A 57,671-nucleotide genomic window follows, 5' to 3' on the forward strand; every position below is an offset into this window, starting at 1 on the left:
TGCCCTGCAACATCCAGCAGCACACTGCAAAGCCAGTAGATCAGCGCGGTGGTGCCAAGCACCTCGACGTAGGCGAAGGTGTCGGCGGTAAGCAGGTTGCTCTGATAGGTGAGTTCGGTGAGGCTCATCACCGAGAAGATCGACGAATCCTTGAACATCATGATCGTGAGGCTGGTGGTGGCCGGCGCCAGATACCCAAAAATCTGCGGCAGCACGACATGACGCTGAACCTGAAGTCCGGATAGCCCCAGCGACCGTGCGGCCTGGACCTGACCATGGGCGAGGCTGCCGAACGCCGCACGCAGGATTTCGCAGAAGTAGCCACCGGTGTAGAACGCGGTCGCTGCTACGCCAATGGCGAACGCCGGCATGGCGACGCCCACTTTTGGCAAGCCGAAGAAGCTGAGATAAACAAGGATCAGGAACGGCACGTTGCGCACGATTTCCACATAAGCCAGCGCGCTTGCCTGCAACAAGCGCAACGAGGACGCTCGAAAGTACGCAGCAACGGTGCCCAACACAATGCCAAGCGGAATGCCCAGCACGCAGACTTGCGCCGTGACCTTGAGCCCCTTCAGGAGCGGCAGGATGGACGACTCGACAACAGCGAAGTCAATGGACATTGGGCAGCACCTTCGCCACGCGGCGTTCGAGACCACGCGATGCCGACGACGCGAGAAAGAGGATCGCGAAGTAGACGGCCGCGGTCGCGGAGAACATCTGCAACGGCAGGTTCGTCTGCAGCGTGGCGTCGCGCGCGACCGTCGCCAGGTCATGCACGGCGATGATCGACATCAGCGAGGAAGCCTTCAGAAGCATCGTGAACTCGTTGGTCAGCGGCGGGATGGAACGGTAGAAAAGCTGCGGAAACACGATATAGCGCCAGACCTGCACCGGCGGCATGCCGAGTGCCCGAGCGGCCGGAATCTGTCCGCGGCCAAGCGAGTTGAATGCGCCGCGCAGGATCTCGGACACGTACGCCGCCGTATTCAACGCCAGTGCCAAAATGCCGGCTTGCAGCGGCGAGAGCGGCAGATGGAGCACCGAAGGCAGGACGTAATACGCCACCAGCATCTGGATCAATGCCGGCGTGCCGCGTATCACGCTGACATAAAGAATCACGAACGCTGCCAGCGCGCGTCCCCCATGCTGACGCACAAGCAACAGCAGCGAGCCTGTCACCATGCCGAGCGCGAACGCCATCACGCTGGCTGCGATCGTCGTGACGGCACCCTCGGCTACATCGTGAAGAAAAGGCCCAAGCGCAACGATCAGATTGCTCAAAGAGGCGAACATGCAGCGCTCCGGCTCAGACCGCGCCTTCCGGTAAATAGCCGCTGGTCGGCAGGTTCATCGTGTAACCGAACCACTTCTGCTGCAGTTGCGCAAGCTGGCCGTTCTTCGTCAGTTCCGCGAGCGACGTATTGATGAAGTCGCGAATCTCCTTGTCTTGCGGATTCGCGACCCAGGCAAGCATCTTCGGCTCGCCGATTTTGCCGACCACGCGAAACTGTCCCGGCTCCTTCTTCATCAGGACCGCGACAATATTCGACGGCAGGATCCCGACGTCGAGCGTCTTGTTCGTCAACGCAACCATCACATCCGGATAGGCCTGGAACAGCTTGATATCCGCAAAACCGGCGCCCTTTGTTTTCAGTTGCGTGTCGAACGCCTGGGCGATCGGTTGCGACGACGAACCCATCTGGGTACCGACTATCTTCCCGGCCGCATCGTCCGCCCTGGTGATGGCGGTATCGCCTGCACGCGCGACCAGCACCGTGTCGACCACGCCGACCGGCTCGGAGAACGCGAAGCGTTTTGCCCGGTCCGGATTGATGCCGACACTCGTCGCGACGAAATCGAACTTGTGGGTCATGAGGCCGGGCAGCAAGCCCTGGAACGGCAGGTTGACCTGGTTGAGCGTGACCCCGAGCCTGGCCGCCATGTACACCAGGATGTCGTGACCATAGCCCACCACCTTGCCGTTCTCGACGAATTCAAACGGCTCGTAAGCGGCCTCGGTACCAACCGTCAGCTTGCCGCGCCGGCGGATATCGGCGAGTGTTCCGCCCTCGGCGAACGCGAAGGACGGCATGGCCAGCGCAAGCGAAACGCCGCCTGCCACGGTAAGGAATTTGCGTCGGTCGAGCGTGATCATGAAGTTCCCCGGGAAACTTTGAAAAGCGTTGAGAGGCGTTGGTGAGGAAAATGTAGGTAGTCAAAAATGTTTTGAAAAACCATTTTTTCGTTGATATGGTTCCGGAAACCGAAACCTTTCAAAGCACGCATCGATGAAGAAAATGGACCTGACCGAGCGTGACCTGCGCTCGCTGCGCGTGTTTTGCGCGGCCGCCCAGGCGAGCGGATTCGCGGCGGCGGAACGCGCGTTGTCAATGTCGAAGGCGTCGATCAGCCGGCATATCAATGAGGTTGAGGCACGGCTTGGTGTCAAGCTGTGCGAGCGCGGTCCGGGCGGGTTTCAGCTCACGGAGGGCGGTGAAGTCGCGTTGCGGGTGGCGTTGCAGGCGCTCGAAGCGCTGGAGCGGATCAAGCCTGAAGTCGACGCTGTCCGCGGGGTGTTGTCCGGCCCACTTTTACTCGGAACGTCCGAGCATGTGATGACGCATGAGGGGTGCAGGATTTCGGAGGCGCTCGGCGAACTGCACCGGATCGCGCCGCTGGTGCGGCCGACGTTGTCCGTCATGACCTTTGGTGATCTTGGCGCGGCGCTAACCGAGCGGCGCGTACAGATCGCCATTCGCGGTGCCTACAAGCGTATCCGGGCGTTCCGGCACTATCCGCTTTTCACTGAAACGCATCGCGTGTTTTATCGGCCGGCGACTGCGGGCGAGATTCATGCGCGCGGCGATACGCGTGCATTACCGCTGGTTTATCGGCCTCATCCGTTTGTTGAAGATGCACTTGCCACGCAAGGGTTTGTGCAGGGGCTGGAGGTGAGCGGACTGGAGGCCGTCGCGATGATGGTGGCTACAGGGCGTTATGTTGGGCTGCTGCCTGAGCATTACGCTGCGCAGCTTGCCCCGCGGTATGAGTTTGCGGTACTGCCGGACTCGCCGTTTTATTCAATGCCCTTTTGCGCAATCGTCGAGGAAGTACGGCCCTTGACGCGAGCTGCCGAGGCGTTCTTGAATTTGCTTTTGGAAGTGCATAAGCAGGAGATGTAGGACCGTTTCCCTTCTGCCCTGATTTCGTGCGATGCACCGAATCGATCGCCAATAACTAGTGCACACGCTACTTCCTGGATTCGGCTCACTACGCCAAGCCATTGTTTTAAAAGTCATCACTCTCCTGGCACGGTTCACGCATAGGCACTCCGGTCCTACCGGTAGGAGTGCACCGCATGAGCATGTCGAATTTCGTTGCGCAAACCCTCCAGCAACGCATTCTTTCTGGCGTATACGCGCCCGGTGAAGTCCTGCCCGGGCAGCGCGCACTAGCAGGTCAGCTCGGCGTCAGCCGCGGCGCCCTGCGCGAAGCCGTGTCCGTACTCATGACGCTGGGCCTCCTTCGATCCATTCCAGGCAAAGGCACGTTCGTCGCGCATCGCGGGCAACGCGACACAGAGCCCGTCAGCCGTAGCGCCGAGCAGACCATGCAGCTGCGCTACATCATCGAACCCTCCGCCGCCGCACTCGCCGCACGAACAACGGGTCCCGGCGTAGCAAGCCGGTTCCGCGACATGCAGGCGCGCTTCAAAGACGCCCTGCTGCGCAATGACCTGATTGACGCAGCCAACTGCGACCTCGCTTTCCATCAGGCGATCGCCGCCTGCTCAGGTAACGACGTCCTCGCGGAAATCTCCCACTCGTTCGAAGACCGGATCGGTAAAAGCCAACGCTTTCCCCTTGCCAATACGCCGCGCCTGATCGAGGCGTTCGAGGAGCACGAACACATTGTTGCCGCGATTGCCGGCGGCAACGCCGCCGCTGCAATGACCGCCATGCAGCGCCATCTGCGAGGTGCGGCGGAACGCGCCGGCATAGCTTTCACGATTCCATAAAAATCTGCATGACTAACTGAAGGTGTGCCGTTCCTGGCCGCTCTCCCCACCATCCACCGAAGATCAACCGCCATAAAGGATCGTACCTGCATGAACTTCATCAAATCAAGTTTGCTGACGTGGGCCTGCGCGCTGGCATGCAGCGCGGTCTTGCCTGCCGCCGCACAAGCACAGGAAAAAGTGCTGAGGATCGCCATGACGGCAGGCGACATTCCTCGCACGCTGGGCCAGCCGGACCAGGGTTATGAGGGCAATCGCTTCACAGGCATCACCATGTACGACGGTCTCACGCAATGGGACCTGAGCCATGAGAAAGGACCCAGCGAACTGATCCCCGATCTCGCCACGTCCTGGCAAGTCGACCCCAAGGACCACACCAAATGGATCTTCAAACTGCGCCCTGGCGTGAAGTTCCACGACGGCTCGCCATTCAACGCCGACGCCGTGGTCTGGAACGTCGACAAGGTGCTCAACAAGAGCGCGCCGAACTTCGACCCGAGCCAGGTCGGCGTGACCGCGTCACGCATGCCCACGCTGCGCTCGGCGCGCAAGATCGATGACCTGACCGTTGAGCTGACAACCTCTGAACCCGACTCGTTCCTGCCGATCAACCTGACAAACCTGTATATGGCTTCGCCCGTGCAGTGGCAGAAAAAACTCGCCGCCATTCCCGCGTCGGTGACCGATCCAGCCCAGCGCGGCAAGCAGGCCTGGATCGCGTTCGCCGCCGACGCGTCAGGTACCGGCCCGTTCAAGATGGCGCGCTTCGTGCCGCGCGAACGCCTGGAGATGGCCAAGAACACCGAGTACTGGGACCCGGCACGCAGGCCGAAGATTGATCGCGTAGTACTGCTGCCGCTGCCCGAGGCCAATACCCGCACGGCAGCCCTGCTGTCAGGACAGGTCGACTGGATCGAGGCGCCCGCGCCGGATTCCATGGACGCCATCAAGTCGCGTGGCTTCAAGATCTATTCGAACCCGCAACCTCATGTATGGCCGTGGCAGCTCTCGTTCCTGCCGGGTTCACCTTGGCTCGACAAACGCGTGCGCTACGCAGCCAACCTCTGTGTGAACCGCACGGCGCTCAAGCAGTTGCTGGGCGGCATGATGAGCGAAGCAACCGGCACCTTCGAGCCGGGCGACCCGTGGCGCGGCAACCCGACCTTCCAGATCAAGTACGACCCGGACGCAGCCCGCAAGCTGATGACCGAAGCCGGTTATTCGGCGGCCAAGCCGCTGAAGGTCAAGGTGCAGATTTCGGCTTCGGGGTCCGGTCAGATGCAGCCGCTGCCCATGAACGAGTTCGTGCAGCAAAACCTGAAGGCCTGTTTCATCGACGTCAGCTTCGACGTGGTCGAGTGGAACACGCTCTACACCAACTGGCGCCTCGGGGCGAAGGACCCGTCGGCACATGGCGCGAATGCAACCAACGTGAGCTTCGCGTCAATGGACCCGTTCTTCGCGATGGTCCGTTTTGTCAGCACGCAGGCCTTCCCGCCGGTATCGAACAACTGGGGGTACTACAGCAACCCGAAGATCGATGCACTGATCCAGCAGGCACGCACCACCTTCGACGCGAAGCAGCGTGACGTGCTGCTCGCGCTGTTGCACGGCGATATTGTCGACGACGCGCCCTTCATCTGGATCGCGCACGACACCGGCCCCCGCGCGATCTCGGCCAAGGTGCACGGCGTGGTGCAACCGAAGAGCTGGTTCATCGACGTCGCCACCATGTCGATGAACTGACCTGAACCCGCCGCCGTCCGGACACTCTGCATCCGGACGGCGGCAACCGGGCCCCACCTCATGCTTTCCTATCTTCTACGGCGCGCGCTCTATGCGTTGCCGATCATGCTGGGTGTAGCGTTCCTCTGCTTCATGCTGGTTCATATCGCGCCGGGCGACCCGTTGGTCTCCATCCTGCCGCCGGACGCATCGGCCGACCTGCAAAAGCAATTGATGGAGCTCTACGGTTTCAACCAGCCGCTGCCGGTGCAGTTCTTCAGCTGGGTCTGGCGCGCACTGCACGGCGACCTCGGCACCTCGATCGCCACCGGCCGCCCGGTCGCGGGCGAAGTGATCAAGGCGGTAGGCAATACGATGATGATCGCCGCGCTGGCCACGCTGATCGGCTTTGCATTCGGCGCGCTGTTCGGCTTTGTGGCGGGCTACATGCGCGGCTCATGGATCGACCGCGCAGCTTCGCTGGTGTCGGTCACCGGTGTGAGCGTGCCGCATTACTGGCTCGGCATGGTGCTCGTGATCGTGTTCTCGGTGAAGCTGACGTGGCTGCCCGCCACCGGTGCAGGGCCGGACGGTTCGGCCGACTGGCAATGGGACTGGGCGCACTTCCAGTACCTCGTCCTGCCTGCCGTCACCATGTCTTTCATCCCCATGGGCATCATCGCGCGCACGGTCCGCGCGCTGGTGGCCGATACGCTGTCGCAGGAATTCATGGTCGGATTGAGGGCCCGTGGCTTGAGCGAGTTCGCCTTGTTCCGCCATGTGCTGAAGAACTGCGCGCCGACCGCGCTGGCAGTAATGGGCCTGCAACTCGGTTATCTTCTGGGTGGCTCGATCCTGATCGAGACTGTGTTTTCCTGGCCGGGCACGGGGTTCCTGCTCAATGCGGCGATCTTCCAGCGCGACCTGCCGCTGCTGCAAGGCACGATCCTGGTACTCGCCCTGTTCTTCGTTATCCTTAATCTCCTGGTTGACATCCTTCAAACCGTATTCGATCCACGCATCGAAAGGGGCTGAGCCGTGACCACGACTACCACCGCTACCGGCGATAACCTCACACTCCCACCCACGCCGTTGCGCTCGCGCGGACACGGAGCCAATGTGCTGCGACGCCTGGTCCGCAATCCCCAGGCCATGCTCGGCGCGACTGTGATCCTCATCTTCCTGGTCATGGCCGTTGCCGCGCCGCTCCTGATGCCGGCCGATCCGTTCGCCGCTTCCATGTTCAACCGCCTGAAGCCGATCGGCACAACGGGTTATCTGCTCGGCACCGACGAGCTCGGCCGCGACATGCTGTCCCGCCTGATCCTGGGCGCTCGCCTGTCGCTCTTCATGGGCGTGACACCCGTCCTCCTCGCGTTCGGCATTGGCGGCGCGATCGGGATCATGGCGGGATACGCCGGCGGCCTGATCAACGCACTCGTCATGCGCACGATCGACGTGCTCTACGCGTTTCCTTCGGTGCTGCTCGCCATTGCGTTGTCGGGTGCGCTGGGTACCGGCATTGGCAACGCGCTGGTATCGCTGACCGTGGTGTTCATCCCGCAGATCGCACGGATTGCCGAGAGCGTGACCACGCAAGTCCGCCGCAGTGATTTCGTGGATGCCGCACGGGCATCGGGCGCGAGTGCCTTTACGATCGTGCGCGTGCACGTGCTCGGCAACGTGATCGGGCCGATCTTCGTGTTCTCCACCAGCCTGATCTCGGTCTCGATGATCCTCGCCTCCGGCCTGTCCTTCCTCGGTCTGGGCGTCACGCCGCCGAACCCCGAGTGGGGCTTGATGCTCAATACGCTGCGCACGGCAATCTATGTGCAACCCTGGCTCGCCGCACTGCCGGGCGTGTTCATCTTCGCGACATCGATTGCCTTCAACGTTCTGTCCGACGGCCTGCGTGCCGCGATGGAGATCAAGTAATGGCCACGATCACGACAAACGGCCGTGACGTTGGCGGCCCGGGCCAGCCGCTGCTGAGCGTGAAAAATGTGGTCCGGCATTTTCCGCTTGGCAACAAGGGGCTGCCGTTTCTAAAGGACGCGCGCAACGTGGTGCGTGCGGTCGACAACATCTCGTTCGATGTACTGAAGGGTGAAACACTTGGCGTGGTCGGCGAGTCGGGTTGCGGCAAATCCACCATGGCGCGGCTGATGATGCAACTGCTGCAGCAGGATAGCGGCGAACTCGTCTTTGACGGCGAGACCGTTGGTTCGCGCGCCCTGCCTTTGCGCGAGTTTCGCCGTCAGGTGCAGATGGTGTTCCAGGACAGCTTCTCGTCGCTCAATCCGCGCATGACGATTGAAGATTCAATCGCGTTCGGTGCGACTGTCCATGGTGTCTCCTCGAAAGACGCCATCGCGCGCGGACGCGACCTGCTCGCACGCGTGGGACTCGATCCCGTGCGGTTCGCGGGACGTTACCCGCACGAACTGTCGGGCGGGCAGCGCCAGCGCGTGAATATTGCACGCGCGTTGGCGCTCGGTCCGCGACTCGTGATTCTTGATGAGGCTGTGTCGGCACTCGACAAATCCGTCGAAGCCCAGGTGTTGAATCTACTCGCCGACCTCAAGGCGGAATTCGGACTGACCTATGTCTTCATCAGCCACGACCTGAACGTGGTGCGCTACATCTCGGACAGGCTGGTCGTGATGTACCTTGGCGAGATCGTGGAGATCGGCACGGCGGAGGATGTGTTTGCGCACGCGCTGCATCCCTACACGCGGGCCTTGCTCAATTCCATGCCGAGCGTGGACCCGACACGCCGCACGACCGCTGCCCCGCTCTTCGGCGATCCGCCCAATCCGATCGACCCGCCCAGCGGCTGCCGCTTTCACACGCGTTGCCCGCAGGCGCAGGACGTGTGCAGCAAACGCGTACCGGCCGTCTCCACGGTCGGTGGCGGACAGGTTACGTGCCTGGAATATGAGCCGGACAGCGGCTACGTTCCAATCTGGATTGCGGCTGTGCAGGAGGTGGCGTGATGGACACGAAGCGGGAGACCAGCATCAGCCTGCGCGACCTGAAGGTCCGGTTCATCACACCCGGCCGGACGATCCACGCGGTCAACGGCGTCGACCTGGAAGTGGGACGCGGGGAAGTAGTCGCCTTGCTCGGCGAATCCGGCTCGGGCAAGAGCGTTACGCTGCGCGCGATCATGCGGCTGCATTCGGAGAAGACTACGCGAATGGAGGGTGGGCTCGACGTCGAAGGCCAGGACGTCCTGAAGCTTTCGCGCAGGCAGCTTTCCGGCCTGCGCGGCAAGGTGGTATCGATGATCTTCCAGGAGCCGTTGCTCGCCCTCGATCCGGTCTATACGCTCGGTGCGCAGATTGCCGAGATGGTGCGGCGGCATCAGGGGGTATCGAAGGCGGAAGCGCGCAAGCGAGCGCTGGCGTTATTCGAAAAGGTCCGCATTCCAAGCCCCGAACGCCGGCTGGATGCGTATCCGCACGAGATGTCGGGTGGCATGCGCCAGCGCGCGATGATCGCGCTGGCGTTCTCGTGCGAACCGCGTGTGCTGCTCGCCGATGAGCCGACCACCGCGCTCGACGCTACAGTGCAGATCCAGATCCTGCTGCTTCTGCGTGACCTGCAACAAGAGCTGGGCCTGTCGATTGTGTTCGTTACGCACGACATAGGCGCTGCGACCGAAGTCGCGGATCGCATCGCGGTGATGTATGCGGGCCGGATCGTCGAGCAGGGACCGGCGCTCGCGCTGCTGACCGAACCGCGGCACCCGTACACCATCGCGTTGCTCAAGGGTCGTACGCAAGGCGCCATGAAAAAAGGCGTTCGGCTGGAAACAATCGGCGGTGCACCCCCGGACCTTTCCGCGTTGCCGCCCGGTTGCGCATTCGCGCCGCGTTGCTCCCATGCGATCGACCGCTGCTTGCAGACACAACCTGAAGAACGCGCAGTCGGCCATAAGCATTCGGCCCGCTGCATTCGGGTCGATGAAATCGCCACGCTGCCCCCGACGACTGAGATCGTCCCCACTCACTGACACTGAAATGATCCCCGACCTCGCCTCGTATCGCGCCTTCGTACCGTATCCCGACGTCTCCGTACCCCATGCCGCCAGCGGCCCGCTCACGGGCCTGACGTTCGGCGTAAAGGACATCTTCGACGTGACCGGCTACCCGACCGGCTGCGGCAACCCGCACATGCTAGCCATGTCCGGTATCAAGACGGCCAATGCGCCGGTTGTTGCGGCCTTGCTCGAGGCCGGCGCCGCCTTCGCGGGCAAGACCTATACGGAGGAACTGGCGTTCTCGATGACCGGCAAGAACGCGCACTTCGGTGCACCGCGCAATGGCGCCGCGCCGGACCGTGTGACCGGTGGCTCGAGTTCGGGGTCGGCGTCGGCGGTATCGAATAGACTGTGCGATTTTGCGCTTGGCACCGACACCGGCGGCTCGGTCCGTGCGCCGGCCAGTCATTGCGGCCTGGTCGGCCTGCGGCCAACCCACGCGCGCGTGTCGCTCGACGGCTGCATGCCGCTGTCGCCAGGGTTCGACACCTGCGGCTGGTTCGCGCGCGACATCGAAACATTTGCACGCGTGGGCAACGTGCTGCTCGGCGAAGATACAACGACGCTCCCGTCATTGCAGCAAGCCTGCCTGCCGCGCGAGTTGCTGGCCGGGCTGCCGGAGCCCGTGGTAAAGATTTTCCTCGCGACGCTTGACCGCCTCAAGCCTTGCTTCGGATCAGTGGAAAGCGTCGACATCATGAGCCCTTCCATAGACGCGCTCTACTGGGCATTTCGCTATACGCAGGGATTTCAGGCGTGGCAAAGTCAGGGGGAATCCATCAAGCGGTTCGACTTGCAGCTCGGCCCGGGTGTACGCGAACGCTTCGCATGGTCATGTACGGTCACGCCGGCGCAGAACGGGGACAGTGAGCGCGTACGCGCGGATTTCCGCGCAAACTTGTTGAGCCTGCTCGCGGGCGGGCGCATTATTCTCATGCCCACGATGCCCGACGTCGCCCCGCTGCTGTCGGACACCGACGAAGCGCTGGAGTCGTACCGTAACCAGGCGATCCGGATGTTGTGCGTCGCGGGACTTGGCGGATGCCCTCAGCTCTCGCTGCCGTTAATGCAGATAGACGGTGTACCGCTGGGCTTTTCATTGATCGGGCCGCCCGGCAGCGACAAGGGTTTGATCGAACTGGGCCGCATGCTGATGGCCTGAAGCCGTCCAACAAGGGAGGAAACCGCATGACCCGTTCACCGGCAGTTCCCACGCAGCAGGTATCAAACGATCGCGCAATAGTCACCGAGTGGCGATTCGCACCGGGAGCCGAGACCGGCTGGCACGTGCATGGGCACGACTACATTGTCGTTCCGCAAACCAGCGGTGAACTCCTGCTTGAAACCAAAACAGGCAACCGTGTTTCCGAACTGCGTGCCGGGCAGAGTTATGCCGGATTGAAGGGCGTTGAACACAACGTTGTCAACGCCAGCGGCCATGAGGTTGTGTTCGTCGAAATCGAGCTCATCTGAGAGACGAGCCTGACCGAGCGCGGTGCGGCGCCGGCAGGCTAGTTGGCAAGGTGGACGCGCTCGCCTTCATCGGGTTCAAACCAATCCGGATTGCGTTCGGCGACTGGTTTTAGCGAGACCAGGATTTCACGCAGATGTGCACGCATGGCTTCTTCGGCGGCGTCGGCGTCATGCGCTTTCAGCCCACTCAGAATCCGTGCGTGCTGCTTGATCAGCAATTCAAGCGGCGAGACTTCCGGCAGGCTCAGATAACGCACGCGATCCATTTGGGCCTTGATGTCCTGGATGGTGTCCCATGCCGCGACGCAGTCAATGGATTGCGCGATCAGGAAGTGAAACCGTTCGTCGAGCGCAAGGAACGAGGTGGTGTCGTTCACCTTTGCCGCGGTCTTCTGGTCGCGTAGATTTTCGGCGAGCTCGGCAAGCTGCTCCATGCTGATTTCTACCGCGGCCTTGCGGGCCACTGCGGCCTCGATCGCTTCCCGGATGAACCTGCCTTCGCGCACGCGTCGTGGAGAGATCTTCTTCACGAAGGTTCCTCTTTGCGGCAGCACCTGCAGCACGCCTGACTCCACGAGCTTGATAAACGCTTCGCGAACCGGTTGCCGGGAGACCTGGAACATTTCTGAAACTTCGGTTTCGGACAGAGGTGTGCCCGGCACCAGCGCGCCCGAAAAGATGGCTTCGCGAAGGGCGCGAAAGATTTGTTTGCCGATCGGTTCGTGCGATTCAACCTGAAGCTGAGCACGCAGATTGGGCAGCGCTACGCGTGGTTCAGTTGCACGAGCGCGGCCACGGGCAGGCGCGGCCGGCGATGCGGAGGAAGCCGTTCTTTCACTGCTACTGATGCCGTCTGACGAAGACGACGCGTCACGTCGCAACGGCGCCGGCAAGACGTTTTTCGTGACCATGACCCACACCTGAACGAAGAGTAAAGAGAGGACAAAGATAAAGCCTGGGCTTCATCTTGTCACCTACCATACTACCACGCCGCTGCGGCAGATTTGGTCGTTGGAGATAGGAGTGATATTGGAGGCAGGTTGTCCTCGGATAGCGCGGGGTAGTCTTTGGGCAGCCGTCTTCTGCATGTCTTTATTGAGATGGCCGTGCGGAAAAGTGCGTTAGGTTTCGCGTTTGCCGTTAAAAAATCAGGGGACAAACGGGATGCGCGTGGAACTGTTCAATTACGGACATTACCGATACATGCTGTGTGGTCCGAGTGATTTGTCGCCCCGTGAGCGCTACGAAACCGAGCTTGATGCACTCGCGGCAGGGGAGAAACTGTTTGCGGATCGGAACGAGAGACATTGGGCGTCTCAACCTGAAGTCGTGGCCCGGATTCGAACATTCATTAAAGAATCGATTCCGTGGCATCTATCGGGAATGTGGGCAGATAATCCGCGTGAAGTCGTGACGTGCTTATGTCGCTGCGTGCTCGACGGGTCAGTCCTGATTCTTCGAGCCGAACCCGCTTACATTGCGCATAGTGGCTTCGTTCCAATGCGCCACTACGATGACGCGGCATATGAAAAGGACATTGCCGAACGCGCCAGCAGCTACGCGGCCCGGTCGAAAGCGCACCGGGACGATTTTAAGCGTATAACCAGGCGATTGACGAGCGCGCCGCGCGAGCAGCGAGCGCGCTAAAACCATTCCGTCATATCGAAACAATGGCCGAAGCGGGCGCGCGAACCCGTGCCGCTCGGGCTGCATCCGCTTTGCTTGCGTCGGTTGCGTCCGCGCTGGCATCGCGGAACGATGCATTCGATCTAGGCGAAGTAACGGACGCTGGCAGCAGGGCAACACCGCTAGGCGATGCCGCGCCGTTCGAATATTCGCCCAGCGAACCGGGCGGCGATCTTTTATCTATAGCGGCGCGTGGAGTCAGTGAATCGCATGAAGCGGAATGCTTCGCAAAATACGAGAGTGATATGGACTTATGTTCGGCGGGCGGGGCTATGTTTCAGAGTCCCGCTTACTATATGGCATGCGAAGCGCGCGCTTTCGCCAACTACCAGCAATGCAGGGGCTATTAATGCAATCAAAACGTCAGACGTGCAGCGTGTCCGTCTATAACGAGGAAACAAACACAATCTCCACATATCATGTGCCAGTGGATGCTATTGCCGGGGCGCTGGCGGAACACGCGAGCTTTGACGTGGCGCTAGATGACTTTCACAATCGAGTTGATGATGATTTTGCTAGACGTTTGGGGGGAATGGTATTGCTTACTCTCGCGTCCCGATCGCAGTTTCTAAAAGATCACCTGTCGATTACGACAGAAAGAGACCCCGAAGGCCCGCCAAGCGCTTGAAGCATCGGCCCGCACACTTGCGGGCCTTTGTGGGTCAGTGGCGGCGCGGCGAGCACGCCGCTAGGCGATGCCGCGCCGTTTGAGTACATCAAGAGCGCGGCCGGCGATGACGTATTGTCAGTAGCAGCGCGAGGAGTGAGCGAAGCAATCGAGACTCAATGTATGACCGAATACGAGCGGGCGCTAGAAATGTGTGGTGCCGTTGCATATCCGATGGGCCTGAGTCGAGGCATGGCACTGTGCCGTGCAAACGCGTTCGATAGATACCAACAATGTAGGGGTTACTAACGGCTTCGAATCATCCAAAGCGGTCCATCATCATAGATTTTTCAGCGGAAGATGCGCGGCTTTTGGTCTATCCGGCCGAGCGCGAAAAGACGCAACCCATCATCGCCGACGCGCTCGAAATTCCGATTCTTTTTGACGAGTCAGCTGCACAAGTAGGCGACAGGCACCTGCTTGACGATGAGTTCGCGCGTCGGTTTGGTGTTGCGATGCTGAATCTATTGGCGTTGTCATATCCAGAGTTAAAGCAGGACATTACCGCGTCACAGGCACCGATAGCCCGCGAATGAACCCGCACCCCATACCCCATCCACCGGCGCGAGCTAAACCTACGACACCACTACTCGGCGCGCCTTCAGCTTGTCCCCACGCGGTTCGCGAATCCAGATCAACGAACAAAGCGCTCCCAGCACCGCGACGGCTCCAGCAAGCACAAACGCGCTGCCATACGCACCATGGGTCGCTTGCACAATGAAGCCCGTCACCGCCGGCCCGATCACCCCGGCGAGGTTAGCCAGCAGATGCACAAAACCGCCCACGCCCCCAACGTTCTCACGCCGGACGGTGTCCTGGATCACAGCCCAATAGACTGCGCCCGTGACATAGAGGAAGAAGATCGAGACCGACATCAACGCGACCGCGCCCTCCATGCTTTCAACCCGGCCGGCAAATCCGACACATACCGCGGCTACCCCGAGGCACACCGATAAAACGATCCGCCGCGCAAGTAACGGCTTACCCGTGATCCGCAAAATCATGTCGGTGACAAAACCACCCGCAGCGAGGCCGATACTGCCAAGCACCCAGGGGATCACGGTCGCAATGCTCATGTCGTGAAGCGACATATGGTGCGCTTCGGTCAGATACGTGGGGAACCATGACAGAAAGAAGAACAGCACATAGTTGTAGGCAAAAAAGGCGAACGCTGTCGCGAGGATGATGGGCTGCTTCAGGTAGAACTTCAGGCCGACCTTCTCGCCTTCGGGCGCATGCTCCATCGACGAAGCCTGCTGCTGGCCGGCGACAATCAACGCAAGCTCCTCGGGTTTCACGCGCTTGTCCTGCTGCGGTTGTTCTGTCGTGGTCAAGGTCCACACCACAAGCCATAGCAGACCGAGCAGCATGATGACGACAAACGCCCAGCGCCAGCCAAAGCGAATTGCCATATAGCCGACCACCGGCCCCGCAAGCGCGCCACCCAGCGGTGTACCCGAACTGATCACACCAATGGCGCTGGCCACCTCGCGGCGCGGAAACCAGTTGTTGACCATCTTGCTGTTCGACGAACTGAATGGACCCTCTCCCATGCCGAACAGAACCCGCAACACGATCAACGAGACCAGGCTGCTTGCCAGCGCGGTCGCTCCGCAGAATATCGACCAGATGCCCATCGACGCGCCAAACACTTTCTTTGCGCCGATCTTGTCCGACAGCACGCCGCCAACAAAGTTGAACAGCGCATAGCCGATGAAAAAGCTGCTGAACACAATGCCCATCTGCGCATGCGAAAAATCGAGATCCTTCTGGATCAACGGGGCCGCGATCGAGAGCGCAGCGCGATCAAGATAGTTGATCACGCCGGCGAGAAACAGCAAACCGACCACGAACCAGCGCTGGCTTCTGAACATGAATGTCTCCTGGAATGCGCCTCTTTGTGATCGGGCGCTCGGGCAATGCGGTAATAGGGATTCAGTCGAACTGCAGATGCACCTTCATCGACTGGTTGCGGTCTTGCGCCACTTCGAACGCATGGTTTGCGTCCGCGAGCGGAAAGACATGCGTCATCAACGGACTCAGATCGATCTTTCCGGTGGCGATTTCTTCGGCGGCGACCGCGTATTCATCGGTGAAACGGAACGATCCCTGATAGCGCAATTCCTTCGCCATCACGAGATTCGCCGCGACCGGCGACTGCCCCGCCGGCAGGTTGCCCACCTGGATCACGGCGGCACCCGCACGCGCAGCGCGAAGCGCGGTGTCGAGCCCGGCAGGACTGCCGGATGCTTCGATCACGACGTCGAAGGTGCCGCGCGACTGGGACCATGCTTCGACCTGTGCCTGGTCGGTGGCAAGCACGGTCTGGTCGGCGCCCAGCGTGGCAGCCATCTGCAACGCTTTGTCCGCGAGGTCGAGCGCCACGAGACGATGCGCCCCTGCACGCCGAGCAACCGATAGCAAAATGCAGCCGATAGGCCCGCAGCCAATCACCAGTACCTGGGCGCCGACCAGCGATCCCGCGTGCCTCAGCGCGTGCAATGCAACGGCGAGCGGCTCCGCCATCGACGCTTGTGCGAAGTCGAGTGCATCAGGCACAGGCACGCATTGACGTGCGGCAACCGCAATGTATTGGCGGAACATGCCCTGCATGTGCGGGAACGTCGAGGCGCTGCCCATGAAGCGCATGTTCAGGCAATGATTGGTCATGCCCTTCACGCAAAACCGGCACTCGCCGCAGTTCAGACCCGGGTTCACGGCAACACGCTGGCCAACGCGCAAGCCACTTACGCCCTCGCCTAGCGCCGCGATTTCACCCGCGACTTCATGACCGAGCACGAACGGCTCGCGGACCGCGAAATCGCCGCTCTTGCCCTTGAAGTAATACGACAGGTCCGACCCGCAGATACCGCCTGCGCGCACGCGAATCTGAACCTGACCCGGCTGTGGTTGAGGCGCATCGACTTCGTCGATACGCAGGCGTTTCGGTTCGTGAAGGACGGCTGCAAGCATGAGAGGCTCCGTTGAATAGTGTGCGTGCCGCGGCACCATGCGTGGCTAGCGGCGCGCCGCGAAAACAGGGGATGACCGCGTTTCGCGGGCAGATGTAGCGAGTGACGGCGTACCCCAGTCGTGAAGATCGCCGCCGCGACGCAAAGGTGCGGTTTCAGGCAAAAGATAAATACACAGCGTGGAAATAATGCCCAGCGCAATCACGTAGACGATCAGTCCGACGGAACTGCCGCCCGTCATCTGAAGCATCTTCACCGCGACAAGTCCAAGTACGCCGCTGCCGATCAGCGAGCCGATCTGCCAGATCAGCGCGATGCCGCTGCAACGCACCCGCGCCGGAAAGAGTTCGGGAAAGAGCGACGCCTGCGGCGCATAGCAAAGACTATGGCCGACCGTGATCGCAAGAATCATCACTGTCTGGATCGCAAGACGGCTGCCGCTGTCGACGGCATGAAACAGCGGCACAACCAGCAGGACCTGCAGCAGGCTGCCTGCAATAAACGTGGCGCGGCGGCCGATCCGGTCCGACAGCGCGCCAGCCAGTGGGATCGCTATCAGTTCGAGCGTGACCGCGACGATGATCGTCTGCAGCAGCAAGCTCTCGCTGACACCGTGCACCCGTCCGTAAGCCAGCACGATCATCGTGTACATCGCGAACGTACAGGCCTCGATCAGCTTCGCCCCGACACCCTTCAGGATCGTGGGGCCGAATTGCCGGACGACTTCAACAACCGGCCGCGACTCGACCGCCTGCGTCTTGCGAATCTCCGCGAAGACCGGCGACTCCTCCGTGCGCAAGCGGATATACAAGCCCACCACGACCAGTACGATGCTGCCGAGAAACGGCAGCCGCCAGCCCCAGTCAAGCAGTTGCTCGTGCGTGAGCGTTGCGGTGAGGACGGCAAAGATGCCCGCCGGAATCAGGAACCCGGCGGGTGCGCCGAGCTGGACGAGACTGGCGAAGAAACCCCGCTTTGGCGGCGGCGCATACTCCGCTGTCAGCAACACGGCGCCCGCTTGTTCTCCGCCAACACCGAAACCTTGCAGCACACGGATCAGGATCAGTGCAGCCGGCGCCCAGATGCCGATCTGCGAATAGTCAGGCAGCAGGCCAATCAGGAATGTACCCAGGCCCACAATCAGTATGGTGACGATCAGCGCCTTCTTGCGGCCAATGCGATCGCCAAAATGCCCGAACACAATGCCGCCCAGCGGCCGCGCGATAAAGCCTACTGCATAGGTTGCGAACGCGGCGAGCGTCCCGATCAACGGGTCGCTGCCGGGGAAAAACTTCGCCCCGAACACGAGCACTGCAGCCGTGCCATAGACGAAAAAATCGTAGTACTCGGCAGCGGTGCCGATCGTCGATGCAAAGGCGACGCGGCGTAACATCGCGCTGTTGTTCTGATCTGCCATTGCCTGTCTCCTGATTTTCTACCGGACGTTTCCGCCGGGCGGTTCTGTCAAACGCCGCTGATCACCAGTTCCAGAGCGTGCCGTCTTCGAGCCGCGCAACCGGCAGGTAAGCCGGATCGTAGGGATAACGCGCGGCGAGTTCCTCGTCGATATCCACGCCATGACCGGGTGCTTCGCCGGGATGCATCGTGCCCCGGTCGAAGGTCCACGCGTGCGGGAAAACATCCAGTGCTTCCTTCGGGAAACCCATGTATTCCTGCACGCCGAAGTTCGGCACCCACAAGTCGAAATGGAGCGCCGCGCCCATGCAGACCGGCGACAAATCGGACGGGCCGTGGCAACCCGTGCGCACCTGGTAAAGCGAAGCAAAATCCGCGATGCGCTTCAGGTGCGTAATGCCGCCCGCATGCGTGAGCGTGGCGCGAATGTAGTCGATCAACTGCTCTTCAATCAGTTGCTTGCAATCCCAGATGCTGTTGAACACCTCGCCTACCGCGATCGGCGTCACCGTGTGCTGGCGAATCAACCGGAAACCAGCCTGATTCTCGGCAGGTGTGGGGTCTTCCATCCAGAACAAACGATACGGCTCGATCGATTTACCCAGCCGTGCTGCCTCTATTGGTGTGAGACGGTGATGCACGTCGTGCAGCAGATGGGTATCGAATCCGAACTTGTCGCGTACCGCTTCGAAAAGCTTGGGCACGAAGTCGAGATACTTTTCCGACGACCAGGTCTGCTCTTCCACCGCGCCTTTGGTGGCTGGCTCATACATGCCCGTCCCCTTCGATACGCCATACACCGAGCGCATGTTCGGCACGCCGCATTGAATGCGGATAGCCTGGTACCCCTCCTCCACGTGCTCTGCATAGCGGTCGAGAGCCTCCGGAATGTCACGTCCGGTCGCATGCCCGTAGACCATCACGCTCTCACGCGACGCGCCGCCCAGCAGCTTGTACAAGGGCAGGTTCGCGACCTTGCCGAGAATGTCCCACAGCGCCATGTCCACCGCGGCGATGGCGGTCATGGTCACCGGGCCGCGGCGCCAGTAAGCGCCCTTGTATAAAAACTGCCAGATGTCTTCAATGCGCCCCGGGTCCCGGCCGATCAGCAGCGGACACACGTGATCCTTCAGATAAGAAGCCACGGCCAGTTCGCGGCCATTGAGGGTGGCGTCCCCAATGCCATGGACCCCTTCGTCGGTCACCACTTTCAACGTGACGAAATTGCGTCCCGGACAACTGACGATGACATCGGCGCGGACGATTTTCATGGGGATTTCCTTGAGATGCGATCAATGGAATTGATGCTACCATACAAGTAGACTTAATCGTCAACCAAGGGTTTTCCCGCTCCAGGCTATCCAAAATGACTGCTGAATCCGTGCTTTGCCGCAAAACGCTCCCCTCAATCGAGGATCATCTGCTGGCGCCAGAGTGGTGCGATCCGCGTATCGGCATCGTTCATTTGGGCATCGGAAATTTTCACCGGGCGCACGAAGCGATTTATACGGAAGAGGCCATGCTGGCCGCGGGTGGCGACTGGGCAATCTGCGGCGTCACGCTGCAGGGTGACGTCACCAAGCGCGATGCGTTGATGGCGCAGGATGGCTTGTATAGCGTTGTGGAGCGCGGGCCGCAGGGTGTGAAGACGAGTGTGATTCGCGCGCTGCGTGAAGTGCTCGCGCTACCGCATGACCGCGCGCGCCTGTTCGACCTGCTTGCCGACCCTTACGTGCGGATCGTCTCGCTGACGGTCACCGAAAAGGGCTATTGCCGCGACACGAAGACGGGCGACGTCGATCGCGGTCATCCCGGCATCGCACATGATCTGGAGCATCCCGGCGAGCCCGGCACGGTACTGGGCATCCTCGTCGCCGCATTGAAAACGAGGCGCGATGCCGGCATCGCGCCATTCACCGTACTTTCTTGCGACAACCTTTCGCACAACGGCGCAGCATTGCGCCAGGTAGTCTGCTCCCATGCCCGGGTGCTTGATGAAGCGCTGGCAACGTGGATCGATAGCGAAGTCGCGTTCCCGTCGACGATGGTGGATCGCATCGTTCCCGCCACGACAGACGCCGACCGCGATGCCGCGGCCGTTGCGCTTGGGCTTCGCGACGAGGTACCGGTCCCGTGCGAACCATTTCGTCAATGGGTGATCGAAGATCGCTTTCCTGCCGGACGTCCCGCATGGGAACAAGTGGGCGCGCAACTCGTGGATGACGTCATGCCGTTCGAACTCGCCAAGTTGCGCATGCTGAACGGCACCCATTCGACGCTCGCTTACCTGTCGGTGCTGGCGGGGTTCGCAACCATCGATGAAGCAATTTCCTTCGCGCCGCTGCACGCTCTGATCCATTCGATGATGACGGACGAGATCGCACCGACCTTGAGCGTGCCGGCATCGTTCGACCTGATGGCGTACCGCGATGCGTTGCTCGAACGCTATGCAAACCCGGCGCTGAAACATCGCTGCGCGCAGATTGCCATGGATGGCAGCCAGAAGATTCCACCGCGCCTTCTCGCGACCATTGCGGCGCGCCTGGAGCGCGGACAGCCAATCTCGCGGCTCGCGCTTGGCGTTGCAGCGTGGTTTGTTTTCTTGCGCGGACGTGCCGACGACGGCACCTCTTTCGTTATCAGCGATCCGCTGGCCTCGCGCTTGACTGCGCTGGCGACAAACGTGGGAAACGTGGGAGACACGAGAAACGCACCGCAAGGCCTTGTCGATGCACTGCTTGGTTGCCGCGATGTCTTTAGCGCCGAACTTGCCTCGAACGAGATGTTCCGGCACGCGCTGATCGAAGCGGTCACGCAGTTGAAAACCGGGGCAAGAGCAGCGATCGAGAACACCAATCTGCAGGTCGCCGGGATCGACCCCGCCTCAGGGCAGAACCTCTGAAGCGCGAGGAACGCCAACCGTTACCGCCTTGCGCCAGCGCACCGTGGCCAGCATGGACGCCACGACAATCAACCCGCCGCCGACCCATGCAACAAGCGATATCTTCTCGCCTAGCCAAAACCAGGCAAACAACGCGCCGAACGCGGGTTCGCTCCCCATCAGCAAGGCAACGCGGGTTGGACTGCTGCGCTTGATCGCGTAGTTCTGTGCGAAGAATGCAAACAGCGTGCACGCAAAAACCAGATAGAACACGCCGCCCCAAAACGGCATGTGCCCGGCAAACGACGGCACGTGCTGCCACTGCTGCGGCGCGAACACGAGCGCCACGGCCGCACTGCCAAACGCGACCACACCCGACTGCACGGCCGTCACGGACAAAGGCGGCAGCGTAGAGTCACGCAGCACGCGTTTCGTCACACAGACATTCAGCGCACGCAGCAAGGCCGCCAGCAGGATCAGCGCATCGCCTGGATTTAGCACGACCGCTCCGTCTCCGGCAAGCAACCATGCCCCCAACAGCGAGAGCGCGACCGCCGCCCATTCAATCCGCCCGGGCCTGCGCTTGAGCATCACCCACTCGACCAGCGGCGTCAGCACCACGCACAGGCTGATCAGGAACGCCGCATTGGAGGCGCGCGTCAGCAGCACCCCAAAGGTTTCGCTTAAGAAAATGCCCAGCAGCAGCACGCCTGCAATGAATACGCCGCGCAAGGTACGAGCATCGGCATGACGCAAACGGTGCAACGCAGGTGACAGCATGACAAACGTAATGCCGAATCGCAGCGTCAAGAGACCCAGCACCGGATAGAACACAAGCGCGCTCTTGACGATTCCATAACTGGTGCCCCAGACCACCGCGACCACCAGCAGCATCACGTCGGACAGTAAGAGCAGGCGGTCTTGCTTGGACATATTCGGACCTCGGAAGATAAGTCCGTATTGTCGAGCGTTGCACATGCAGCGATAATCGGGTCCATGTGCAAAGCCTTTATGTCGCAGATGCATTAATCCTGTGCCCTACTCGCAACGGCCCGATGAATCCAACAGAACTCTTTGCATTGCTGCCCGACATGGCCGTATTCGCCCGCGTTGTCGATGCCGGCAACTTTTCCGTGGCCGCGCGCCAGCTCGGCAGCACACCGTCAACGGTCAGCCGCCAGATCAAACGTCTTGAGGAAGCGCTCGCCACGCGGTTGCTCGAACGGTCCACGCGCAAGGTGAAGGTGACCGAATCGGGCGAGCAGGTGGTGCGCTTTTGCCGGGACATCGTGAGCGCCGCGTCAGGCGCCGTGGATGCAGCCGGTTCGCTCGTCGGCCGCCCGCAGGGGAAGGTCAGCGTGAGCGCGCCGACAGCCTTCGCGAAAACGGTGATTCATCCGCTGGTCCCCGGCTTTTTGCGCATGTATGAGGAGGTCGATCTCCAGTTGCTATACGCGGACCATGAGGTCGATCCGCTAGAGAACGATCTCGATCTCGTGATCCGGCTGACGAATCATCCGCCACCCGGTCTCGCGGGACGGCGGCTCGGTTCGGTACGCTGGGTGCTGTGTGCGTCGCCGGAATATCTCCGTGCACGCGGCACGCCCACGCACCCGCGCGATCTCGCGCAGCATGACTGCCTCTATCTGGGTGAAACCGCCGACGACAACCGCTGGCGGTTCCGGCGCGGCACTCAGACACAGACCGTGGAGGTGAGCGGGCGGTATATAGCGAATCATGCGGGCGCGCGGCTCGAAGCGGCGCAGCAGGATTTCGGCATTGCGAGCCTGCCGGAATTCGCCGCAATGGGGGCGTTAGAGAGCGGCGAACTCGTGCAAGTGCTCGCCGACTGGGACCTGGAAGCGCTGGCCTATGTAGGCTCGGTGTGGTTGCTCTATCCGCCGAATCGATTTCTGCCGCCCAAGGTGCGGGCATTGATCGATTATCTGGTCGAGCATATACACGACCGCAAGTGACATCTGCGTGGGACCTTGCCGTCTCAAGAGAGCATGACCCTGCTAAAAGGAAAGCCGCCCGAACAATTCATCGAACGGGACCATCACATGCTCGCGGAACGCCGGGCGAAGCTGAAGCCGGTCATACCATGCCTGCACATTTGGAACGTCAGGCCGCTTGATATCCAGTTCGAAATAACGATAAAGGTTGGAGCCCGCCGCGATATCGGCAAGGCTCAGACCGTCTCCCGCAATAAAGGGCCGCCCGGCCAGCACCCGGTCGAGCAACAGGAAATACTGCGCGCAACGACTCAGGTTCTCTTCAATGCTCTTCGCATTGCGTAAAGCCTCCGGCGTCCGGTAAAAGCCCCAGAAAACCCCTGTCAGGAAGGCTGGCTGCAAGGTGCTCTGAGACCAGTCCATCCAGCGGTCCGCCTGCGACCGCTGACCCGCGTCGTCACTCCAGAAACGCGGGCTGCCATAACGCGCCGCCAGGTATCGCAAGATGCTGTGCGACTCCCACACAATCGTACCGTCGCCGTCTTTAATGACCGGCACACGCCCGTGTGGATTCATGGCCAGGAACTCGGCGCTCTGCGTCAGGCCGAAGCTCCCCCCGGCGGGAATATGCTCATGCGGTAAATCAAGCTCGCCAATCAGCCACATGACCTTCTGAACGTTGGACGAATTGCGCCGCCCCCAAACCTGAAGCATGAAATGTCCCCTGAAGTTAATGTCGTTGACCCGGGCTATTCATTCGCCGCCGGTTCCCTGACCGGCGGCCGGAATAAAAGCGGCCGCCAGGTCATTAAGCCGCTAAGCCGCTAAGCCGCTAGCGTGATCGCAAGAGAGAAATATCAGCAATGAAATTTCTTAACCACTCGACCCACTTGAATAGCGGTTTGCGTGCAACAGCATACGCGCTGGTCAGCGAAATCTCAGCCGCCATGTTGGCGTCGGTGCTTAGCCAGATGCGCTCGCCTCGCGTCAAGCGAAGTACGTCACCCGTTTGCAGCCAGTAGTCGTAGGGCGAGAAAATACGCGTAACCCAGACTCTCGCCGTTCCCACGCGCAACTCGGAGTCGGACTGCACACGCCATGAGGTGGTCTGGCCCGGCTGCACGACAAAACGAATGACCATCTCCGGCAACAGTGCATGCGCTGACGCCGAGGTTTCATGTGCCGCTCGAAAAACAAACCGATCGTTTGATCCAACCATCATCTTCTCCGTCAATTAAACCGAAAGACGGAGGCACCACAAAAAAAAGGCCCAACCGTTTTTCGGTAGGGCCTGGTGTTTGCGCATCTTTACCTATTTCTAATGCAAACACGTCCCCGATGAAGCGCCCCACAGGGCGTTCATTCGTTTAATTACCACTACGGACGTGAGCTTTAGCATGGTATTGAGTTTCAGATATCGCTTAACGCTTGTCAACAAATTTCGGCCACGCGCCCATTGAAGCGCAATAACAGATTGCGCTCCTAAGTACCTTGGAAGTGCCTGGGACTCGCTAGCCATTCCCTTACCGCGGTAAGTTGGATTGACCTCGCATACAATCTTAGCGACTGGATCAAATCGCCTGAACTCGCCCGGGCGCGCCTGGCAAATCCTTGCCATTCATTACATGGCTAGCAGAGTCACCGGATAGGCACACACTCGCTTCTCCTTGAGAAGCCGGAAGGGAGCGGTATGGAGATCAAATGGATCGAGGACTTTGTTGCTCTTGCCCAGTACCAAAGTTTCTCGCGTGCCGCCGAGGTTCGCAATGTCACGCAGTCTGGTTTCAGCCGGCGCATCCAGGCGCTCGAACAATGGGTGGGGGCCGACCTGATCGACCGTAGCAGCTATCCGCCCACACTGACACCCGCCGGACGTCTCTTCAGGGAAGCGGCGGACGACATCCTCGACCGCCTGTTCGACACCCGGGCCATAATTCGTACGGAACAGCGAATGCCCGGCACCGGGCTGCAGATTGCAGCGGGCCACACCATTGCGCTGAGTTTTCTTCCGGCCTGGCTCAACACGCTTACCGCACAGTTTCGCGATGTCAGGGCACGCGTGATTCCCACCAACGTCCATGATTCCATCCTGATGCTGGTGAACGGCAACTGCGAACTGATGTTTGCGTATCACCACCCCGACCTGCCGCTTCATCTCGATCCCACGCGCTACGAGTACCTGACGGTTGGCATCGACACCTTCATGCCAGTCTGCAAGCCGAATCAAAAGTCAGGCCCTTCACTGCGTTTGCCCGGTACCGCCAGCCGCCCTTTGCCGCTCATCTCGTACACTGAGACCAGCTATTTTGGCCGCTGCCTGGCCTTGCTGCTTCGCCGCGCCAAGGCGCAACCGGCACTGCGTCCGCACTACGAATCGGATATGGCGGAAGTGCTGAAGAAGATGGTGCTGGAGGGCGAAGGCATTGCGTGGCTGCCGAAAAGCTCGATACAAACCGAGCTGAAAAATGGCGAGCTCATTCAGGCCGGCAGCAAGGAATGGGAGCTCGAAGTGGAGCTGCGCGTGTACCGCGACGCATCGAATAGAAACGAGTTCATTGAAACCCTTTGGCGCTACCTGCGCTCGCCAACCTAGTGTTTACCCTGGTTATGCGGCATTCGCATAACGACATGCTGAACCCGCATCGCGGGTTTTTTTGTCCGCTTCTACTATCCGTCCAGAGACAGAAAAGACCCTTGAATGGAGGCGCGCTAAAGCGCCCCGGGGACTTATCGTCAAACCCGTCGCACAGTGACCCACGCTCATTCTCGTGCGAGACACCTCTGGAAGAATTGAAATGAAAAACCGGTTAACGCTTTATATCGTCGTCGGCATGGTGCTTGGCGTCGTGGTCGGCTACGTCTGTCACCAGAGCGCCGCGGATTCGAATGCTGCGAAAGAAATGGCCGGCTACTTCTCCATCATCACCGACATCTTCCTGCGGCTCATCAAGATGATCATTGCACCGCTGGTATTCGCCACGCTGGTGTCGGGTCTTGCGGGAATGGACGGAACCAGCGACGTGCGCCGCATTGGCACTCGTTCAGTGTGCTGGTTCGTCTGCGCCTCGCTGATGTCGCTTGCCCTTGGACTCTGTCTCGCCAACCTGCTGCAACCGGGTGCGGGCCTGCGCATGGTCCAGACCAGTTCCGACGTAAGCACTGGCCTGAATACCGCCGGGCTCAACTTCAAGGACTTTGTCACGCACGCATTTCCGACCAGCATTCTCGATGCCATGGCGCGCAACGACATCCTCCAGATCCTGGTGTTCTCCGTGCTCTTCGGCGTTGTGTTGGGCGCGATCAAGTCGGACTCACGGGTAACGCCGCTGGTGCAAGCTATCGACGCTCTCGTTCCCGCCATGCTCAAGCTCACCGACTATGTGATGCGCCTCGCGCCTGTAGGCGTATTCGGCGCGATTGCATCGGCCGTGACCTTGCATGGTCTGGACGTGCTGATGACCTACGGCAAGCTGATCGGCAGCTTCTATATGGGTCTGCTGCTGTTGTGGGTGATCCTGATCGGCGCCGGTTATGCGTTCCTTGGCAACAACATCTGGTCGTTGCTGAAAGCGGTGCGCGAGCCTGCCATGCTGGCGTTTTCGACCGCCAGCAGCGAAGCGGCGTATCCGCGCCTGACGGAGAAGCTGGAAGAATTCGGCGTGGACAAGAAGGTCGTCGGTTTTACGCTGCCGCTGGGGTATGCATTCAATCTGGATGGCTCGATGATGTACCAGGCATTCGCCGCCATCTTCATTGCACAGGCCTTCGGTATTGATATGCCGGTAGGCACGCAGATCCTGATGTTGCTCGTGCTCATGGTCAGCAGCAAGGGCATGGCCGGCGTGGCGCGGGGCTCGGTCGTGGTTGTCGCGGCGGTTGCGCCGATGTTCCACCTGCCTCCGTCCGGCGTCGTCCTGATCCTGGCGATCGACCAGATACTCGACATGGGCCGGACCGCGACCAACGTGATCGGCAACAGCATTGCAACGGCCGTGATTGCGAAGTGGGAGACGGCTCGGGTCACGCGAACCGAAGCCGCGGTGACATTCGATCAGTTGCCGGGCGAAGTGAAATGAGGGAGAAGCACAGGCAGGGGCGCCGCTCTTTCGGCGTCATTGGTGGACTAGGCCCGCTCGCCAGCGCCGACATGTTTTTCAAGCTGGTGAAGTCGACGCCCGCGGCCGGCGACGCGGATCACTTCGACGTGGTGTTCGAGCAGCATCCGTTTCGCGGCGCCGGCGCCACCAGCGCCGCGACGGTTGAACGCAAGCTGTACATCTTTGATCTGATTCGTGCATTCGAGAAGCGCGGCATAGAGACAGTCGTACTGCCCTGCTTCCTTAGCCACACTTTCATGGACGAGTTGAAGGCAAACTCGCCCTTGCAGATCGTGGACATGATCGAGGCATTGCGACACCACGTCCGGCGCAAGTTCCCTTCGGTGCGGCGCATCGGTGTGCTGGCATCGGACTACACGCGGCACAACGGTCTGTTCGAGCGGTATTTCCCGGCCCCGGAATTCGACGTGATTCATCCGCGCATCGATGAAACCACCGACCTCGTCACGCGTGCCGTGTACGGAGAAAATGGCATCAAATCAGGCCATCTGCTGGGCCAGCCCGTCGAGTTGCTGAAAGCCGCCTGCGACGATCTCATTGCACAGGGTGCGGAGATCATCGTGCCGGGCATGACCGAGATCGCACTCATGGCGGATGAACTCGGCGGGTTAGGCGTCCCGCTGATTGACTCGAATCTCGCGTATGCCCAGTACATTGTGTCGGGTCAGTACGAGTCGCCAGCCAAGTTGTTCAAGGTCGGCGTGGTGGGCGGTGTCGGCCCTGCGGCAACAGTCGACTTCATGCAGAAGATCGTCAACAACACCCCGGCCAGGCGGGATCAGGATCACATCAAGGTACTGGTCGAACAGAATCCGCAGATCCCCGACCGCACCGAGAACCTGATCGGCGATGGCCCGGACCCCACCCTCTCGTTGTACGCCACCTGCAAGAAACTCGAGAGCGGTGACGCGGACATCATCGCGATCCCGTGCAACACGGCGCACGCGTTCGTGCAGCGAATCCAGCCATATCTCGGCATTCCGATCGTCAACATGCTGACGGTGACCGTCGAGACACTTCGCGAGTCGTTCCCTTCACTTCGCGATGTCGGGCTTCTTGCGACGTCGGGCACAGTGGCAAGCGGTGTGTACCGGCAAGCACTGGAAGCGCAAGGCTTGCGGCAGGTCCTGCCCGGTCCGGCGCTGCAGGACAGGGTGACGAATGCGATCTATGGCGAGACAGGGGTGAAGGCGGGTTTCGTCGGCGGGCAGTGTATGGACGACATCTGCGCAGCGCTGGAGGGCCTGGCCGAGGAAGGAATCGACGTTGTGATCCTTGGGTGTACAGAGTTGCCGTTGCTGCTTCCCGGCGCTCACTGGCTAAGCGCCGGCGGACGGGCGATCACGCTAGTGGACCCAACGGATATTCTTGCGAAACGCTGCGTTGCGTTGCGTATGCCATGGGTGCGGTAGAACCGGAGGTTGCATCAGAAGCGCCACACTGAGATGACGCCCGGCTATTGCTGCGCTGAATGAAATCAGTTGTCCACTTCTTCACGCTTCGGAATCGACGTTTGCCCACCGCGACGGGTAACCGAGATCGCGGCAGCCAGTTGTCCGCGTTCAATAGACTTTGCGATCGTTTGACGCGATGCCAATTGTGCCGCAAGTACGCCGATGAATGTGTCACCAGCCGCGGTCGTATCGACCGCTTCCACGCGAGGAGCCAAAAAAAGCCTGCCATTTCCGCCCTCCTGCAGCAAATAGGCGCCTCGCGCGCCGAGCGTCACGATCACATTGCAAGCGCCTTGGTGCTGCAATTGCTCCGCGGCGCGTCCCATGTCGTTTTCCGACTCAAAGGGAATGTCTGACAGAATCAATGCTTCGACTTCGTTGACTACCAGATAGTCTGTCAGCGACAGCCACTCCGGTGGCAATGGATCAGTGGCGGGCGAAGGGTTGAGTATTGTGATTTTTCCAAGTTGCCGGGCGAGCTTCAACGACGCATAGGCCGTTTCCCCCGGTGTCTCAAGCTGACAGACAATCACGTCCGAGCGGCTGAACAATGCCTCCTGGCGCAACACATCAGCGGGCTTCAATTCGCCGTTGCTACCGCCAACGACAACAATGGTGTTTTGCCCCTCATGTGAAACCGTAATCAATGCAAGGCCGGTCGGCCGGTCGCGCGTAACGGTGATACCCGCGCAATCCATTTCCTCTGCCTCAAGATCATATAAGCGCTCGTCACCGTTCTCATCGTCGCCAACGCAGCCGACCATCGTGACGTGCGCACCAAATCGAGCAGCGGCGACCGCTTGATTCGCGCCCTTGCCGCCCCCGGCTTGTGAAAATCGCACGCTGCCAAGCGTCTCACCGGGAAACGGCAGATGCGTCGTCTGTGCAACAAGATCGGTATTGATACTTCCAACCACAACTACACGCCCCTGCCGTGCTCTCTTGGACACTTCGAATCTCCCATAGAATTGATAGCCATTGCTTTGTCATGTTGACGATCCGGCACGTCGAATTTTTCCCTTTATTTATCAGTATGGCTAATTATTGAAATGAACCGGCGATGCTGAACAGAATCCGTCTACTACGCAGCGCAACGCGTTCTCCCTCGCGCTACGGGACGTCACGGCATCTATCGCGCCGGTTGAGCGTCCGGCGCCAATTTGTCTCGCACCCTGCTCTTCAACGCGTCTTGGGCTCGATCCGCGTCGTGGATGGCACGTACGGTCTGCGTGAAACGATCTGCGGCGTTCAGCAGATCCAGCCGGTTCGTTTGGTCGAGCTTGTCGCAAATACTGGCGTCGATTACCTTGGCACCGTGCATGGCACCCAGAATCGCGCCGGCCATCACGCCGATTGCGTCGGTGTCGCGTCCCGAATTAATGCCGTCTTCTATCGTGCGATTGAAGTCGCCGTCGTTGATCAACGCGAATCCGAGCGCCAAGGGCAATTCCTCGATCGAGAGGCGCCGCGACGGCCGGTAACCATCGGCCGCAATACCGGCCTTTTCCTCAGTGTGTTGCAGGTCGTCGCCCATTGGCGAAAAACGCGAGATAACCCAGTGAAATTCGGCAACGATCCTGTCGTAACGCTCGCCGCGCAAACGCATTGCGGCGTCCGAGATCGCAGCAATGGCGCCCCGCGTGCCGTCCTTCGCCACGCTGAGCGCTGCCTCGACCACTGCCTCGATCGAGGTTCCGGGTATGAAAGCCGCAGCAATCGCACTGGCCAACACGCCTGCCGCTTCCAGGCCATAGCTTTCCTGATGACCGCTCGCAAAAGCGATCGCCTCGTCGTAAGCACCTTGCGGATCTCCCGCATTCACCACCCCGACGGGCGCGATGTACGCGGCCGCGCCGCAATTGACCATGTTGCCTATGCCGCCCTGGCGCGGATCGCACGAGGCGAGTTGATGACGCTGGAAAATCCACCTCTCCGGATAGAACAGCCGCTCGATGAGCATGGTTTCCCGCTGCAGTTCAGGTACCCACCGCGGCGTCCAGGCAATCTGCCGCACCATGCCGCTTGCCATATCCCACGCGTCAAGGTGCCGGCCCGTTTCGTTGTAGACCGTCATCAGGCAAAGCACCATGAGCGTGTCATCGGTGACAATGCCGCTCCCGCGTAAGCGTCCCTCGCGGACGACTTCATCCTCTTCCGTCCGGTGCGACTCGGTATCGAGTGAGTTGACCCGGCCATAGAACTCCCGAATTTCCTGCGCAGAGAGCTTCTCGACGGTTGATCCGAGGGCGTTGCCGTAGGCGATCCCATACAGAAGTCCTCGAATGCGATCCTGCAATGTCTGGCGGCTGCTATTCACAAGGTTTCTCCTCAGGCTTGGTTTGTATCGCTGCTATGTGCCCATGCGATAGGAAAGGGACTTTTACTGTTGAGGCGCGTGTGCCCGCTGCATGACCGCGCAAGCCGTAGTACACGATGTACGCGTAGCAGCAGACGGTTATCATCATGTAGACCATCTGGAAGTTGTATATTTTCTTCAGGTGTGCAAAGAGTTTCGGCATCACAGCGCCGCCGACGATACCCATGATCAGAAACGCCGCTCCTGTTTCGGTGAATCGGCCGAGCCCCTTGATCGCGAGCGGAAAGATGGCCGGCCACATCATGGCGTGGGCGAAACCGAGCGTCGCAATGCATGCAATCGCGGTATAGCCATGCGAAGCGTAGCCGGCAATGCTGAGCAATAAAGCCAGCAGCGCCGAGATGACCAGGTAGCGCTGCTGTGATATGACCCGCGGAACTAGCGAAAGGCCGACCAGATAGCCGACAAGCATCGCAAATATCGTGTAGGACGTGAAATGCTTGGTCTCGTCGAGTGGCAGATTCAGACTTTGACCATAGAGGCCGATCACATCTCCAGCCAGTACCTCTGCGCCGACGTACATAAAAATGCACGCCACACCGAGCCAAAGATGGGGAAATGAGGAGATGCTCCTGGCGGGGTCCGCGCTACGTGTGGCGGCGTTGGCGGACGAGGGTTTGATATCTGGCAATGACGAGCGTGCAACGCACACGGCCATGACAACCAGGAGGGCCGCCAGCGCGAGATACGGCCAACGCAATCGCGCGGCAAATGCGTCAAGGAGTGCCTGGGCAACAGCCGGCGTCGGCGCGCCTTTGACCCGTTTGACGAACTCCCCGACCTCGCCCATGACCAACGCACCAAACGCGTACGGCGCCAGGATGCCGCCTGTCTTATTGCAAATGCCCATGCAGGCCACGCGCCGGGCAGCAATATCTATGGGTCCCAGAATGCTGATGTACGGGTTGTAGGCACTCTGCATCAGGGACAGCCTCGTTCCGATCGCTAGCAGGCTGCCGAGCACGCCGGGGTAACTGTGCGCGCCGACGAACTGACCGAACATCAGCGCACCGATCGACATCACGCCGAGGCCTGCGGCCATGCCTCTTTTCATCCCGATCCGCTTGATCAGCAACGCGTACGGTAACGCGAAGATGAAATACGGAACATAGAAGACGACCGTGACAAGAAGCGCCCCTACGTCATCGAGCCGAAAAGCCAATTTGACGAAGACCGTCAACGGGCCGTTGAGCCAACTAAGCGCCCCAGTCGTGAAGTACAGCAACCCGATGATCATCATCGGCCGACGGTACGATCCCCGAGGCGCGTCGACAACCGGTTGAATAGTGAGCATGGATCCAATCTTCTCCAACGTTTCTCGGGTTTGTTTTTATTTTTTGGGAACGTTCCCACGTTACGCCGAAAAAAAAGCGACCGCAATGTTTTCCGGGGTCCATATCACCCCTTGACCGATCCGACGCGCCGCGCGGATGCATCGCAAAGGTTTGCGAGTGATCCTCGTTCGATCAGCCTGCATGGTAGATGAACCCGCGTGCCCGGTTTCGCGTCGGCGTTGCCGTCGAGCAGCCACGCAACCGCTTGCGCTCCAATCTGTCGAGCGGGTTTCTCGATAGTCGTCAGCCCTGGCCACGCGAATGCGCCCGCCTGAATACCGTCGAAGCCCAGGATCGACACGTCTTCGGGGCACCGCAAGCCCGCCTCCCGCACCGCGCTCATTGCCCCGAGCGCCATGAGGTCGTTGGCGGCGAATACGCACAGGAGGCCATGGTTACGCGCAAGAAGACGCTGCATGGCGAAGCGGCCGCCTTCGACCGTATAGTCCGCGTTCTCGATCAGCAACACAGCCGGATCGATGTCGTGCTCGACGCAATGTTCATGGACTACGCGCAGGAAGCGCGCGCGGGCAAGCCGGGTCGGCTGCCCGACGATCAGCGCAGGACGTTCATGACCCATGGAGCGCAGGTAGTCCATACCGAGTCCTACACCCTGGACAATGTCGGAACCGACCGAACAGGTATCAGGAAACCGCTCCGCGCTCGAGCCAATCAGGATACAAGGCAGTCCGAAACGATCGAGATCGTCGAGACTATCCGCCACTGAATTGATGATCGCGCCGTCGACACGCGCACGCATCAGTGTGCTCAAATGCATCAGCTCTTTCCGCGCGCACCGGTTCGACGAAAAAATCAGAATGGAGGTGTCTGCGTCGGCTGCACGGTCCTGCGCGCCACGCGCGACTTCTCCCCAGAAGGGATTCGCAATATCGGGCAAGACAAGTCCCAGCATGCCGCTGCGTCCCGAACGCATGCCGACTGCCAGCGCATTGCGGGTATAGCCGAGTGCGTCAGCCGCGCGCAGCACCTGCTCCCGCGCTGAGTCGGAAATATTTGACGCACCCGCCAACGCGCGCGCGGCAGTGCTTTTGGAAACGCCTGCACGCTTCGCCACGTCGATGATGGTCGGCCGGTGACCGGAAACCGTCTCCATAATTGCTCTCTCGTGTCATTGGGAAATATATTTTGGGAACGATACCACGGATTGCAGGGAGGCTAAGGTGGCCTTGGAAAGCACGGATTCGCCGAATAACGGCGCTCAAGGATGAGCGGGGCATATCTGCCCAGGATTGCGGCACACGTCGCGACGGGCTATGCCGACCTGCTCCGAATGCGTTACGAGCAACATGACCACGCGTTCAACATCCTCACCAGGCCCTAAGACCGTATCCCGCGCGATATTAAGCCTTGATCTCCGCGCGCAGAAAATCGATCAATGCCTGCTGGACCGCATTCAGCGCGCCGCCCGAGCTCACCAATGCAAGCTCGGTTGGCGGCAAGTCCGGCAACCCGGTGCAGATGCGGTGCTCGGGAAGCACGGCGGTGGTGGGCAAGACCGACACCCCGAGGCCCGATGAAACGGCCGCCTGGATGCCGGTCAGGCTATGACTGCCGAAAGCCACGCGCCAGCGCCGGCGCGCTTTGTCCAGGCCGCGGATGGCACGCTGCCTGTACACACAACCTTGTGGAAACAAAGCTAGCGGGACCGGTTCATCGGTCAGTTCAACGCCTTCTCCCTTTACCCACACCAGCGATTCGGGCCACGACGCCAGGCACTCTCCGCTACCCGGCTCGCGCTTGAGCAGTGCAATCTCGACTTCGCCTGCCGCCAGCTTGCGCTGGAGATCGACGCTCATGCCGCTTACCGTTTCAAGCCGCACACCGGGTTTCATTTTCACAAAGCCCGACAGCATGGCCGACATACGCCGCGCGTCGAAATCCTCCGGTACGCCAATGCGCACCGGTTCGAGTGCTACGTCGCTGGTCAGCGCGTCCTGCGCCTCCCTCGACAACGCAAGCAGCCGCCGCGCATAGTGCGCGAGCAACTCTCCATGCTCCGTCGCGCTCACGTGATTACCGGTCCGGTCACGCAGCAGCAGCGTACGTCCGACCGCTGCCTCGAGCTTGCGGATCTGCTGGCTCACGGTCGACTGGGTGCGATGCACGCGTTCGCCGGCACGCGTAAAGCTTCCTTCATCGACCACGCAAACCAGGGTGTTCAACAACTCGAGATCCAGCATGAGCGACCGCCGTGTTATTTGAATTTCGATTGACCTTTAGAGTTTAATTTAATTTCCAAATATCGATCAACCCTTCTACGCTTGCGGCATTAATTCAGCTCAGTCACTCATTTACGTCACTTCACCAGGCGAACAAACCATGGCTCTTAGCGCGCTTGAACACACCCGCCGGCCGCAATGGCTTACCTTCGATTGCTACGGCACGCTGATCCAGTGGGATGAAGGATTGCAAGCCGCCGTCCGCGGCATCCTGTCCGCCAAGCAAACAGAGGCGGTCGATCCCGCCCGGTTTATCAGCATCTATGACCGGCATGAACATGCGCTTGAGCAAACATCGCCGCATCGGTCGTTCCGTAGCGTAACCGCGGATGCGTTGCGTCTCGCACTCAATGAGCTAGGCTTGCAAAGCGACGCAGACGACGCCCGCGCGCTAACGGACAGCATCTCCGCCATGCCGCCCTTTCCCGAAGTGACCGTTGCTTTGCAAGGGCTTAAGGAGGCGGGTTACCGTTTGTGTATTGTGTCGAATACGGATGACGAGATCATCGCCGGGAATGTCGCGCAACTGGGCGGGTTGATCGATCGTGTCGTCACGGCGCAGCAGGCCGGGGCATATAAACCATCGCGGAAAATATTCGATTATGCTTTTGACTCGCTTGGCGTGACGAGGGACGAGGTTGTCCATATTTGCGCCAGCCCGCATCTCGATCATGCGGCCGCTCGCGAGGTCGGTTTTCGCTGCGTGTGGATCGATCGTGGTACGGGCCGCACGGCGCTGCCGGATTACACACCCGACGCCACGCTTGCAACGCTCGATCAGGTACCTGTGCTATTCAACAGACTCGGCTGGTAAATTTTCAAGGTAATCAATCATCATGGCTCACTCGCTTTCAGTCGCTGGCGCCCCTGCTTCCTCGCGTATCGCAAGGCTGGATTCCGACGCCGTCATGCAGGCGCGCCTGGAGCTTGCCGCGTGCTTCCAGCTTGCGGCACAACGGGGTTACGAGGAAGGCGTCTGCAATCATTTCTCGGCTGTCGTGCCCGGACATGACGACCTGTTTCTCGTCAATCCCTATGGTTATGCATTCAGCGAGATCACCGCGTCGCGCCTGCTCGTATGCGATTTCGAGGGGCACGTGATAGCCGGTGAAGGTCAGCCGGAAGCCACGGCGTTTTATATCCACGCTCGTTTGCATCGATCGAAACCGCGGGTGAAGGCAGCTTTCCACACGCATATGCCGAACGCAACGGCGTTATGCCTGATCGAAGGACCTCCGCTGTTGTGGCTCGGGCAGACGGCACTGAAGTTCTATGGCCGCACTGCCGTTGATGAGCATTACAACGGCCTGGCCCTGGATGAGTCGGAGGGAGATCGCATTGCTGAAGCAATGGGCGACGCCGACATCCTGTTCCTGAAGAACCACGGTGTAATGGTGGCGGGCGCCAGCATCGCGGAGGCTTGGGACGACCTCTATTATCTTGAGCGTGCCGCTGAGGTTCAGCTCAAGGCCATGAGCAGCAACCAGCCGCTCAAGCCCGTACCGCACGAAGTCGCACAACGCACGTATGAACAAATGCGTCTGGGCGATGCAGAAAGCGCCCGTGCGCACCTGGACAGCTCGATTCGAATATTGCGTAACCAGCGCAACGGGTTCGAACAATGAGCTTAAGCGTGAACGTGCGCTTATCCGGTAGCGGCAACGCGTTGCCGCTACCGGGCGGCGAAGTTACAACCATCGGTCGGGCCATCGCCGGCCGCGCACGGCGTTATTGAACAACAATGCAATAACCAGCAGCACGCAAACACCACTCAGCACCGGGACAAAAAAGAATCCTGCCGAGGAATTGCCGCCAAGCATGATCACCAGCGGATCAGCGCCCGCGGGAGGGTGCACGCATCGCGCAAGCTGCATCAAACCAATGGCAAGTCCAACGGACAGCGCCATTTGCCATATCCCCGGGCCAGCAAACCAATACACCGCCAAACCCACCGCAGTGGAAAGCAGATGCCCGAATACCAGGTTGCGAGGCTGAGCGAACGCGCTATCGGGCGCGCCAAATAACAGGACGCTCGACGCACCGAACGGCGCGATCACCAAGGGGCTGCTCGTCAGGTGCCCGAGCAGGGAGATCACCCCAATCGCCAGAAAACCACCCAAGAAACCGAATGCCGCTTGTTTAAACGGCGCCAAAGGAACTGCGGGCGCCGCGCGGGCGATCTGTTCGTTCATTGTGCTTGAAGCCGATAAAGAACCCATGGAAATGCGCACGCCGACCGTCAACGTCCGGGCCAGCGTGCCCACGGCGTTATGCCTTCTTGTAGCGGGCTGCCTCTTCGGAGCCCGTCGTCGCATTGCCCGCGCTGTATGAGTGCGCGCCCACTCCGGCGAGGCGTCCGCCATCGACGATCAGGTACTCTTCGCGAATGGGTTGCTTGGCGAACCAGCACTCGAGAATCTCGCGCGTGCCAGCGGCGTAGCGCGCCTGAGCGGAGAGCGTGGTGCCTGACGTATGCGGCGTCATGCCCTGATGCGGCATGGTGCGCCACGGATGATCGCTCGGGGCCGGCTGCGGGAACCACACGTCGCCTGCATAGCCCGCCAGCTGGCCGGATTCCAGCGCGCGCACCACAGCGTCGCGGTCCACAATCTTCCCGCGTGCAGTGTTGATGATGTAAGCACCGCGCTTCATTTTGCTGATCATCTTCTCGTCGAAAAGATGCTCCGTTTCCGGGTGCAACGGACAGTTGATCGTCACGATATCGCAGACGCGCGCCATCGATTCAGCAGTCGGGTGCCAGGTGGCGCCAAGCTCGCGCTCGACCTGTTCCGGCAGACGATGCCGGTCCGTATAGTGCAGCTTGACGTCGAAGGGTTTGAGGCGGCGCAGCACTGCCGCCCCGATGCGCCCGGCCGCCACCGTACCCACGTTCATCCCTTCGAGATCGTATGCACGCGAAACGCAATCGGCGATATTCCAGCCGCCCTTCTTGACCCACTCATGCGACGGCAGATAATTGCGAACCTGCGACAGGATCATCATGACGACATGCTCCGCCACGCTGATGCTGTTGCAAAAGGTCACTTCAGCTACGGTGATACCGCGATTGATCGCCGCCTGCAAATCGACGTGATCCGAGCCTATGCCTGCTGTCAGCGCGAGCTTGAGTTTTGGCGCCCGGGCAATCCGCTCGGCGGTCAGGTACGCCGGCCAGAACGGCTGCGAAATGACGATCTCGGCGTCTTCCAGTTCACGCTCGAACGTGGAGCCGGGGCCGTCCTTGTCGGACGTCACAACCAGCGTATGTCCCTGCGATTCGAGGAATTTGCGCAAGCCCAGTTCGCCGGACACGCTGCCCAGCAACTCGCCCGGCTTGAAATCGATTGCCTTCGGTGTCGGGGCGCTTTGTCCGTCGTGATACTTCGTGATGGCGGGAATGTCGTCCCGGGCGTACTTCTTCGGCATACCGTCAACAGGGTCGTTATATAAAACGCATAGAACCTTGGCCATGACTGTCTCACTCCACTCTGATTTGGATAACACTGGCGCCGATGTCCCGGCTCCGCCTTGGTCGATACGTGGGGCTGGCACGCCGACGCAAACCAGTGTCGCGAAGTACTGGCGGAGGGTCCAATCGTTTGGATGGATCAGGTGATAAGCGCTTCTTATGAAGGCGGCCAACCGTATGCGAAAGGCTGCGGGCCTGGAACCTTAAACGGTCGCCGCGCCCTGCGATGCGTGTGCCGCCTTGGGCAGCAATGCGTCGAACTCGCCTTGCAGATCGAGTTGCTCGGCCGCTTTCCACACGGCCGCGACCAGGGGTGGCAGCGCATTGCGATTGCGCGCGATAAGGCCAATGCGGCGGGTCAACTCCGGCAACAAGAGCGACGCACGCACGCCGCTGCCAGCGGGCAGCACGCTTAGCAGGCTATGCGGAAACACGCTGAACAAGCCGGCATGCTGAACGTGCGCATAGAGAGATAAAAGGGAGTCTGTTTCGAGAACCACAGTGGGCTGCACGCCCTCGCGTCGAAACGCTGCGTTGATCACTTGCCGGTTCTGCATGGTGGCGGTCAGGAGACCCAGCGGCAGACCACCCAGGCCGCTCCATTGCGCCGTGCCCGTGTCGAACGTGTTGTTGGCACCGGAGGGCGACAAGAGCAGATAGCGTTCGAAATACAGCGGCAATACGCTGAATCCCGCCTGCACCTGATCGTCGAGATACGTCAGGCCGACATCCAGCTCGTACTCGTCCAGTTGACGCAGGATTGCGTCGGAACTGAGCGAGCGGACCTCATAGCGCATATGCGGATGCTCGCGCATGCACGGTGCGAGCATGCGAGTGGTCACCGGCATGATGGTCGGAATTGCCCCTATGCGAAGCGTCCCGATCAGGCGAACCTGCGCGGCGGACGCATCGTGACGCATGTTCTGCAGCGACGCGAGCGTTTGCCTCGCCCAGCCAAGCACACGCTCACCGTCTTCCGTAAAACCCACGAAGCGCCGCGTCCGCTCGACAATGACCAGCCCGAGTTCGGCTTCAAGCGTGCGGATAGCCGACGACAGCGCAGGCTGAGACACATGACAGGCTTCCGCCGCTCGCGCGAAATGTTTTTCGCGCGCCAACGTGACGAGATACTCGAGTTGCCGAATGAACATTGCGTCCCTTGTGAGCTTCCCTTCGCCAAGACGACTCAGGCAAGCAGGTCTTCGTAGAACGAGCCGAACGGCCTGGTGGGATGAGCGAGCTGGATCTCCAGGATCCAGAGCCCGGCTTCCGGCTGCGGCTCGAAATTCCCGAGATTGCCCGCCTTGAAGATGGCGTGCGGGAAGTCGCTCACGCGATGCCCTTTGATGTCGAGGTTCAGTTTCCACCCAAGCGCCGAAGCACGCTCCGCTGCATGGTCATACAAGGCCTTGCCGCCGGCCCCTGTAGTTCGCCAATGATGTTCGACCTCGTCAAAGACAGTCTTTGCCGCGTCCGCGCACGCCTTCATCTCAGCGTCCGCACCGACAACGAAGGTTGTGCCCGCATCGCCTTCATGCCCTTTCCAGACCACGCCAAGATCGACAAAGAAGATGTCGTCGTCTTTCAGGCGCGGATCTCCCTCGGAACGTTGCTTGAACGTGCGCAAGGTGTTTTCTCCAAACCGGATCAGGATGGGATGCCAGATGCGCTCCATCCCCAGTTCCTGCAGGACCTGCTTGCACTCGGTCACCGCTTCCGACTCGAGCATGCCGGGTTCAATCCTGGCCGCCACTTGCTCGACGACCTCCCACGTCCTGTCCCGCGCGTAATGCATCGATTCGAGAACGAATTTCTCGCCCACTGCTTGTTGCGTGTCGGTGCTCACTCAATCTCTCCAGCTTCGTTATATTCGTATAAATATATTGATGACCACGGTGAAAGTCCATTTCCGCACCTTGAGGCGGACGCGGAACGGTATGTTTTCCCGCGGCATCGTGCTCATATTCTACGCGGAGGCCGCGCACGCCCGGATTGACTTGAACCGTGCGCTCCAATAACCGGGACCTCGCGTCGTCAGCCCTCTCCATTCGCCCCGAGCCACTCGCGAAACAGGTTCACCTTGTTCTGTTGCGCGAGGCAATCCGGGTAGACGAAGTAATAGCGGGCGCCCGTCGTGAGCACGATGTCGAACGGCATCGTGAGGCGCCTTGACGCAACATCCTCACTCACGAGCGAGCAGTCACTGATCGCGACGCCAAAACCTTGCGTCGCCGCGTTCGTCGCAAGGTCGAGCGTCTCGAAACTCTGCCCAAGGTCGGCATTGATCTCGGGCGCCTGGGCGTGGGCTAGCCACATCTTCCAGTCGCGATGGTCGCGGGTCGGGTGCAGCAGCGTATGCCGGGCAAGATCGGCCACCTTGTCGAGCGGTTTTTCCTCCAGCAACGAAGGCGCGCACACAGGTGTCAGTTGCTCGTCGAAAAGCGCAATCGAGTGAACGTCCACGCCGGGGGACGAGCCATAAATGATCGCCGCGTCGAACAGCTCGACCTGGAAATCGACGTCGTGCTGCCAAGTGGTCGTGAGCTGCAACTGGATCTCGGGGCACTCGGCCTGGAAGCGCATGATCTTCGGCAGGATCCAGCGCATCAGGCAGGTGGGTACCTTCAGGGCGAGGTCGGTACGCTGCCGGGTCAGCCGCAGCGAAATCTCCTCGATCCGCGAGAAGCTCTCTTTCACGGTCGGCAATAGCTGCTCGCCTTCGTTCGTCAGCGCGAGCCCCTTCGAGTGCCGCGTGAACAGCGGAAAACCGTAGTACTCCTCCAACGTCAGGATCTGGCGGCTCACGGCGCCTTGCGTCAGACAGAGGTGATCGGCGGCGCGCGTGAAACTGCGGTGACGCGCAACCGTTTCGAAGATTTGCAGTGCATTCAGCGGCGGCAGGCGGCGCATTTTCGTTCCCTTCGTGCATTTGAAAAAATCATGACTGCCGGGTGTGCTTGCCGGCCAGAGGGTTCTATTTATACAGGGGTCCAAGCCTGCATATATACACCGAAATACACCGAATCCCGCTCCCCGCGTCTCCTGAAAGCACTGCTCCCCCGGATAGGCCCATGAATGAGCCCATGAATAAGCCCATGAGCCAGGAACATGGCGCGCATGCAAATTCATCGATTGCCGTTCACGCGCCATGCACCAAGAATGCATCAACACGCACCCTCCGGAGAAAGGCATGTGCCGGCAACGCATCAAACGGATCAATCCGCAGGAGCCTCATGAATTCGCCTGAAAATATCTCGCTTTTCGGTCACGTGAGCGGACACCGCCCGCCCCGGCCCGTCGCCACACAGACCTGTGGCGAAGCGCTCGTGAAGCTGCTCGGGCACTATGGCGTTGAACTGGTGTTCGGCATCCCCGGTGTCCATACCGTCGAGCTGTACCGTGGACTGGCAACGTCGATGCTGCGCCACGTCACCCCTCGCCACGAGCAGGGCGCTGGCTTCATGGCGGACGGCTATGCGCGGGTCACGGGAAAACCCGGTGTGTGCTTCATCATCACCGGACCGGGCATGACGAATATCGCGACCGCGATGGCGCAGGCTTATGCCGATTCGATCCCCATGCTCGTGATTTCCAGCGTCAACACCACGCGCCAACTGGGCGGAGGAACTGGCCGCCTGCACGAGCTGCCATCGCAGCGAGACGTATTCGCCGGGCTCACCGCGTTCTCCCACACGTTGCTCGACGCTGACGAACTACCGCAAGTCCTGGCCCGCGCGTTCGCGGTGTTCGAGACCGCGCGGCCGCGGCCGGTTCACATCGAGATTCCGCTCGACGTGATCGTCGCGCCGGCACAGGACACGGCATCCGGCGTGGCAGTGCTGCCCTCGAAGCCCGCCGGCGCACCAGCCGCCCTCGACGAGGCGAGCGCCTTGCTCGCCACCGCGCGCCACCCGCTGATCCTGGCCGGCGGCGGCGCTGCCGGGGCCGCCCCCGAATTGCGCGCGCTGGCCGAACGCCTGCAGGCGCCAGTGGCGCTTACGATCAACGCGAAGGGGCTATTGCCGCGCGGCCATGAGTTGTCGATCGGCTCGACCCAGTCGCTCGCCGCGACGCGCGCGCTGGTGCGTGAGGCCGATGTCGTGCTTGCGGTCGGCACCGAACTAGGCGAGACGGACTACGACGTGGTGTTCGATAACGGCTTTGCCATAGACGGCAAGCTGATCAGGATCGATATCGACGCTCAGCAGGTCATGCGTAATTTCCGACCTGATGTGGCGATTGCCGCCGACTCAAAACTCGTGCTTGCCGCGCTGGACCAAAGACTCGCCACACGCCCGTTGCCGCCGCGCGTGGACGACTGGGGCGCGTCGCGCGTGCGTACCGTGCGTGCCGCGATCAATGCCGGTTACGACGCACCGATCCGCTCGCAGGCCGCGCTCTTCGACACCGTATTGAATACCCTACCCGATGCGATCGTCGTGGGTGATTCAACGCGCCCCGTCTACGCCGGTAATTTCGTCTTCGAAGCGTCCTCGCCCAGGTCGTGGTTCAACTCCTCGACCGGCTACGGCACGCTGGGCTACGGTTTGCCGGCTGCGATCGGCGCGCGGCTTGCGTCGGGCAACCGGCCCGTGATCTGCCTGATCGGCGACGGCGGCCTGCAGTTCACGCTGCCTGAACTGGCGAGCGCGGTTGAAGCTGCTGTACCGGTGATCGTGCTGCTCTGGAACAACCGGGGTTATGCCGAAATCAAGAGGTACATGGTTGAGCGCGATATCGAGCCAATCGGGGTCGACATCTACACGCCTGACTTCCTTGCGCTGGCACGCGGTTTCGGCTGCTGCGCCGCATCGGCCCATACGCCTGCGGCGCTTGCCGATGAACTGAAGCAGGCTGCGGGGCGCCACGTACCTACGTTGATCGAAATCGACGAACAGAAGTGGTTCGACCACGTCCCGGGAGCCCCGGCATGAGCGCGCCGAACGACACTCGGTTCCTGACGCAGCTTTATATAGATGGCCGCTGGGTCGACGGCGAACTGGGCCGTACCATTGCCGTGGTTAACCCTGCGACCGGAAGCTGCCTGGCCGACGTGGCCGCGGGCACCCTGCCCGACGTGGAACGGGCGGTAGCGTGCGCGGCTCGCGCGTTTCGTACGTGGCGGCATACGACCGGCGCCGAGCGTGCAGTCTGCCTGCGAGCGATCGCGGCGGAAGTGGACGTGCGGCGCGAGCGTCTCGTGATGCTGCAATCGCTTAATAACGGCAAGCCGCAAGCGGAAGCGCACATGGACGTCGATGATGTCATCGCGACATTCAGCTATTACGCTCAACTGGCCGAACAACTGGATGACATGAGCGGTGCCGAAGTCCGCATCCCCGGCATCGGGCACCGTGCGCGGATTCTCCGCGAACCCGCAGGCGTGGCCGCGCTCATCGTGCCGTGGAATTTCCCGATGGTAACCACGGCATGGAAGTTAGCCCCGGCGCTCGCGGCAGGCTGCACGGTCGTGCTCAAACCCTCCGAGATCACGCCGCTGCCTGAACTCGAACTGGCCTCGGTGATCGCATCGGCCGGCTTGCCGGCGGGCGTTTTCAACGCGGTGACGGGCACCGGTGCGGACGTAGGCGCGCCACTCGTGGCCCATCCAGGGGTCGCGAAAATATCGTTTACCGGCAGCACGAGTGTCGGCCAGACGGTAATAAAGACCGCCACCGACACGCTCAAGGGCGTGAGTCTCGAACTCGGGGGCAAGTCGTCGATCATCGTGTTCGACGATGCGGATCTCGACCTCGCAGTCGACCTCGTCGAAGCGGGGGGTTTCTTCAACAGCGGCCAGATGTGTTCGGCGACGAGCCGCGTGCTGGTGGCGCGTGAACTCTTGCCGACCTTGCTGGCGAGGCTGGTCGAGCGCGCAGAGCGGATCGTCGTCGGCGACCCGTTCGCGCCTGACGTGCGGATGGGGCCGCTTGTGAGCCGTGCCCAACTCGACCGCGTGCGCGGCCATATTGAACAAGGTATTGCGGACGGTGCACGGCTCGTCACGGGTGGCGGCCGGCCAGCCGGCGCACCGGAGCAGGGGTTTTTCATTGCGCCGACCATTTTTACCGACGTGCTGCTGACGAGCGCTTTATGGCGTGACGAGATCTTCGGCCCGGTCCTGTGCGTGCGCGCATTCGACACTGAAGAGCAAGGCGTCGACCTGGCCAATGACAGCGACTACGGGCTGGTGGCGACCGTCGTCACCGCCGATGAAGCTCGCGGCGAACGGGTCGCTCGTGCGCTTGCGGCCGGCGTGGTGTGGGTCAACACGCCGCAACTGATCTATCCGCAGACGTCGTGGGGCGGCTACAAACGCAGCAGTATCGGGCGGGAACTGGGTCCGTTCGGGCTCGCCGCCTTCCAGGAAATCAAGCAGGTGCTGACGCGTCGTCAGGCCAGCTAGCCCGCCTACTCAAAAGGATTTGCGATGAAGCACGATAACCATTCCGGCAACGCTTTCAACCAGCCGCTAGGCGGTAACCAGATGCCGCGCTTCGCGGGACCGGCGACGATGATGCGCCTGCCGAGCGCGACATCGGCCGAGGGGCTCGATGCCTGTTTCGTCGGCGTGCCGCTTGACACCGGCACTTCGAACCGGGCGGGCGCACGCTTCGGTCCGCGCTCGATCCGGGCCGAATCGTGCCTGCTGCGCCCGTACAACATGGCGACCCGCGCGGCGCCGTTCGACAGCATCCAGGTCGCCGACATAGGCGACGTCGCGATCAACACGTTCAATCTGCAGAAGAGCATGGACATCGTCACCGAAGCGTATGACGAAATCCTTGGCGCTGGCTGCGTGCCGCTCACGATGGGCGGCGACCATACGATCGTGCTGCCCATCCTGCGCGCGATGAAGAAGAAATACGGCCCGGTCGGCGTGGTTCATGTCGACGCGCACGCGGACGTGAACGACACCATGTTCGGCGAGAAGATCGCTCACGGCACGCCGTTTCGGCGGGCGATAGAAGAAGGTCTGATCGATGGCAACCGCGTCGCGCAGATCGGCCTTCGCGGCACCGGCTATACGGCGGGGGATTTCGACTGGTCGCGCTCGCACGGCATACGAGTCGTGCAGGCCGAGGAGTGCTGGTACAAATCGGTCGCGCCGGTCATGGACGAGGTGCGCGCGAAACTGGGCGATGGCCCGGTGTACCTGAGCTTCGACATCGACGGTCTGGACCCAAGCTTTGCGCCCGGCACGGGCACGCCGGAAATCGGCGGCCTGACGATCTGGCAAGCGCTTGAAATCATCCGCGGCTGCCGGGGGCTGGATATCGTGGGATGCGACCTGGTCGAGATTTCACCGCCGTACGACCCGTCCGGCAACACCGCGCTGGTCGGCGCGAACCTGCTGTATGAAATGTTATGCGTGCTGCCGAAGGTGAAGTACCGGACGTAGGCTTCTGCGTGTGTTTTTCGCCTGCTTTTTTCGTCTGCTTTTTTCGTCTGCTTTTTTCGTCTGCTTTTTGGCCGCCGGCGCGTGCTCCGTCTTCCGGATTACGCTTCCCTTACCAGACGGCGCCGCCGTTGCGTGACCAGCGGCTTCCCATGCACGTGCGGCATGCCGCCACCTCTAAAAGCCAGCGATAAAGCAACGGAGCCATGCGCTTTCATCATGGCAGACATGACGATATATCGATTGTGATGGCTATTTTGCGCTCCTAACATTTTTCATGCACGGACAAATACGGACAAATACGGACGAATGCAAACGAATTCGACCGTTCACCCGGCGCGTAGGTCGGACATCTCACTTAATCACTCACGGAGTCGGCGATGAAAAAATTCAGCACAGGACGGCGGCAAGCCTTCAAGACGATCGGCGCAGCCCTCGCAGCGTCCGCGCTGCCGGCGCCGTTCCTCAACCTCAGAGCCCAGGAACACAATTTCTCGGGTAAGACACTACGTCTGCTGACCTGGTCAGACGATACCGGCACGGCCGCGCTGCACAATATAGCGGCCACATTCACGGCAAAAACCGGTGCAAAGGTGATTGCAGACCGCGCGGACGGCACCTCCGGCATGGTCGCCAAGGTGAAGGCCGCGGGCGACCGCCCCACCTACGACGTGATCACGCTCGCGGGCGTAGGCGCCTCCGGTCTCGGCGATGCCGGCCTGCTCATCAAGCCCGACCTCGACAAGCTGCCGAACCTCAAGGACGTGGAGGCGCGGTATAGAACCGGCGCGGACGGTTTTGGTGTCGGCTACTTGTTATGGTCCGACGGACTGATCTACAACACGTCGACCATCAAGACGCCGCCTTCGTCGTATGAAGCGCTGTGGGATCCCAAATATGCAGGTCGCCTGTTCTTGCCGCCGCCCGAGTTTGCCGAGGCGGTCGACCTGGCGATCATTGCTGCAAAAATGTCGGGCGGTTCGCAGCAGAACATCGATCCGGGTTTCAAGAAGCTCACGGAACTGAAGGACCGCGTGATGACGCTCGGCGAGAATCCGAATCAGGTCGCCGATCTGTTTCGCACGGGCTCGCTCGATATCGGCGGCATCTATTCGCCCGCGTTCTTTCCCGACCAGATCAGGAAACCCGAATACAAGATGGGCGTGACGTACGGCATGAAGGAAGGCTTCGCCACGCAGCTGATGTTCACGGTGATTCCTAAATCGCACCCCGGCGATCTCGACCTGATTCACGCGTTCATCAACCATTCGCTCGATGCAGGGGTGCAAGGCCGGATGGCCGCTGACGTGCTGAACGGCCCGGTGAATTCGAAGGCCGTCATTCCCGCCGAGAGCCTCAGGTTCGTGCCGAGCCCGAAGCAGATCGCGGAGAAGTCCGTCCTGCACGACGACAAGTCACTCGCCGTGGTACAGGCCGCGTGGATCAAGCGCTACACCGAGATCTTCTCGGCATGACCGCGATGGCTGAGCTCTCTACGCAGCGCGCCGGCCCGGGGGCGCCGGACCAGCCGGTTGCCCCCGGATCCGAAGCCACGCTCGCCCGTGCACGGCCGTGGCTGCTGCTCGCCCCGATCCTCGCGTTTCTCGCGGTGCTCGCGGCGGCGGCCCTCGTGGTCCTGCGCATGAGCTTCGGCACGCAGGGCGACGAGTGGCACGGGTTCACGCTGCAGAACTACGCGAACCTGGCCGATTCGTATTTCCTGAAGGCGCTGTGGCTTACGCTGCGGCTCGCGTTCCAGAGCATGGTGTGCGCGGTGCTGCTGGCGATTCCGGTCGCGCTTGCGATGGCGCACACCGAGTCGCGGCTCGCGCGGCGCTTGCTGCTGGCGGGCGTGCTGTTGCCGCTGCTCGTCAATCTGCTGCTGCAAGGCTATGGCTGGCTCGTGATCCTCGGCCCGGCAGGTTTGCTCAATCACGCGTTGCTCGCAGGCGGTGTGATCCAGCGTCCGATGCAATGGCTTTATCGTGAGCATGGCGTGCTGCTTGGCTTGATCCAGACCGCGTTTCCACTCGCCGTGCTGCCATTGTCCAGTGCAATGCGCGCCGTGTCGCTTTCGTACGAGGAAGCCGCTGCAACGCTCGGTGCAACGCGCTGGCAGACGCTGCGTCACATCATGTTGCCGCTCGCGATGCCCGGGCTTGTTTCAGGCGCGCTGCTCGTGTTCGCTTACAACGCAAGCGCGTTTGCGGTACCGCTGCTGCTCGGCGGCCGGCGCGTGCCCATGCTCGCCGTGCTGGTGCATGACGAGGTCTCGCCGCTGCTGAACTGGCCGGCGGCCTCCGCCTCGGGCGTGGTGCTGATGGTCGCCACGCTCACCGTCATGGCGATCTCGCAGAGCCTCGTGCGCCGCACCCAACGTCTCAAGGAGCCATCCGCATGAGCACCCCCGTCAATTCGCTCCCAACGCGCGCACGGCTCCTGCCCGCGACCATGCCGGGCAAGCTCGGCAGGCCTGCGGCGTTGCTCGCGGGCATTGTCCTGTTCCTTGCCGCGCTGCCGATCCTGACGATGATCCTGATGTCGTTCAGCGCGTCGGACACGCTGGAATTCCCGCCACCCGGCTACAGCCTCCAGTGGTATCGCGCGGCATGGCACAGCTTCGTCTCGCCCGATGCAAGCGACGTGCTTTCCATGGGTACTGCGCTGACGACGAGCCTGATCGTCGCGGTGTCGACGATGATCATCGCGACGCTGGTCTCGGTGCCCGCCGCGTATGCGCTGAGCCGCTACCGCTTTCGAGGCAAGTCGGCCGTCGAACAGCTCGTCGCGCTGCCGCTTGTCTACCCGCTGGTGATGCTCGGGCTGTCGCTGCTGCTGGTCTTCAACGTACTGCCCGTGGAACTCGGCGTGTTCCGGCTCATCATTGCGCACGTGATTCTCGCACTGCCGTTCACGGTGAAGAACTGCGCGGCGTCGGCGGCATCGATCGGCCCGGAGTTCGAGGAAGCCGCTTGCGTGATGGGTGCGAGCCCGCGCCGCGCCATGTTCGATGTGGTGTTGCCGCTGATGCGCCCCGGCATCCTGGCCGGCATGCTGTTCGCGTTCATCATCTCGTTCAACGAGTTCACGGTGACGTTCTTCCTGTACGGCATCAACACGATGACGCTGCCGGTGTGGCTCTACAGCCGCACGGTGTCGTCGCTCGACCCGACCGTGTTTTCGTTTGCCGTCTTTATTGTTGCCATCGACTTTGCGCTGATATGGCTACTTGAAAAACTGATTGGCGACGAAGGTGTCGCGCTCTGAGCACGCAAGAATTCAAGGAAACATCATGACTCATCTGACACTCCAGGCCGTGACCAAGCGCTTCAACACCGCATACGCTGTCGACCACGTCGACCTCAGCGTCCCGGACGGCAAGCTGGTCTGCTTTCTCGGCCCGTCCGGCTGTGGCAAGACAACCTTGCTGCGCATGATCGCGGGGCTCGAGACACCGAGCTCCGGCAGCGTGACTTTCGCGGGCCGCGACATCACCCACTTGCCGGCGAACCAGCGCTACTTCGGCATGGTGTTCCAGTCGCTGGCGCTGTTTCCGCACATGAGCGTGGCCGAAAATATCGCGTACCCGCTGCGGCTTCGGAAAATGGGCAAGGCTGCACAAGGGCGCCGCGTCGCTGAACTGCTCGAACTGATCCAGCTGCCGCACATGGCGAACCGGCCGGTCACCCAACTGTCCGGGGGACAGCGTCAACGCGTGGCGATCGCGCGGGCAATAGCGTCGTCGCCGAAACTGTTGCTGCTCGATGAACCGCTCTCCGCACTCGACGCCAAGCTGCGCGAAGCGATGCAGGTCGAAATCCGCCTGCTGCAGCAGCGCCTTGGCATCACGACGATCATGGTCACGCACGATCAGCGCGAAGCAATGACAATGGCGGACGAGATCGTCGTGATGGAAAAAGGCCGCATTGCGCAGGTTGGCAAGCCACTCGACATCTACCGGAACCCGGTCAGCGAGTTCGTCGCCGACTTCATCGGGCTCGGCAACATCCTTCCGGTCACGCATGACGGACGCGGAGGCGTGCAGCTGCCGGGCGGCCAGCAGATCGTCGTGGCTGATCGCGTATGGGCGCCGGAATCCACGGCGGACATCCGCCTGCTGATCCGTCCCGAAGATGTCTGCGTGAAGCACGTCTCGACCACCAGTGGTCCTAACTGCCTCGCCGGTACGGTCACGTTTATCCGCGACGTCGGCGCCACGCTGGAAGCGACGATCGACTGCGCCGGGTTCACGCTGACAGCAGCCACCACGCAGCGCGAAACGCCCGGCCTCACGCTCGGCATGCCCGTGCTGGCCGAATTGCCCGCGCACGCCTGCAAGCTGATCGCGGCGCGCCCGCTTCATTGAGCCAGGTTCATTGAGCCGGCTTCATTGAGCCAGGTTCATTCAACGCTTTTTCAATTCGATCGCCCTCACCTGACCATGAGCAACCCGCCATGACCTACGTGTTCGATTTCAGCGGCTTTGGCATCTACGCGGGCATGCTCGCGCGGGGCGTCGCCGTCACTCTCTGGCTCACTGCTGTATCGACGGTACTCGGCGGCTTCGTCGGTATCGCAGGCGCGAGCATCGGCGTCGCCGGTCCCCGGTGGGCCCGGACGCTGATCGCGGCGTACGTCGAGCTGATACGCAACACGCCGTTCCTCGTGCAGCTGTTCTTTGTGTTTTTCGGGTTGCCGGGTCTCGGCATCCATATCAACGAAATGCAAGCTGCAATCCTCGCGATGACAGTCAATCTAGGCGCCTATGCGACCGAAATCGTCCGCGCGGGCATCGACTCGATTCCGCGTGGACAGGTGCAGGCAGCGCAGGCGCTGGGCTTGCAGGGACGCCAGGTGTTCCGCCACGTGGTGCTGCCGCAGGCGCTCGCCAATGTGTTTCCAGCGCTCCTGGGCCAGGTGCTGATCGCGATGCTCGGTTCCGCCGTGGTCTCTCAGATCTCCGTGCCCGACCTGACGTCGGCGGCCGCCTTCATCCAGTCGCGTAACTTCCGCTCGTTCGAAAGCTACCTGATCGTCACCGCGACCTATCTGTTCCTGTCGATCGTCTTGCGCCAACTGCTGAACCGGCTGGGACGGGGGCTCTTTGCGGGACGCTCGGCACGCACGCCGGTTGTGCGGTCCAGCTGGCGTAATCGGTGGTCCCGGTGGTTCGGCGGGCGTCGCTCGCAGACGCTGGCAACGGAGCGCCCACAATGACCGAATTCACGCTGTGGGATATCGCGCGCAATCTGCTGCTCGCCGCGCGCTGGACCGTGTTGCTGTCGCTGATCGCTTTCGTCTGCGGCGGTGCCGTCGGGCTCGTGCTGCTCGCAATGCGCGTGTCGCCTTTGCCTTGGCTGCGGCGTGTGGTCTCGCTGTATGTCGAGCTATTCCAGGGCACGCCGCTGGTGATGCAGCTGTTCCTCGCGTTCTTCGGCCTGCCGTTGCTGGGCGTGGAAGTGTCGCCGTGGGTTGCCGCCACTGTGACGCTGACGCTCTATACCAGCGCCTATCTCGCCGACATCTGGCGCGGTTGCGTTGAAGCGGTGCCGCGCGGCCAATGGGCCGCAGGCGCGAGTCTTGGCATGACGTTTGGCCAGCAGTTGCGCTATATCGTGTGGCCGCAGGCGAGAAAGATCGCGGTCGCGCCGACGGTCGGTTTTCTGGTGCAGGTAGTCAAGAGCACCGCATTGACGTCGATCATTGGATTCATCGAACTGACGAAGACCGGCTCGATGATCAGCAATACCGCATTCCGCCCGTTTCCGATCTACGGAATGGTCGCCCTGCTGTATTTCGCCATGTGCTTCCCGCTGACGCTGTATGCGCGGCGGCTGCAGCAGTTGCAACACGCGCAGGCGCGCCGGTGACACAAGCACCGGTGACTCTGTCGCCGGAGACATGACCATGCCGCCTCGACTACGTGGTTTTTTTCCACGAAGCCCAACCAGGAATGGATTTCACGATGATCTCAATCAACAATGTTTCGAAGTGGTACGGGCCTTTCCAGGTGCTGACCGGCTGCACGACAGAAGTCAAGAAAGGCGAAGTGGTCGTGGTGTGCGGTCCGTCGGGTTCGGGCAAGTCCACCCTGATCAAGGCGGTGAACGGCCTTGAGCCGTTCCAGCAAGGTGCGATCACGATCGACGGCCAGTCGGTCGGTGACCGAAAGACCAACCTCTCGAAGCTGCGCTCGAAAGTGGGCATGGTGTTCCAGCACTTCGAACTGTTCCCGCACCTGTCGATCACTGAAAACCTGACGTTGGCGCAGATCAAGGTCCTTGGCCGTTCGAAGGACGAAGCCGCGGTGAAGGCGTTAAAACTGCTGGACCGCGTCGGGCTGAGCGCGCATGCCGACAAGTTTCCGGGTCAACTGTCGGGCGGTCAGCAGCAGCGCGTCGCGATTGCACGTGCGCTGTCGATGGACCCGATCGCGATGCTGTTCGACGAACCGACGTCGGCACTCGACCCCGAGATGATCAACGAAGTGCTCGATGTGATGGTCGAACTCGCGCAGGAAGGCATGACCATGATGTGCGTCACTCACGAAATGGGTTTTGCACGAAAGGTCGCGCACCGCGTGATTTTTATGGACAAGGGCGTAATCGTCGAGGACGACAGGAAGGAAGATTTTTTCGCCAACCCGAAGTCCGATCGCGCGAAGGATTTTCTCGCCAAGATACTACATTGATGTTCCCCGGGACTCGGGAAACATCGCCACGGCGAGACCAGGAATTCGACTTGTCTTTGCAAGCAGCAACTGATTACGGCAACAACGCACGGACGATATACGGAGTACTACATATTTTTATAAATCGCCAAGCGAACACGCCTGAATAACGCAACCCCGCCCGGAATTTTCAGCCATTCGAAAGCACCGCCGTAAGGTGGATCAACATGAAGAGCAACTCGGCTGAAAGCCCGCCGTTCCCAAATATTGGACTTTCCAACACACCTCTTATTTCTTGAGCGGCTTCCGGTCGCCGCAGAAGATCCCCTCGCCCTTGACCCGCTTTTTAAAATAGTCCGACTAGTTAAGGGTATACATTGATTAATTGGTCAAGTGCCTGTTCTAGCATTTCGATACGTCGTCATTCGACCGTGCGTGTGCGTGAGCATGCGCGTTTCACGGAGCGTAGCGACGCCCGGCACCGGCGCTTTCCCGGCCCGCGCCGTCAGGTGCAATGAGGTGTTCAAAAACTACGAAATGGGAGAACGGACATGACGGACATGGCGCAAGATCGGGAAGACCTGAGTGAAGTACAAAGCGTACGTCGCGGTTTGTTGCAAGGCGCTGGCCTCTCTGCGGCGCTGGCGCTGCTAGGCGGCGCGATCACACCGGCGCAAGCCGCGGAAGCCAGTCCGTTTCCAGCCCACAAGCGCTGGAAGATCGTATTCGTCAATCACGTCACGACCAACCCGTTCTTCGTTCCCACGCAATACGGCATTCAGGACGCCGCCGGCTTGCTCGGTTTCGATTACCAATGGACCGGCTCGGCCAATGCCGACGTGGCCGAGATGGTCAATGCCGTCAACGCGGCCATTGCCGCCAAGGCCGACGCCATTGCAGTGCCTATCGTCGACCCCAAGGCGTTCGACACACCGATCCAGAAAGCGCTCGACGCAGGCATTCCGGTATTTGCATACAACGCCGATGCCCCCAGCGGCAGCACCAACCCCCGCCTCGCGTATATAGGCCAGGATCTGTATCTGTCGGGCTATCAGATGGGCGAGCGCATTGTCAGTCTGGTGGACAGCGGCCTGGTCGGACTGTTTATCGCTACGCCCGGCCAACTCAACATCCAGCCGCGCCTTGACGGTGCACTCGATGCAATCAAGAAATCAGGCAAGAAAATCGATGCGCAAACCATTGCGACCGGTGCGACCGTCAACGAGGAACTCTCGAAGATCAAGTCGTTCTACCTGGGGCATCAGGATTTGAAAGGCATGTTCGCCGTCGATGCAGGCAGCACCCAGGGCATCGCCCAGGTCATGAAGGAGTCGAACCTGCCTTCCAAGGGTGTGCACGGCGGCGGCTTCGATTTGTTGCCGCGCACCGTCGAACTGATCCACGACGGTTTCCTCGACTTCACGATCGATCAGCAACCTTACGTGCAAGGTTTTTATACCGTGCTCGAAGCCTTCGTTTTCCTGTCCTCGGGGGGACTGGTCGGGCCGGCCAATATCAACACGGGCCTGAAGTTCGTCACCAAGGGTACGGTCGACCCGTACCTGAACACGGAGACGCGCTATGAAGGCAAGAGCACGAAACCGCAGATTGTGCCGCGTACGGGTGCGATCAAGGGATGACGACTCCCGTGACCGACGCAAGCCCTGGTGGCCGGCGCCCAAGGTTATGGCCGGGCGCGCTGAAGCGATCCAGCGAGATCCGCATCCTTGCGGTCGCGCTGATCCTCGGTGCGTACTTCGAGACGGCCAACCATGACTTCCTGCTGACCAGCGCGAGCCTGGAAAACCTCTCGCAGTTCATCGCGCCGGTCGCCATCATTGCCTGTGGCGAAATCATGCTGATGATCGGCGGGGAGATCGATCTTTCCGCCGGCATGGTCTTCGCGTTCGCGCCGTTCATCATGCACTTCGCCAACGAGGCGGGTGCGCCCGCATGGCTCGCGTTGCTGGCCGGCGTGCTGGCGGCAGGCGTGGTCGGCGTGATCAACGGCGTGGTGACGGTGTACCTGCGCATTCCCTCCTTCGTCACCACGCTCGGCACGCTGTTCTTCGTGAATGGATTTACCCTGACTATTTCGCGAGGCACGCCGGTGTCGCCTCCGGAGGGGGACAATTTTGCGGCGTTCATGGGCGCCTGGGGCTACAGCGAAATCATCTGGACGATCGCGATCGCGGCGGTCATGCACGTGTTGCTTCGCCATACGCGATGGGGCCTGCATACCATCGCGGCGGGCGCAAACCAGCTGGGCGCGAGCGAAGCGGGTATTCACGTCAAGCGCCTGAAAATGGGCAACTTCGTGATTGCCGCGCTGCTTGCCGGTTTCACCGGCATCCTGGAAGGCTTCCGGATAACCTCGATCGATCCTCAGGCAGGCGGCAACCAGATCATGTTCCTGGCGGTCGCGGCCGCCGTGATCGGCGGCACGCCGCTCGCCGGCGGCTCGGGCACGATCATCGGCGGGCTGATTGGCGCAGCGGTCCTCGGCATACTCAACGACGGCTTCACGCTCATCGGCATCAACGCCTTCACGTTCAACATGATTCTCGGCGCGGCAATCCTGGCGGCCATGATCTTCAACATCCACGTCGTCCGTCTCGCACGCAAGGGAGACCTGTGATGGCCGACGCAGCAGCAACCGCATCGGCGGCAACAACAGGTACGCCGGTGTTGCGAGGCGAAGATATTGTCAAACGTTTTGGCGCGGTCACCGCGCTCGACGGCGTGTCGTTGACGCTCAGGCAAGGCGAGATTCTGGGGGTGCTTGGCGACAACGGCGCGGGCAAGTCGACACTGATCAAGATCCTCACCGGGTTCCATCAGCAGACCAGCGGCAAGTTATTTATAGGTGGCGAAGAAACCCTGCTTCGCTCTGTCGATCACGCCCGGTCGCTTGGCATTGAATGTGTGTACCAGGACCTCGCGCTGGCGAATTCGCTCAGCATTTATCACAACATGTTTCTCAATCGGGAGATCGTGCGGCGCGGCCCGTTTCGCCTGTTGAACAACCGCGCGATGCGCAACCGTGCCGAGGAATGCCTGGAAGAGATCGGCGTGCATGTGCCGTCGGTCGATTTGCCTGTCGAGCAGCTTTCAGGTGGACAGCGTCAGGCGATTGCCGTCGCTCGTGCGGTTAATTCGAATGCGAGGATTCTGCTGCTGGACGAACCGCTGGCTGCAATGGGTGCGCGCGAGGCGGGATTGATCATCGACCTGATCCTGCGGCTGAAAGAAAAGCAGGGACTATCCATTGTCATGATCATGCACAACTACGCCCAGACGCTCGATATTGCGGATCGCGTGATGCTGATGCAGCGCGGCCGCGTGACGTATGAGCGGGAAGCCGCGAGCACGTCGGTCGCGGAGTTGATGGATATTGTCAGGCGGGAATACCGGTCCATGCGGACGGCTGCGGGTTAATCACCCGCTCCCCGACGAAGCGGTTATCCCGCAGCTCCCCCCCGGCGCTTTCCCGGTCGACCCTCGCTCGACCAACAACACATCCAGCATCGCCGGTGGTTCGCATTCCCGGCCGGCCATCCTGTCGATCAGATATTGCGCAGCCAGCTCTCCAATCCGACGATCAGGCACCTGCACCGTCGTCAGCGAAGGCCGCGAGTGCGCGGCAATCTCGATGTCATCGAAGCCGCAAATCGAAAGCGTGCCCGGCACGTCTATGCCCATTGCCTCAGCCTCCAGCAACGCGCCTATCGCGAGGATGTCGTTCCCGCAAATGATCGCCGTCGGCGCGGGCGCATGACTCATGATCTGCTGGAAGCTCCGGCGTGCGAACGGTATGCGTCCCACGTTGGAGTTGTTGTCCATCAGCACCACATGCGACGGTCTCAGAGCCAGCCCGCTTTCCGCAAGCGTCGCATGGATGCCGTCCAGACGCGCCGCCACGCGGTTGTTGAGTTTGGTGGACTGGAAGATCACGCCGAAGCGCGTATGCCCCAACTCCAGCAGCCGCCGCGTAATGACCTCAAAGGCCTGCGCATGATCGAATCCCGCGCACGGGTGGTCGCTGTCCGCCTTCTTGCCGAACGTGACAACGTACGGTATCCCCCTGGAGCGCAGCAGGTCGAAAAGCGCGTCGGGATAGTTGTCGCCCAGCAATGCGATGGCGTCGACACCACGCCCCACCATGCCGCGCGCCAGCCGATAACCCTCCTCCGGATCATACGAGGAGCAGGCAACGAAGACAGCCAGTCCCTCTGCGCCCAGACGCCCCTGGAAGGCCTGCAACTGCTGGTGGAATTTCTCGTGCTCGAGCGTCGGGACAATCGCGCCGACGGTGTAGGAACGCCGCGATACCAGCGAACGGGCAGCCGCGTTCGGCACCCAGTCGAGTTCTGCAATCGCCGCGCGAACGCGGGCACGGGTTTTCTCGGTGACCTTCCCGGGGTCGTTCAGGTAACGCGAGACGGTCGCGGTGGACACGCCGGCCACCCGCGCGACGTCGGCCAGCACAGGCTCGTCGCCGGAGCCGGAGAGAGAGCGAGAGGGTTGCTCCGTCATGGACATGGAGTCGGAGTGAGCCCCTGCTGCGTAAATGACCGGGTTCGCGGGCACGGTCTTGACATCGTTCGAATCTGGCATGAAGAAGCTGGAGGCATGTAAGCGGTGTGCTGAAGGTAAGTGTTTGCCCTTAAAGGTGCAATAGCGATTTGACGCTACACGCAGATTTATTCTACGATGTAAGCGCTATGCAAATAGGCACCTACGGAGAAGTTGTTGTGATTCAGCATGTTATCGAGCATCAAAAAAGACGAAACATGATTCCTCTGAATCTGGATACGTACCAAAGACTCAAAATGCATAGCGATTACATATCGGAGATGCAACCCAACGTAAGGCAGCGGTAAAAACCAGGACATCCCGGGCAATCCGTGCCCGGAAGCCTTGATCCGACAGGCTGCCAAAGCGGTCGGTTTTCTAAAACGCAATAAGGATGGGTCGTGATAAACAGCGGGGAAGTCGACTACGTTAACGGGAAAACGTGCATTTTCGGCATCGTCGGACACCCGATCGAGCAAGTGCGCTCGCCGGAAATGATCACCGCGGAACTGGTATCGCGCGGCCTCAACGCCCTGATGGTGCCGGTGCACGTGCTGCCCGCCGATTTTGACCGGGTCATGCCAGAACTGCTGAAGCTGCAGAATTTCGACGGTTTCGTATTCACCATTCCCTTCAAAGGCGAGGCGCGCAGATTAGCGAGCCTGCTCGGCCCTCAGGCGACATTTGTCGGCGCGGTCAATGCGCTTGTACGCACGAACGAGGGGCAATGGCTCGGGGATATCTTCGACGGCCTCGGCTGCGTCGAAGCCTTCCGCCGCCGCGACATCAGTTTCGCGGGCAAGCGGGTGATGATGATCGGCGTGGGCGGTGCGGGTAGCGCAATTGCAGTGGCGGCAGGACGCGAACGCCCCGCGAGCATGAGGATCTTCGACCCCGACGCGCAACGCGCCGCGGATGTGGCTGACAAGGTCAGGCGCTGCAGTCCGTCGACGCAGGTCGAGATCGGCGAGCCCACGGTGGACGGTATGGACGTGCTGCTCAACGCGTCTCCGGTCGGAATGCTGGACGACACGCGTTTGCCCATCCAGGCGGAAACGCTGCCCCGCGACCTGATCGTGTTCGATGCCATCGTCAAACCTGAAATGACTCCTCTCCTGTCGCTGGCCAGGGAGAGCGGCTGCACGTTCATACAAGGCCGGGAAATGATGCGCGGACAAATCAGCAAGATTGTCG

The 57,671-nt window shown here is 61.0% G+C and carries 53 protein-coding genes (2 of these 53 running past the window's edge); 31 read left to right on the forward strand and 22 right to left on the reverse strand.

The annotated features are described in order from the left end of the window. The 3 genes in view from ABH944_RS10330 to ABH944_RS10340 are tightly spaced (at most 13 nt apart) and all read right to left on the reverse strand, a layout consistent with a single transcriptional unit that may run on beyond the window. A protein-coding gene (locus ABH944_RS10330; protein ID WP_097273853.1) for an amino acid ABC transporter permease crosses the window boundary here: on the reverse strand, positions 1-623 show its 5' portion. 40 nt of this gene lie to the left of the window's left edge; 623 of the gene's 663 nt are visible here — the first part of the coding sequence; the start codon lies at positions 621-623; the stop codon falls past the left edge of the window. Then, the gene (locus tag ABH944_RS10335) at positions 613-1,296 is read right to left on the reverse strand and encodes an amino acid ABC transporter permease (RefSeq protein WP_404606711.1); all 684 of its coding nucleotides are present in this window, start codon (positions 1,294-1,296) and stop codon (positions 613-615) included. The genes ABH944_RS10330 and ABH944_RS10335 overlap by 11 nt, the downstream gene beginning before the upstream one ends. Positions 1,297-1,309: 13 nt before the next feature. Continuing rightward, on the reverse strand, positions 1,310-2,158 hold the full coding sequence (locus tag ABH944_RS10340) for a transporter substrate-binding domain-containing protein (protein ID WP_404606713.1): 849 nt from the start codon (positions 2,156-2,158) through the stop codon (positions 1,310-1,312). Between the two features lie 133 nt (positions 2,159-2,291). Here ABH944_RS10340 and ABH944_RS10345 point away from each other — a divergent pair, with 133 nt between their 5' ends. The 9 genes from ABH944_RS10345 to ABH944_RS10385 all read left to right on the forward strand — a co-directional run bounded on the left by ABH944_RS10345 (position 2,292) and on the right by ABH944_RS10385 (position 11,264). Next, positions 2,292-3,185: a LysR family transcriptional regulator gene (locus tag ABH944_RS10345; protein ID WP_404606715.1), complete on the forward strand. Its 894-nt coding sequence runs from the start codon at positions 2,292-2,294 to the stop codon at positions 3,183-3,185. 176 nt (positions 3,186-3,361) lie between these two features. Next, positions 3,362-4,021 carry a FadR/GntR family transcriptional regulator gene (locus ABH944_RS10350; RefSeq protein ID WP_404606716.1) on the forward strand — a complete coding sequence of 220 codons (660 nt, stop codon included), beginning with the start codon at positions 3,362-3,364 and terminating at the stop codon, positions 4,019-4,021. 90 nt (positions 4,022-4,111) lie between these two features. Continuing rightward, positions 4,112-5,767: an ABC transporter substrate-binding protein gene (locus ABH944_RS10355; protein WP_404606717.1), complete on the forward strand. Its 1,656-nt coding sequence runs from the start codon at positions 4,112-4,114 to the stop codon at positions 5,765-5,767. Between the two features lie 60 nt (positions 5,768-5,827). Continuing rightward, complete coding sequence (locus ABH944_RS10360) at positions 5,828-6,781, forward strand: ABC transporter permease (RefSeq protein WP_404606718.1); 954 nt, start codon at positions 5,828-5,830, stop codon at positions 6,779-6,781. Between the two features lie 57 nt (positions 6,782-6,838). After that, positions 6,839-7,681 carry an ABC transporter permease gene (locus ABH944_RS10365; protein WP_404606957.1) on the forward strand — a complete coding sequence of 281 codons (843 nt, stop codon included), beginning with the start codon at positions 6,839-6,841 and terminating at the stop codon, positions 7,679-7,681. After that, positions 7,681-8,742, forward strand: coding sequence for an ABC transporter ATP-binding protein (locus ABH944_RS10370; RefSeq protein ID WP_404606719.1), 1,062 nt, complete (start codon positions 7,681-7,683; stop codon positions 8,740-8,742). The genes ABH944_RS10365 and ABH944_RS10370 overlap by 1 nt, the downstream gene beginning before the upstream one ends. After that, positions 8,742-9,764, forward strand: a complete 1,023-nt coding sequence (locus ABH944_RS10375) for an ABC transporter ATP-binding protein (RefSeq protein ID WP_404606721.1) — start codon at positions 8,742-8,744, stop codon at positions 9,762-9,764. The genes ABH944_RS10370 and ABH944_RS10375 overlap by 1 nt, the downstream gene beginning before the upstream one ends. A 7-nt stretch (positions 9,765-9,771) precedes the next feature. Next, the gene (locus ABH944_RS10380; RefSeq protein ID WP_404606722.1) at positions 9,772-10,953 is read left to right on the forward strand and encodes an amidase; all 1,182 of its coding nucleotides are present in this window, start codon (positions 9,772-9,774) and stop codon (positions 10,951-10,953) included. Between the two features lie 26 nt (positions 10,954-10,979). Beyond that, positions 10,980-11,264 carry a cupin domain-containing protein gene (locus tag ABH944_RS10385; RefSeq protein WP_404606723.1) on the forward strand — a complete coding sequence of 95 codons (285 nt, stop codon included), beginning with the start codon at positions 10,980-10,982 and terminating at the stop codon, positions 11,262-11,264. 38 nt (positions 11,265-11,302) lie between these two features. Here ABH944_RS10385 and ABH944_RS10390 read toward each other — a convergent pair whose 3' ends face one another. Then, entirely contained in the window at positions 11,303-12,175 is an 873-nt protein-coding gene (locus tag ABH944_RS10390; RefSeq protein ID WP_404606725.1) for a GntR family transcriptional regulator, read from the reverse strand. A 1,753-nt stretch (positions 12,176-13,928) separates the two neighbouring features. Here ABH944_RS10390 and ABH944_RS10395 point away from each other — a divergent pair. Next, entirely contained in the window at positions 13,929-14,153 is a 225-nt protein-coding gene (locus tag ABH944_RS10395) for a hypothetical protein (RefSeq protein WP_404606727.1), read from the forward strand. Positions 14,154-14,192: 39 nt separating this feature from the next. Here the strand turns inward: ABH944_RS10395 and ABH944_RS10400 are convergent, their stop codons facing one another. The 4 genes from ABH944_RS10400 to manD all read right to left on the reverse strand — a co-directional run bounded on the left by ABH944_RS10400 (position 14,193) and on the right by manD (position 19,276). Beyond that, positions 14,193-15,491, reverse strand: a complete 1,299-nt coding sequence (locus tag ABH944_RS10400; RefSeq protein WP_404606729.1) for an MFS transporter — start codon at positions 15,489-15,491, stop codon at positions 14,193-14,195. Between the two features lie 61 nt (positions 15,492-15,552). After that, positions 15,553-16,590 (reverse strand): L-idonate 5-dehydrogenase, encoded by a 1,038-nt coding sequence (locus tag ABH944_RS10405; RefSeq protein ID WP_404606730.1) that lies wholly within the window; start codon positions 16,588-16,590, stop codon positions 15,553-15,555. Positions 16,591-16,635: 45 nt separating this feature from the next. Continuing rightward, on the reverse strand, positions 16,636-18,006 hold the full coding sequence (locus ABH944_RS10410) for an MFS transporter (RefSeq protein WP_404606731.1): 1,371 nt from the start codon (positions 18,004-18,006) through the stop codon (positions 16,636-16,638). A 61-nt stretch (positions 18,007-18,067) separates the two neighbouring features. Then, positions 18,068-19,276: a D-mannonate dehydratase ManD gene (gene manD / locus ABH944_RS10415; protein WP_404606733.1), complete on the reverse strand. Its 1,209-nt coding sequence runs from the start codon at positions 19,274-19,276 to the stop codon at positions 18,068-18,070. Positions 19,277-19,371: 95 nt separating this feature from the next. On the opposite strand from manD, the gene ABH944_RS10420 reads away from it, so the two are divergent. Next, positions 19,372-20,907 carry a mannitol dehydrogenase family protein gene (locus tag ABH944_RS10420; RefSeq protein WP_404606735.1) on the forward strand — a complete coding sequence of 512 codons (1,536 nt, stop codon included), beginning with the start codon at positions 19,372-19,374 and terminating at the stop codon, positions 20,905-20,907. Here ABH944_RS10420 and ABH944_RS10425 read toward each other — a convergent pair. Beyond that, on the reverse strand, positions 20,890-21,819 hold the full coding sequence (locus ABH944_RS10425) for a DMT family transporter (protein ID WP_404606736.1): 930 nt from the start codon (positions 21,817-21,819) through the stop codon (positions 20,890-20,892). The genes ABH944_RS10420 and ABH944_RS10425 overlap by 18 nt on opposite strands. A gap of 122 nt (positions 21,820-21,941) precedes the next feature. Between ABH944_RS10425 and ABH944_RS10430 the strand changes: the two genes are divergently transcribed. Further along, positions 21,942-22,862: a LysR family transcriptional regulator gene (locus ABH944_RS10430; RefSeq protein ID WP_404606738.1), complete on the forward strand. Its 921-nt coding sequence runs from the start codon at positions 21,942-21,944 to the stop codon at positions 22,860-22,862. 42 nt (positions 22,863-22,904) lie between these two features. On the opposite strand, the gene ABH944_RS10435 is transcribed toward ABH944_RS10430, so the two are convergent. Both ABH944_RS10435 and ABH944_RS10440 read right to left on the reverse strand, forming a co-directional pair. Next, a complete protein-coding gene (locus tag ABH944_RS10435; protein WP_404606739.1) occupies positions 22,905-23,555 on the reverse strand; it encodes a glutathione S-transferase family protein in 651 nt (216 codons plus the stop codon). Positions 23,556-23,673: 118 nt separating this feature from the next. Beyond that, complete coding sequence (locus ABH944_RS10440) at positions 23,674-24,063, reverse strand: DUF2917 domain-containing protein (protein ID WP_404606740.1); 390 nt, start codon at positions 24,061-24,063, stop codon at positions 23,674-23,676. A gap of 468 nt (positions 24,064-24,531) precedes the next feature. Between ABH944_RS10440 and ABH944_RS10445 the strand changes: the two genes are divergently transcribed. From ABH944_RS10445 to cuyB, 3 genes are all read left to right on the forward strand, one after another. Continuing rightward, positions 24,532-25,434 (forward strand): LysR substrate-binding domain-containing protein, encoded by a 903-nt coding sequence (locus tag ABH944_RS10445; RefSeq protein ID WP_404606742.1) that lies wholly within the window; start codon positions 24,532-24,534, stop codon positions 25,432-25,434. A 202-nt stretch (positions 25,435-25,636) separates the two neighbouring features. Continuing rightward, positions 25,637-26,917: a dicarboxylate/amino acid:cation symporter gene (locus ABH944_RS10450; RefSeq protein WP_404606744.1), complete on the forward strand. Its 1,281-nt coding sequence runs from the start codon at positions 25,637-25,639 to the stop codon at positions 26,915-26,917. Next, positions 26,914-28,371 (forward strand): cysteate racemase, encoded by a 1,458-nt coding sequence (gene cuyB, locus ABH944_RS10455; RefSeq protein WP_404606746.1) that lies wholly within the window; start codon positions 26,914-26,916, stop codon positions 28,369-28,371. The genes ABH944_RS10450 and cuyB overlap by 4 nt, the downstream gene beginning before the upstream one ends. 65 nt (positions 28,372-28,436) lie before the next feature. On the opposite strand, the gene rbsK is transcribed toward cuyB, so the two are convergent. From rbsK to ABH944_RS10480, 5 genes are all read right to left on the reverse strand, one after another. Further along, positions 28,437-29,363, reverse strand: coding sequence for a ribokinase (rbsK, locus tag ABH944_RS10460; RefSeq protein ID WP_404606747.1), 927 nt, complete (start codon positions 29,361-29,363; stop codon positions 28,437-28,439). 179 nt (positions 29,364-29,542) lie between these two features. Next, positions 29,543-30,730 (reverse strand): ADP-ribosylglycohydrolase family protein, encoded by a 1,188-nt coding sequence (locus tag ABH944_RS10465; RefSeq protein WP_404606749.1) that lies wholly within the window; start codon positions 30,728-30,730, stop codon positions 29,543-29,545. Then, entirely contained in the window at positions 30,723-32,084 is a 1,362-nt protein-coding gene (locus tag ABH944_RS10470) for a sugar MFS transporter (RefSeq protein WP_404606751.1), read from the reverse strand. Before ABH944_RS10470 ends, ABH944_RS10465 begins: the two co-directional genes overlap by 8 nt. Positions 32,085-32,188: 104 nt before the next feature. Continuing rightward, on the reverse strand, positions 32,189-33,238 hold the full coding sequence (locus ABH944_RS10475; protein WP_404606753.1) for a LacI family DNA-binding transcriptional regulator: 1,050 nt from the start codon (positions 33,236-33,238) through the stop codon (positions 32,189-32,191). A 247-nt stretch (positions 33,239-33,485) separates the two neighbouring features. Then, positions 33,486-34,325 carry a LysR family transcriptional regulator gene (locus tag ABH944_RS10480; protein ID WP_404606754.1) on the reverse strand — a complete coding sequence of 280 codons (840 nt, stop codon included), beginning with the start codon at positions 34,323-34,325 and terminating at the stop codon, positions 33,486-33,488. A 139-nt stretch (positions 34,326-34,464) separates the two neighbouring features. On the opposite strand from ABH944_RS10480, the gene ABH944_RS10485 reads away from it, so the two are divergent. Both ABH944_RS10485 and ABH944_RS10490 read left to right on the forward strand, forming a co-directional pair. After that, positions 34,465-35,178, forward strand: a complete 714-nt coding sequence (locus ABH944_RS10485; protein WP_404606756.1) for a haloacid dehalogenase type II — start codon at positions 34,465-34,467, stop codon at positions 35,176-35,178. Positions 35,179-35,200: 22 nt separating this feature from the next. Beyond that, positions 35,201-35,989 carry an aldolase gene (locus tag ABH944_RS10490; RefSeq protein WP_404606758.1) on the forward strand — a complete coding sequence of 263 codons (789 nt, stop codon included), beginning with the start codon at positions 35,201-35,203 and terminating at the stop codon, positions 35,987-35,989. A gap of 63 nt (positions 35,990-36,052) precedes the next feature. Here ABH944_RS10490 and ABH944_RS10495 read toward each other — a convergent pair whose 3' ends face one another. The 5 genes from ABH944_RS10495 to ABH944_RS10515 form a co-directional block, all read right to left on the reverse strand. Further along, positions 36,053-36,628, reverse strand: a complete 576-nt coding sequence (locus ABH944_RS10495) for an HPP family protein (RefSeq protein ID WP_404606760.1) — start codon at positions 36,626-36,628, stop codon at positions 36,053-36,055. Positions 36,629-36,632: 4 nt separating this feature from the next. Then, entirely contained in the window at positions 36,633-37,835 is a 1,203-nt protein-coding gene (locus ABH944_RS10500; protein WP_404606761.1) for an NAD-dependent formate dehydrogenase, read from the reverse strand. 201 nt (positions 37,836-38,036) lie between these two features. After that, positions 38,037-38,984 (reverse strand): LysR family transcriptional regulator, encoded by a 948-nt coding sequence (locus ABH944_RS10505; protein WP_404606762.1) that lies wholly within the window; start codon positions 38,982-38,984, stop codon positions 38,037-38,039. Between the two features lie 35 nt (positions 38,985-39,019). Beyond that, positions 39,020-39,679: a M24 family metallopeptidase gene (locus tag ABH944_RS10510; protein WP_404606764.1), complete on the reverse strand. Its 660-nt coding sequence runs from the start codon at positions 39,677-39,679 to the stop codon at positions 39,020-39,022. Between the two features lie 188 nt (positions 39,680-39,867). Continuing rightward, on the reverse strand, positions 39,868-40,743 hold the full coding sequence (locus ABH944_RS10515) for a LysR substrate-binding domain-containing protein (RefSeq protein WP_404606765.1): 876 nt from the start codon (positions 40,741-40,743) through the stop codon (positions 39,868-39,870). Positions 40,744-41,066: 323 nt separating this feature from the next. On the opposite strand from ABH944_RS10515, the gene ABH944_RS10520 reads away from it, so the two are divergent. From ABH944_RS10520 to ABH944_RS10580, 13 genes are all read left to right on the forward strand, one after another. Continuing rightward, positions 41,067-42,767, forward strand: a complete 1,701-nt coding sequence (locus ABH944_RS10520) for a 5-guanidino-2-oxopentanoate decarboxylase (protein WP_404606766.1) — start codon at positions 41,067-41,069, stop codon at positions 42,765-42,767. Then, positions 42,764-44,239 (forward strand): aldehyde dehydrogenase family protein, encoded by a 1,476-nt coding sequence (locus ABH944_RS10525; RefSeq protein ID WP_404606768.1) that lies wholly within the window; start codon positions 42,764-42,766, stop codon positions 44,237-44,239. Before ABH944_RS10520 ends, ABH944_RS10525 begins: the two co-directional genes overlap by 4 nt. 24 nt (positions 44,240-44,263) lie before the next feature. Next, the gene (gene speB / locus ABH944_RS10530; protein WP_404606770.1) at positions 44,264-45,235 is read left to right on the forward strand and encodes an agmatinase; all 972 of its coding nucleotides are present in this window, start codon (positions 44,264-44,266) and stop codon (positions 45,233-45,235) included. Positions 45,236-45,612: 377 nt separating this feature from the next. Further along, on the forward strand, positions 45,613-46,707 hold the full coding sequence (locus ABH944_RS10535; RefSeq protein ID WP_404606772.1) for an ABC transporter substrate-binding protein: 1,095 nt from the start codon (positions 45,613-45,615) through the stop codon (positions 46,705-46,707). Further along, positions 46,704-47,633: an ABC transporter permease gene (locus tag ABH944_RS10540; RefSeq protein WP_404606774.1), complete on the forward strand. Its 930-nt coding sequence runs from the start codon at positions 46,704-46,706 to the stop codon at positions 47,631-47,633. The genes ABH944_RS10535 and ABH944_RS10540 overlap by 4 nt, the downstream gene beginning before the upstream one ends. Then, a complete protein-coding gene (locus tag ABH944_RS10545; protein ID WP_404606776.1) occupies positions 47,630-48,499 on the forward strand; it encodes an ABC transporter permease in 870 nt (289 codons plus the stop codon). The genes ABH944_RS10540 and ABH944_RS10545 overlap by 4 nt, the downstream gene beginning before the upstream one ends. Positions 48,500-48,524: 25 nt before the next feature. Further along, complete coding sequence (locus ABH944_RS10550) at positions 48,525-49,598, forward strand: ABC transporter ATP-binding protein (protein ID WP_404606777.1); 1,074 nt, start codon at positions 48,525-48,527, stop codon at positions 49,596-49,598. Between the two features lie 89 nt (positions 49,599-49,687). Then, positions 49,688-50,449 carry an amino acid ABC transporter permease gene (locus ABH944_RS10555; protein WP_404606779.1) on the forward strand — a complete coding sequence of 254 codons (762 nt, stop codon included), beginning with the start codon at positions 49,688-49,690 and terminating at the stop codon, positions 50,447-50,449. Further along, positions 50,446-51,102, forward strand: coding sequence for an amino acid ABC transporter permease (locus ABH944_RS10560; protein WP_404606781.1), 657 nt, complete (start codon positions 50,446-50,448; stop codon positions 51,100-51,102). Before ABH944_RS10555 ends, ABH944_RS10560 begins: the two co-directional genes overlap by 4 nt. Before the next feature lie 95 nt (positions 51,103-51,197). Next, positions 51,198-51,923 carry an amino acid ABC transporter ATP-binding protein gene (locus tag ABH944_RS10565; RefSeq protein WP_404606782.1) on the forward strand — a complete coding sequence of 242 codons (726 nt, stop codon included), beginning with the start codon at positions 51,198-51,200 and terminating at the stop codon, positions 51,921-51,923. Between the two features lie 539 nt (positions 51,924-52,462). Beyond that, on the forward strand, positions 52,463-53,542 hold the full coding sequence (locus tag ABH944_RS10570; protein WP_404606958.1) for a sugar ABC transporter substrate-binding protein: 1,080 nt from the start codon (positions 52,463-52,465) through the stop codon (positions 53,540-53,542). Next, positions 53,539-54,540 carry an ABC transporter permease gene (locus tag ABH944_RS10575; RefSeq protein WP_404606784.1) on the forward strand — a complete coding sequence of 334 codons (1,002 nt, stop codon included), beginning with the start codon at positions 53,539-53,541 and terminating at the stop codon, positions 54,538-54,540. The genes ABH944_RS10570 and ABH944_RS10575 overlap by 4 nt, the downstream gene beginning before the upstream one ends. Continuing rightward, entirely contained in the window at positions 54,540-55,340 is an 801-nt protein-coding gene (locus tag ABH944_RS10580) for an ATP-binding cassette domain-containing protein (RefSeq protein WP_404606786.1), read from the forward strand. The genes ABH944_RS10575 and ABH944_RS10580 overlap by 1 nt, the downstream gene beginning before the upstream one ends. Here the strand turns inward: ABH944_RS10580 and ABH944_RS10585 are convergent, their stop codons facing one another. Further along, positions 55,341-56,519, reverse strand: coding sequence for a LacI family DNA-binding transcriptional regulator (locus ABH944_RS10585; protein WP_404606787.1), 1,179 nt, complete (start codon positions 56,517-56,519; stop codon positions 55,341-55,343). A gap of 359 nt (positions 56,520-56,878) precedes the next feature. On the opposite strand from ABH944_RS10585, the gene ABH944_RS10590 reads away from it, so the two are divergent. Then, positions 56,879-57,671, forward strand: the 5' portion of a protein-coding gene (locus tag ABH944_RS10590) for a shikimate dehydrogenase family protein (RefSeq protein ID WP_404606788.1). It continues 29 nt past the right edge of the window; the window shows 793 of its 822 coding nt (coding positions 1-793); its start codon is at positions 56,879-56,881; its stop codon lies beyond the right edge, outside the window.

It is taken from the genome of Caballeronia udeis, assembly GCF_044909315.1.
Taxonomy (GTDB): domain Bacteria; phylum Pseudomonadota; class Gammaproteobacteria; order Burkholderiales; family Burkholderiaceae; genus Caballeronia; species Caballeronia udeis_A.

Coding starts and splice junctions, on each gene's coding strand:
- ABH944_RS10335 (WP_404606711.1), bottom strand. CDS start 1,296: ATGTTCGCCTCTTTGAGCAATCTGATCGTTGCGCTTGGGCCTTTTCTT.
- ABH944_RS10340 (WP_404606713.1), bottom strand. CDS start 2,158: ATGATCACGCTCGACCGACGCAAATTCCTTACCGTGGCAGGCGGCGTT.
- ABH944_RS10345 (WP_404606715.1), top strand. CDS start 2,292: ATGAAGAAAATGGACCTGACCGAGCGTGACCTGCGCTCGCTGCGCGTG.
- ABH944_RS10350 (WP_404606716.1), top strand. CDS start 3,362: ATGAGCATGTCGAATTTCGTTGCGCAAACCCTCCAGCAACGCATTCTT.
- ABH944_RS10355 (WP_404606717.1), top strand. CDS start 4,112: ATGAACTTCATCAAATCAAGTTTGCTGACGTGGGCCTGCGCGCTGGCA.
- ABH944_RS10360 (WP_404606718.1), top strand. CDS start 5,828: ATGCTTTCCTATCTTCTACGGCGCGCGCTCTATGCGTTGCCGATCATG.
- ABH944_RS10370 (WP_404606719.1), top strand. CDS start 7,681: ATGGCCACGATCACGACAAACGGCCGTGACGTTGGCGGCCCGGGCCAG.
- ABH944_RS10375 (WP_404606721.1), top strand. CDS start 8,742: ATGGACACGAAGCGGGAGACCAGCATCAGCCTGCGCGACCTGAAGGTC.
- ABH944_RS10380 (WP_404606722.1), top strand. CDS start 9,772: ATGATCCCCGACCTCGCCTCGTATCGCGCCTTCGTACCGTATCCCGAC.
- ABH944_RS10385 (WP_404606723.1), top strand. CDS start 10,980: ATGACCCGTTCACCGGCAGTTCCCACGCAGCAGGTATCAAACGATCGC.
- ABH944_RS10390 (WP_404606725.1), bottom strand. CDS start 12,175: ATGGTCACGAAAAACGTCTTGCCGGCGCCGTTGCGACGTGACGCGTCG.
- ABH944_RS10400 (WP_404606729.1), bottom strand. CDS start 15,491: ATGTTCAGAAGCCAGCGCTGGTTCGTGGTCGGTTTGCTGTTTCTCGCC.
- ABH944_RS10405 (WP_404606730.1), bottom strand. CDS start 16,590: ATGCTTGCAGCCGTCCTTCACGAACCGAAACGCCTGCGTATCGACGAA.
- ABH944_RS10410 (WP_404606731.1), bottom strand. CDS start 18,006: ATGGCAGATCAGAACAACAGCGCGATGTTACGCCGCGTCGCCTTTGCA.
- manD (WP_404606733.1), bottom strand. CDS start 19,276: ATGAAAATCGTCCGCGCCGATGTCATCGTCAGTTGTCCGGGACGCAAT.
- ABH944_RS10420 (WP_404606735.1), top strand. CDS start 19,372: ATGACTGCTGAATCCGTGCTTTGCCGCAAAACGCTCCCCTCAATCGAG.
- ABH944_RS10425 (WP_404606736.1), bottom strand. CDS start 21,819: ATGTCCAAGCAAGACCGCCTGCTCTTACTGTCCGACGTGATGCTGCTG.
- ABH944_RS10430 (WP_404606738.1), top strand. CDS start 21,942: ATGAATCCAACAGAACTCTTTGCATTGCTGCCCGACATGGCCGTATTC.
- ABH944_RS10435 (WP_404606739.1), bottom strand. CDS start 23,555: ATGCTTCAGGTTTGGGGGCGGCGCAATTCGTCCAACGTTCAGAAGGTC.
- ABH944_RS10440 (WP_404606740.1), bottom strand. CDS start 24,063: ATGATGGTTGGATCAAACGATCGGTTTGTTTTTCGAGCGGCACATGAA.
- ABH944_RS10445 (WP_404606742.1), top strand. CDS start 24,532: ATGGAGATCAAATGGATCGAGGACTTTGTTGCTCTTGCCCAGTACCAA.
- ABH944_RS10450 (WP_404606744.1), top strand. CDS start 25,637: ATGAAAAACCGGTTAACGCTTTATATCGTCGTCGGCATGGTGCTTGGC.
- cuyB (WP_404606746.1), top strand. CDS start 26,914: ATGAGGGAGAAGCACAGGCAGGGGCGCCGCTCTTTCGGCGTCATTGGT.
- ABH944_RS10470 (WP_404606751.1), bottom strand. CDS start 32,084: ATGCTCACTATTCAACCGGTTGTCGACGCGCCTCGGGGATCGTACCGT.
- ABH944_RS10475 (WP_404606753.1), bottom strand. CDS start 33,238: ATGGAGACGGTTTCCGGTCACCGGCCGACCATCATCGACGTGGCGAAG.
- ABH944_RS10480 (WP_404606754.1), bottom strand. CDS start 34,325: ATGCTGGATCTCGAGTTGTTGAACACCCTGGTTTGCGTGGTCGATGAA.
- ABH944_RS10485 (WP_404606756.1), top strand. CDS start 34,465: ATGGCTCTTAGCGCGCTTGAACACACCCGCCGGCCGCAATGGCTTACC.
- ABH944_RS10490 (WP_404606758.1), top strand. CDS start 35,201: ATGGCTCACTCGCTTTCAGTCGCTGGCGCCCCTGCTTCCTCGCGTATC.
- ABH944_RS10500 (WP_404606761.1), bottom strand. CDS start 37,835: ATGGCCAAGGTTCTATGCGTTTTATATAACGACCCTGTTGACGGTATG.
- ABH944_RS10505 (WP_404606762.1), bottom strand. CDS start 38,984: ATGTTCATTCGGCAACTCGAGTATCTCGTCACGTTGGCGCGCGAAAAA.
- ABH944_RS10515 (WP_404606765.1), bottom strand. CDS start 40,743: ATGCGCCGCCTGCCGCCGCTGAATGCACTGCAAATCTTCGAAACGGTT.
- ABH944_RS10520 (WP_404606766.1), top strand. CDS start 41,067: ATGAATTCGCCTGAAAATATCTCGCTTTTCGGTCACGTGAGCGGACAC.
- ABH944_RS10525 (WP_404606768.1), top strand. CDS start 42,764: ATGAGCGCGCCGAACGACACTCGGTTCCTGACGCAGCTTTATATAGAT.
- speB (WP_404606770.1), top strand. CDS start 44,264: ATGAAGCACGATAACCATTCCGGCAACGCTTTCAACCAGCCGCTAGGC.
- ABH944_RS10535 (WP_404606772.1), top strand. CDS start 45,613: ATGAAAAAATTCAGCACAGGACGGCGGCAAGCCTTCAAGACGATCGGC.
- ABH944_RS10540 (WP_404606774.1), top strand. CDS start 46,704: ATGACCGCGATGGCTGAGCTCTCTACGCAGCGCGCCGGCCCGGGGGCG.
- ABH944_RS10545 (WP_404606776.1), top strand. CDS start 47,630: ATGAGCACCCCCGTCAATTCGCTCCCAACGCGCGCACGGCTCCTGCCC.
- ABH944_RS10550 (WP_404606777.1), top strand. CDS start 48,525: ATGACTCATCTGACACTCCAGGCCGTGACCAAGCGCTTCAACACCGCA.
- ABH944_RS10555 (WP_404606779.1), top strand. CDS start 49,688: ATGACCTACGTGTTCGATTTCAGCGGCTTTGGCATCTACGCGGGCATG.
- ABH944_RS10560 (WP_404606781.1), top strand. CDS start 50,446: ATGACCGAATTCACGCTGTGGGATATCGCGCGCAATCTGCTGCTCGCC.
- ABH944_RS10565 (WP_404606782.1), top strand. CDS start 51,198: ATGATCTCAATCAACAATGTTTCGAAGTGGTACGGGCCTTTCCAGGTG.
- ABH944_RS10570 (WP_404606958.1), top strand. CDS start 52,463: ATGGCGCAAGATCGGGAAGACCTGAGTGAAGTACAAAGCGTACGTCGC.
- ABH944_RS10575 (WP_404606784.1), top strand. CDS start 53,539: ATGACGACTCCCGTGACCGACGCAAGCCCTGGTGGCCGGCGCCCAAGG.
- ABH944_RS10580 (WP_404606786.1), top strand. CDS start 54,540: ATGGCCGACGCAGCAGCAACCGCATCGGCGGCAACAACAGGTACGCCG.
- ABH944_RS10585 (WP_404606787.1), bottom strand. CDS start 56,519: ATGCCAGATTCGAACGATGTCAAGACCGTGCCCGCGAACCCGGTCATT.